The 57,671-nt window shown below is 60.6% G+C and carries 50 protein-coding genes (2 of these 50 running past the window's edge); 26 read left to right on the forward strand and 24 right to left on the reverse strand.

The genetic code is table 11. The features are described from left to right. Nucleotides 1-330, forward strand: the end of a protein-coding gene (locus WA225_RS02335) for an ATP-binding protein (RefSeq protein WP_422606716.1). The gene continues 2,424 nt to the left of window position 1, outside the view; the window shows 330 of its 2,754 coding nt (coding positions 2,425-2,754); its start codon lies off the left edge, out of view; it ends in the stop codon at nt 328-330. Here the strand turns inward: WA225_RS02335 and WA225_RS02340 are convergent. The 5 genes from WA225_RS02340 to WA225_RS02360 form a co-directional block, all read right to left on the reverse strand. Further along, nucleotides 327-2,324 carry a pilus assembly protein TadG-related protein gene (locus WA225_RS02340; protein WP_422606717.1) on the reverse strand — a complete coding sequence of 666 codons (1,998 nt, stop codon included), beginning with the start codon at nt 2,322-2,324 and terminating at the stop codon, nt 327-329. The genes WA225_RS02335 and WA225_RS02340 overlap by 4 nt on opposite strands. A gap of 155 nt (nt 2,325-2,479) precedes the next feature. Next, complete coding sequence (locus WA225_RS02345) at nt 2,480-3,037, reverse strand: DUF4136 domain-containing protein (RefSeq protein ID WP_422606718.1); 558 nt, start codon at nt 3,035-3,037, stop codon at nt 2,480-2,482. A 54-nt stretch (nt 3,038-3,091) separates the two neighbouring features. Further along, nucleotides 3,092-3,706: a DUF4136 domain-containing protein gene (locus WA225_RS02350; RefSeq protein ID WP_422606719.1), complete on the reverse strand. Its 615-nt coding sequence runs from the start codon at nt 3,704-3,706 to the stop codon at nt 3,092-3,094. Nucleotides 3,707-3,718: 12 nt separating this feature from the next. Then, nucleotides 3,719-4,468: a methyltransferase gene (locus WA225_RS02355; protein ID WP_422606720.1), complete on the reverse strand. Its 750-nt coding sequence runs from the start codon at nt 4,466-4,468 to the stop codon at nt 3,719-3,721. Next, nucleotides 4,468-4,770 (reverse strand): MazG-like family protein, encoded by a 303-nt coding sequence (locus WA225_RS02360; protein ID WP_053116915.1) that lies wholly within the window; start codon nt 4,768-4,770, stop codon nt 4,468-4,470. The genes WA225_RS02355 and WA225_RS02360 overlap by 1 nt, the downstream gene beginning before the upstream one ends. A gap of 129 nt (nt 4,771-4,899) precedes the next feature. On the opposite strand from WA225_RS02360, the gene WA225_RS02365 reads away from it, so the two are divergent. Together WA225_RS02365 and WA225_RS02370 are read left to right on the forward strand one after the other, a co-directional pair. Then, complete coding sequence (locus tag WA225_RS02365; protein ID WP_064117275.1) at nt 4,900-5,193, forward strand: hypothetical protein; 294 nt, start codon at nt 4,900-4,902, stop codon at nt 5,191-5,193. A gap of 309 nt (nt 5,194-5,502) precedes the next feature. Beyond that, on the forward strand, nt 5,503-6,852 hold the full coding sequence (locus WA225_RS02370) for an MATE family efflux transporter (RefSeq protein ID WP_422606721.1): 1,350 nt from the start codon (nt 5,503-5,505) through the stop codon (nt 6,850-6,852). On the opposite strand, the gene WA225_RS02375 is transcribed toward WA225_RS02370, so the two are convergent. The 11 genes from WA225_RS02375 to WA225_RS02425 all read right to left on the reverse strand — a co-directional run bounded on the left by WA225_RS02375 (nt 6,846) and on the right by WA225_RS02425 (nt 17,394). After that, nucleotides 6,846-7,721 (reverse strand): alpha/beta hydrolase, encoded by an 876-nt coding sequence (locus WA225_RS02375; RefSeq protein ID WP_422606722.1) that lies wholly within the window; start codon nt 7,719-7,721, stop codon nt 6,846-6,848. The genes WA225_RS02370 and WA225_RS02375 overlap by 7 nt on opposite strands. 8 nt (nt 7,722-7,729) lie before the next feature. After that, nucleotides 7,730-8,524: a DUF4123 domain-containing protein gene (locus WA225_RS02380; protein ID WP_422606723.1), complete on the reverse strand. Its 795-nt coding sequence runs from the start codon at nt 8,522-8,524 to the stop codon at nt 7,730-7,732. After that, nucleotides 8,521-9,876 carry a type VI secretion system Vgr family protein gene (locus tag WA225_RS02385; RefSeq protein WP_422606724.1) on the reverse strand — a complete coding sequence of 452 codons (1,356 nt, stop codon included), beginning with the start codon at nt 9,874-9,876 and terminating at the stop codon, nt 8,521-8,523. The genes WA225_RS02380 and WA225_RS02385 overlap by 4 nt, the downstream gene beginning before the upstream one ends. Nucleotides 9,877-10,109: 233 nt before the next feature. Then, on the reverse strand, nt 10,110-12,023 hold the full coding sequence (gene speA, locus WA225_RS02390; RefSeq protein WP_007914615.1) for an arginine decarboxylase: 1,914 nt from the start codon (nt 12,021-12,023) through the stop codon (nt 10,110-10,112). A gap of 219 nt (nt 12,024-12,242) precedes the next feature. Beyond that, nucleotides 12,243-12,614 (reverse strand): translation initiation factor Sui1, encoded by a 372-nt coding sequence (locus tag WA225_RS02395; RefSeq protein WP_242208439.1) that lies wholly within the window; start codon nt 12,612-12,614, stop codon nt 12,243-12,245. A 187-nt stretch (nt 12,615-12,801) separates the two neighbouring features. Continuing rightward, on the reverse strand, nt 12,802-13,359 hold the full coding sequence (locus tag WA225_RS02400; RefSeq protein ID WP_422606725.1) for an NUDIX hydrolase: 558 nt from the start codon (nt 13,357-13,359) through the stop codon (nt 12,802-12,804). A gap of 3 nt (nt 13,360-13,362) precedes the next feature. Further along, on the reverse strand, nt 13,363-14,430 hold the full coding sequence (locus WA225_RS02405) for a DUF2333 family protein (RefSeq protein WP_422606726.1): 1,068 nt from the start codon (nt 14,428-14,430) through the stop codon (nt 13,363-13,365). A 138-nt stretch (nt 14,431-14,568) separates the two neighbouring features. Continuing rightward, complete coding sequence (locus WA225_RS02410; protein WP_422606727.1) at nt 14,569-15,045, reverse strand: hypothetical protein; 477 nt, start codon at nt 15,043-15,045, stop codon at nt 14,569-14,571. Then, the gene (locus WA225_RS02415) at nt 15,042-15,548 is read right to left on the reverse strand and encodes an Hcp family type VI secretion system effector (protein WP_422606728.1); all 507 of its coding nucleotides are present in this window, start codon (nt 15,546-15,548) and stop codon (nt 15,042-15,044) included. Before WA225_RS02415 ends, WA225_RS02410 begins: the two co-directional genes overlap by 4 nt. Further along, complete coding sequence (locus WA225_RS02420; RefSeq protein WP_422606729.1) at nt 15,527-16,249, reverse strand: hypothetical protein; 723 nt, start codon at nt 16,247-16,249, stop codon at nt 15,527-15,529. Before WA225_RS02420 ends, WA225_RS02415 begins: the two co-directional genes overlap by 22 nt. Then, entirely contained in the window at nt 16,246-17,394 is a 1,149-nt protein-coding gene (locus WA225_RS02425; protein ID WP_422606730.1) for a DUF2515 family protein, read from the reverse strand. The genes WA225_RS02420 and WA225_RS02425 overlap by 4 nt, the downstream gene beginning before the upstream one ends. A gap of 325 nt (nt 17,395-17,719) precedes the next feature. Between WA225_RS02425 and gcbA the strand changes: the two genes are divergently transcribed. The 12 genes from gcbA to WA225_RS02485 all read left to right on the forward strand — a co-directional run bounded on the left by gcbA (nt 17,720) and on the right by WA225_RS02485 (nt 33,877). After that, nucleotides 17,720-19,390, forward strand: coding sequence for a diguanylate cyclase GcbA (gene gcbA / locus WA225_RS02430; protein WP_422606731.1), 1,671 nt, complete (start codon nt 17,720-17,722; stop codon nt 19,388-19,390). 954 nt (nt 19,391-20,344) lie between these two features. Further along, nucleotides 20,345-21,388, forward strand: coding sequence for a methyl-accepting chemotaxis protein (locus tag WA225_RS02435; protein ID WP_422606794.1), 1,044 nt, complete (start codon nt 20,345-20,347; stop codon nt 21,386-21,388). Nucleotides 21,389-21,629: 241 nt separating this feature from the next. Beyond that, nucleotides 21,630-22,082 (forward strand): type II 3-dehydroquinate dehydratase, encoded by a 453-nt coding sequence (gene aroQ / locus WA225_RS02440; RefSeq protein ID WP_007914604.1) that lies wholly within the window; start codon nt 21,630-21,632, stop codon nt 22,080-22,082. Between the two features lie 48 nt (nt 22,083-22,130). After that, entirely contained in the window at nt 22,131-22,589 is a 459-nt protein-coding gene (gene accB / locus WA225_RS02445; protein WP_095121948.1) for an acetyl-CoA carboxylase biotin carboxyl carrier protein, read from the forward strand. Nucleotides 22,590-22,606: 17 nt separating this feature from the next. Further along, nucleotides 22,607-23,965 carry an acetyl-CoA carboxylase biotin carboxylase subunit gene (gene accC, locus WA225_RS02450; protein WP_102899385.1) on the forward strand — a complete coding sequence of 453 codons (1,359 nt, stop codon included), beginning with the start codon at nt 22,607-22,609 and terminating at the stop codon, nt 23,963-23,965. Nucleotides 23,966-24,161: 196 nt separating this feature from the next. Continuing rightward, nucleotides 24,162-25,040: a 50S ribosomal protein L11 methyltransferase gene (gene prmA / locus WA225_RS02455; protein WP_422606732.1), complete on the forward strand. Its 879-nt coding sequence runs from the start codon at nt 24,162-24,164 to the stop codon at nt 25,038-25,040. Between the two features lie 30 nt (nt 25,041-25,070). Beyond that, on the forward strand, nt 25,071-26,354 hold the full coding sequence (locus tag WA225_RS02460; protein ID WP_422606733.1) for a DUF3426 domain-containing protein: 1,284 nt from the start codon (nt 25,071-25,073) through the stop codon (nt 26,352-26,354). Nucleotides 26,355-26,539: 185 nt separating this feature from the next. Continuing rightward, a complete protein-coding gene (gene dusB / locus WA225_RS02465) occupies nt 26,540-27,550 on the forward strand; it encodes a tRNA dihydrouridine synthase DusB (protein WP_422606734.1) in 1,011 nt (336 codons plus the stop codon). Continuing rightward, nucleotides 27,547-27,867 (forward strand): DNA-binding transcriptional regulator Fis, encoded by a 321-nt coding sequence (gene fis, locus WA225_RS02470; protein ID WP_003221275.1) that lies wholly within the window; start codon nt 27,547-27,549, stop codon nt 27,865-27,867. The genes dusB and fis overlap by 4 nt, the downstream gene beginning before the upstream one ends. 83 nt (nt 27,868-27,950) lie before the next feature. Further along, nucleotides 27,951-29,558: a bifunctional phosphoribosylaminoimidazolecarboxamide formyltransferase/IMP cyclohydrolase gene (gene purH, locus WA225_RS02475; protein WP_095047355.1), complete on the forward strand. Its 1,608-nt coding sequence runs from the start codon at nt 27,951-27,953 to the stop codon at nt 29,556-29,558. Nucleotides 29,559-29,707: 149 nt separating this feature from the next. Continuing rightward, nucleotides 29,708-31,003, forward strand: coding sequence for a phosphoribosylamine--glycine ligase (gene purD, locus WA225_RS02480; protein ID WP_422606735.1), 1,296 nt, complete (start codon nt 29,708-29,710; stop codon nt 31,001-31,003). Nucleotides 31,004-31,102: 99 nt separating this feature from the next. Further along, the gene (locus WA225_RS02485; RefSeq protein ID WP_422606736.1) at nt 31,103-33,877 is read left to right on the forward strand and encodes a response regulator; all 2,775 of its coding nucleotides are present in this window, start codon (nt 31,103-31,105) and stop codon (nt 33,875-33,877) included. A 21-nt stretch (nt 33,878-33,898) separates the two neighbouring features. Here WA225_RS02485 and WA225_RS02490 read toward each other — a convergent pair whose 3' ends face one another. From WA225_RS02490 to WA225_RS02500, 3 genes are all read right to left on the reverse strand, one after another. After that, nucleotides 33,899-34,540 (reverse strand): hypothetical protein, encoded by a 642-nt coding sequence (locus tag WA225_RS02490; protein ID WP_422606737.1) that lies wholly within the window; start codon nt 34,538-34,540, stop codon nt 33,899-33,901. Beyond that, nucleotides 34,537-35,265, reverse strand: a complete 729-nt coding sequence (locus WA225_RS02495) for a hypothetical protein (protein ID WP_422606738.1) — start codon at nt 35,263-35,265, stop codon at nt 34,537-34,539. Before WA225_RS02495 ends, WA225_RS02490 begins: the two co-directional genes overlap by 4 nt. Before the next feature lie 61 nt (nt 35,266-35,326). Beyond that, complete coding sequence (locus WA225_RS02500; RefSeq protein ID WP_422606739.1) at nt 35,327-36,115, reverse strand: hypothetical protein; 789 nt, start codon at nt 36,113-36,115, stop codon at nt 35,327-35,329. 254 nt (nt 36,116-36,369) lie between these two features. On the opposite strand from WA225_RS02500, the gene WA225_RS02505 reads away from it, so the two are divergent. After that, a complete protein-coding gene (locus WA225_RS02505) occupies nt 36,370-36,966 on the forward strand; it encodes a MarC family protein (protein WP_064117315.1) in 597 nt (198 codons plus the stop codon). A 92-nt stretch (nt 36,967-37,058) separates the two neighbouring features. Here the strand turns inward: WA225_RS02505 and WA225_RS02510 are convergent, their stop codons facing one another. From WA225_RS02510 to cobG, 5 genes are all read right to left on the reverse strand, one after another. Further along, on the reverse strand, nt 37,059-44,213 hold the full coding sequence (locus WA225_RS02510) for a TcdA/TcdB pore-forming domain-containing protein (RefSeq protein WP_422606740.1): 7,155 nt from the start codon (nt 44,211-44,213) through the stop codon (nt 37,059-37,061). 298 nt (nt 44,214-44,511) lie between these two features. Next, nucleotides 44,512-46,215 (reverse strand): precorrin-3B C(17)-methyltransferase, encoded by a 1,704-nt coding sequence (cobJ, locus tag WA225_RS02515; protein WP_422606741.1) that lies wholly within the window; start codon nt 46,213-46,215, stop codon nt 44,512-44,514. Then, entirely contained in the window at nt 46,215-46,949 is a 735-nt protein-coding gene (locus WA225_RS02520) for a precorrin-2 C(20)-methyltransferase (protein WP_422606742.1), read from the reverse strand. Before WA225_RS02520 ends, cobJ begins: the two co-directional genes overlap by 1 nt. Next, on the reverse strand, nt 46,946-47,572 hold the full coding sequence (locus tag WA225_RS02525; protein WP_405122394.1) for a precorrin-8X methylmutase: 627 nt from the start codon (nt 47,570-47,572) through the stop codon (nt 46,946-46,948). The genes WA225_RS02520 and WA225_RS02525 overlap by 4 nt, the downstream gene beginning before the upstream one ends. Further along, nucleotides 47,565-48,863: a precorrin-3B synthase gene (gene cobG / locus WA225_RS02530; RefSeq protein WP_422606743.1), complete on the reverse strand. Its 1,299-nt coding sequence runs from the start codon at nt 48,861-48,863 to the stop codon at nt 47,565-47,567. Before cobG ends, WA225_RS02525 begins: the two co-directional genes overlap by 8 nt. Nucleotides 48,864-48,995: 132 nt before the next feature. Here cobG and cbiE point away from each other — a divergent pair, with 132 nt between their 5' ends. The 10 genes from cbiE to WA225_RS02580 form a co-directional block, all read left to right on the forward strand. Then, complete coding sequence (gene cbiE / locus WA225_RS02535; protein WP_422606744.1) at nt 48,996-50,207, forward strand: precorrin-6y C5,15-methyltransferase (decarboxylating) subunit CbiE; 1,212 nt, start codon at nt 48,996-48,998, stop codon at nt 50,205-50,207. Then, nucleotides 50,200-51,297, forward strand: coding sequence for a cobalt-precorrin-5B (C(1))-methyltransferase (locus WA225_RS02540; protein WP_422606745.1), 1,098 nt, complete (start codon nt 50,200-50,202; stop codon nt 51,295-51,297). The genes cbiE and WA225_RS02540 overlap by 8 nt, the downstream gene beginning before the upstream one ends. Then, nucleotides 51,294-52,022, forward strand: a complete 729-nt coding sequence (locus WA225_RS02545) for a cobalt-precorrin-6A reductase (RefSeq protein ID WP_422606746.1) — start codon at nt 51,294-51,296, stop codon at nt 52,020-52,022. The genes WA225_RS02540 and WA225_RS02545 overlap by 4 nt, the downstream gene beginning before the upstream one ends. Nucleotides 52,023-52,181: 159 nt before the next feature. After that, nucleotides 52,182-52,484, forward strand: coding sequence for a type II toxin-antitoxin system RelE/ParE family toxin (locus WA225_RS02550; protein WP_422606747.1), 303 nt, complete (start codon nt 52,182-52,184; stop codon nt 52,482-52,484). Nucleotides 52,485-52,487: 3 nt separating this feature from the next. Continuing rightward, complete coding sequence (locus WA225_RS02555) at nt 52,488-52,778, forward strand: addiction module antidote protein (protein WP_007914567.1); 291 nt, start codon at nt 52,488-52,490, stop codon at nt 52,776-52,778. 97 nt (nt 52,779-52,875) lie between these two features. Beyond that, nucleotides 52,876-53,274 carry a DUF2946 domain-containing protein gene (locus WA225_RS02560; RefSeq protein WP_422606748.1) on the forward strand — a complete coding sequence of 133 codons (399 nt, stop codon included), beginning with the start codon at nt 52,876-52,878 and terminating at the stop codon, nt 53,272-53,274. Between the two features lie 48 nt (nt 53,275-53,322). Then, complete coding sequence (locus tag WA225_RS02565; protein ID WP_422606749.1) at nt 53,323-53,802, forward strand: copper chaperone PCu(A)C; 480 nt, start codon at nt 53,323-53,325, stop codon at nt 53,800-53,802. 21 nt (nt 53,803-53,823) lie between these two features. Next, nucleotides 53,824-54,276, forward strand: coding sequence for a DUF2946 domain-containing protein (locus WA225_RS02570; protein WP_422606750.1), 453 nt, complete (start codon nt 53,824-53,826; stop codon nt 54,274-54,276). A gap of 84 nt (nt 54,277-54,360) precedes the next feature. Further along, on the forward strand, nt 54,361-56,481 hold the full coding sequence (locus WA225_RS02575; protein ID WP_422606751.1) for a TonB-dependent copper receptor: 2,121 nt from the start codon (nt 54,361-54,363) through the stop codon (nt 56,479-56,481). An 84-nt stretch (nt 56,482-56,565) separates the two neighbouring features. After that, nucleotides 56,566-57,671, forward strand: the 5' portion of a protein-coding gene (locus WA225_RS02580; protein WP_422606752.1) for a PepSY-associated TM helix domain-containing protein. The gene runs 274 nt beyond the window's last position; the window shows 1,106 of its 1,380 coding nt (coding positions 1-1,106); its start codon is at nt 56,566-56,568; the stop codon falls past the right edge of the window.

The following is a 57,671-nucleotide window of genomic DNA, read 5'->3' on the forward strand; positions in this document are numbered from 1 at the left end:
CTGATCAACTTGATGGTCAACGCCCGCGATGCATTGCTCGGCAAGCGCGAGAAAGATTCGACGTTCAAGCCATGGATTTCGATTTACGCCGAGCGCGATGAGCACAAGGTACGTCTGTGGGTCGAGGACAACGGTGGCGGCATTGATCCGCGCTTGCTCGAACGGATTTTCGAGCCGTTCTTCACCACCAAACCGATCGGCGTCGGCACCGGGCTGGGGCTGTCAGTGAGCTACGGCATCATCGATAACATGGGCGGCCAGTTGAGCGTGCGCAACTCGGCGGAGGGCGCACGGTTCTGCATCGAATTGCCGATTGCGCCGAACACCTAGATCACCAGATAGGCTTTGCCGGTTTGCCCGCAGGTCATGTTGGCACCGACGTCGACGTCCATCAGGTTGATGCCAAGACCTTTGAGCAGGTTGTTGAGCAGTGGGTCGAGCAAGGGGCTGAGCGCGCCGGTGACCACCGGCAACAAACGGTTGGTGACATCGCTGATCAACGAAGCGACGCCAGTGACGATGGCACCCAAAGGATTGCTGCCCAACGGTTTGTAGACGATCAGATTGATGCCCGCCAGGGTGCTCGACAAGCTGCCGACGATGTTGTTGGTCGGCACCGCCGGCAGCACGCTCGGCGGCAGTTTGAGGTTGGCCGGGGTAGCGAACGGCGTGCCGCTGGAGAACACCAGGTCTTGCGTGTTTTGCGCAACGCTGGTGTCGAGCATGATGCCGATGCCGCCCGCGCCGTATGGCACATGAGTGGCGGGATCACAGGTGCCAAGCAAGAGGACCTTGTGGCAGGTGACGATGCCCAGATCGATCAACGCCAAAGGCGCCACCGTGGGTTCGGCCGCAGAAGAAAAAGCGTTGGTCGGGTCGATCTTGCCAAGCTTGAGATCGGCAAGCGACGTGACGGTGCGCGCGGTCAGGCTCTTGGTGCCGGTGGTGCCCGTCGGACAGCTGTAATCGGTGACATAACTTTTCGCCCCGCCGGCGTCCAGACTGATGTCGATTTGCGGTGACGGCAGCAGTTGTGGATCAAGTTGCTCACAACCGGCCCCCAACAGGCACAGGACTGAATTGAGCGTACTGACCAGATCCAGACTCAGCAGCGCATTGAGCGTCGGGGTCAATCCACCGACCAGTCCGAGTACCGCATTGGGCAGTCCGGTGACGCCGCTGAGGACCGGCAGATTCAATGAAATCATCGTACGGACCTGCGCAGTTCGAACATAAATCCGATCCGGCCCCAACGGGTTCGCCTTGGCCCGCGCCGGATCACCAATCGCAGAAAACTGCGGCGGCTCGATCACTTTCACCCGCACCGTGACATTCGCCAGCCCCAGCACATTCACCGGCAACGTCGCCGCCACCGCGCTTTTGCTGTTGGCCAGTTGCACCACGCCCTGAATCAATTGCAACAGTTGCAGATTGGCGTCCAGCCCGGCTGCCGTGGTGCCGGTCTGCAATTGCAGAATGTCGCCCAATTTGACCGGCGCCGCATTGATCGCCGCGATCTGCAGTTGCCCCAGCGCCGTGATCACTTGCGCGGTCGCGCCGTTGAGTTGCACCACTGTCGCCGCCGCCTGAATCAACTGCGTCACGGTGGCCTGGGTGTTGAGCAACTGGGTGTAATTGCCCGCCGCGACATTCAGATTGATCGCCAGTTGATCGAGGTATTTGAGCAAGTTGATATCGGTGTTGAGCAGGCCGTTCCAGCCCAGCGCCGTGAGGTTGACGTTGCCGCCGAGCAGCCCGGAAAACAGCGGATTGAGAATGTTCGATTGCGCGGTATCGATGCTGGCCAAGGTGCTGCGAATGTTCAGCTGGGCAATGGTTGGCTGCGGTTTGGCGGCCACTGCCGAGGCATTCAGCGTGGTGTTGAGACTGACCGGCGTAGCGCTGAACAAGGCCTGCACGCCACCGGCAAAACTGGTGGTCACCGTGCGGCTGGCAGCGACTTTGACCGCCGCTGCCTGAGTCGCATCGACGCTGAAGGTGCGCATGCCGGTGACTGCCGTGACCAAGGTGCCGCAGGTGGTCGACAGGGTATTACTGGTGTCGACGGTGTAGCCATTGCGCACCGCGCTTTGCCCGGCGTAACTGGCGGCGGTCAGGCCCGGCAGGCAGGTGCCGCCACGGCTGACGGCTTCGAGGGCGGCGTTGTCCACCACCCGCTGCAGCTTGCGTTGCTCCAGGTACAGCCGACCGGTGTCGACCACCAGCAACATCAGCACCAGCGCCAGACTGAGGGTGGCAGCCGCCATCAACCCGATCGCCCCGCGTTGCCGGGTCGGGCCGTTGAATTGCGAACGAGGCGACATGGCGCACTCCTTTGCCGGCGCACTGCCGAGCGCTACCTCCATTGGTGGATTTGAGTGTAGACGGCGCTAGTGGCAACGCGCCATTTGCTGCGCCATAAAACAATCGTGGGAGTCCGCAGGCCGGCTCCCACAGTGAGCAGGTGGGTCGACCTCGATCAGCGCGGTGGATAGTTGGTCAGAATCCGCCCGACGGTTTCACGGATGGCATTGCTGCGATCCTCAGGATTGGGCTTGCTGGTGAGCATCTGCTCGTCGCTGCCGCGCCACACCAGTTTGCCGTCCTTGCCGTCGAGCAGGTCAATCTGGATGGTCGCGACCTTGTAGGTAATGTTGCGCGTTTCGTTGTACATCGGCGCGCCCCAATAGCCGTTCCACGGGCCACCCCAACCGCCGCCGTAATTGGTCGTCACTTGCTGCTGCCGATCCTCGACGATCAGGTAAGTCTGCACACTCAGATCACCCTTGGCGCCCGCCGCGGCCGGGCGCAGGCCGCGCTGATCGAGTTGATCGGCGACTGCCTGGCGAATGCGTTGCTCGGTCAGGTCGCTCTTGATTCGTGGGTCATCGGGGCGATATTGCAGGGCGGGTTCTTTCCAGCTCCAGCTGCGATAGGCGGCAAAGTCGCGGCTGGCGTCGAAGTCATGGTTGACCTGATTGGCGGCGCAGGCGCTGAGCAGCGCGGCCATGGCCAGTAAAGCGAGACGGCGGAACATGGTTTTTCTCCGGTTGAAGACATGAACCTGCGGCAGCTTCTTATATGCGGGAAGCTAACCGGGAGGATACGCCGACATGGCCTTTTCCACAGCCTCGCGGATCGAATCGGTGCGATCGATTTCGCTGCCCTTGTTCGCGGTTTCGGCACTGGCACTCCAGACCGGTTGACCGCTGCCGGCGTCGAACAGATTGACCTGCACCACCACGACTTGCTCCGAATACGTGCGCACGATCGGCACCGTGTTGTACATGCCGTAACCGCGGCCATATCGATCATAGCCACCGTAGCCGCCGCCGTAGTAACCGGAGTCGTCCTGGACCTGACGCAAGCGGGTTTCCAGGCGCAGATTGGCGCTGACCAACAGGTCGGCCGGACGATTGTCGTGCAACGGGCGCAGACCGCGTTGATCCAGCGCATTGCTCACCGCCTCGGCCACCTGTGCCGAGTCCGCCCAAGCAGTGCCCGGCGGCAGTTGCCCGTTGAGCCACGCCCAGCTGCGATAACGCCCGTAATCACGCGGCGGCGCAGGATAGGCGCTGCGATCAAAGGTGTTGGCCGCTTGTGCTGGCGCCGGCGGCAAGGGCCGCGACTGCGCCACGTACGGATTGCTGCCCTGACAAGCAGCCAATCCCAGACAGATCAGCAATAACCCGGATTGAGCTTTCATGTCGCGCTCCGATCAGATCGGCCGGCAGATCCAGTGCAAGTAACGCCCAAGCCCGGCGAAGCTTGGGTGACGACGGTGAGCGAGCTCCATCTCGAGCAAATCCGTGAGTTCGGCGCGGGCCTGGAATTCCACGGGCATGTAGTCGTGGAAAACCCGGATCCCGCTCTGAGTTTCGACCTGCCACAAGCCGTCGAGTTGCGTTGCCAATTCCCGTGGGTCCAGCGGCTGTTGCGGGGTCAGGCTCTGCTTTTCGCCGGCCATGACGTTCTTGCGCATTTTCTTGAAATGGCCTTTGAGCAGGTTGCGATAAATCAGCGCATCACGGTTATAGAACGCCAGCGACAGCCAGCCGCCGGGCTTGGTCAATTGGTGCAGCACCGGCAGGATCGCGTGGGGTTCGGCGAGCCATTCGAGCACGGCGTGGCAGATCACCAGATCGTACGGTTCAGTGAGTTGGCCGAGCAGTTCCTGCCAAGGCGCCTGAATGAACGTCGCGGTTTGCCCGGCTTCAGCGAAACGCTGGCGCGCGCCTTCGAGCATGGGTGCGGCCGGTTCGGTGAAAGTCACGTCGTGGCCGCGCTCGGCCAGCCACAGCGACATGTGGCCAAGGCCGCCGCCAATGTCCAAAACCCGCAACGGACGATCCGGCAACGCTTCAACGAGGTCGGCCTGCAACACCGCAAGGCGAATCGCACCTTTGGCGCCGCCGTAGATTTTTTCGGCGAAACGCGTCGCCAACTGATCGAAATGCCGGTCGCTCATCAGCTGAACCGCCGTTCGCTGTCGGCGAGCTTGGCGCGCACCACTTCATTCATGTCCAGCCCCAACTCGCTGCACAGCAGCAACAGATACAACACGATATCGCCGACTTCCTGCCCGGCATGGGCGAGTTTGTCCGCCGGCAACTGGCGCGACTGGTCTTCGCTCAGCCACTGGAAGATTTCCACCAGCTCGGACATCTCGACGCTGGCCGCCATGGCGAGGTTTTTCGGGCTGTGAAATTGCCGCCAGTCATTGCGGTCGCGTATGGCGTGCAGGCGTTCGGTCAGTTCAACAAGGTTCATCGGGCTCTCCTGAAGGCGTATAGCTTCGGGGGGATACAGCATGAAGGCAAGCGCAAACCGTCTATGATGCAGGGAACTCGGCCACCTGCGGTGTGGCCCAAGGCTCAGCTCTTTCATCAGGATGCACACATGCAGGTAGAAAGCTTTTTCGAATGGCTCGGCCAGGTGCTCGGTTCGGTCATCCGCTTTATCGTCGATGGCCTCAGTGGCCTGTTCAACATTCTGAGCAATGCCGGTGGCAACTTTGTCGACGGGCTGGCGAAGACGCTGGGGATGGATACTTCGATCATCAGCATCATCGCGCTGATCGTCGGGTTGATGCTGTTGTGGTCGGCGATTCGGGCGTTCATGAATGCGTCGATCATTGCCGGGATTATCTGGTTGTTGTTGGGGTTGTGGTTGCTTAGCTGGATTATTCATTAGGCCCTTGAAGAGCCCCTCACCCTAACCCTCTCCCGGAGGGAGAGGGGACTGACCGCGGTGTTTTCCAGAATTACACCGACTTGCGATACCGAGTCGAACTCCAGATTTGAAGACGACTGAGATCGGCTCCCTCTCCCTCCCTGAGGGAGAGTGGACTGAACGCGGTGGTTTCCAGAATTACACCGACTTGCGATACCGAGTCGAACTCCAGATTTGAAAACGACGGAGATCGGCTCCCTCTCCCTGCGGGAGAGGGCTGGGGTGAGGGTGGCTTCTACCGCTACAATGCCGCTCCCCCAAGGAGCCCGCATGTCCACTCTGATCGCCGACTGGCGCGACCGCCCGACGCACCGCAAGGTCTGGGCGCTCGCCGCGCCGATGATTCTGTCGAATATTTCCGTACCGCTGGTGGCGCTGGTCGACAGCACCGTGATCGGCCACTTGCCCCACGCCCATCAATTGGGCGCGGTGGCGGTCGGCGCCAGCCTGTACACCTTTCTTGCCTGGGCCATGGGCTTTTTGCGCATGGGCACCACCGGATTTGCCGCGCAGGCTGCCGGGCGCAGCGACGGTGCGGCGTTGCGGCAGATTCTGTTGCAGGGCTTGCTGCTGGCGATGGGACTGTCGCTGGTACTCGGCACACTGGGCGTACCGCTAAGCGGCATCGCGTTGCATTTCATGCAGCCCTCGGCGGAACTCGATCAACTGACGCGCGACTTTTTCCACACACGGCTGTTCGGCCTGCCGGCGGCGCTGGCCAGTTACGCGTTGGTCGGCTGGTTCCTCGGTACGCAGAACGCCCGGGCGCCGCTGGCGATTCTGCTGACCACCAACCTGATCAACATCGTCCTCAATCTGTGGTTCGTCATCGGTCTGGACTGGGGCGTGGTCGGTTCGGCGCGGGCCTCGGTGATCGCCGAATGGAGCGGCGCCCTGCTCGGCCTGCTGTTGACCCGCAAGGCGCTGCGCGCCTATCCGGGGCACATCGTCTGGGCCGCGTTGAAGGTGTGGCAGAGTTGGCGTCCGTTACTGGCGGTCAATCGCGACATCTTCATTCGCAGCCTGGCACTGCAATCGGTGTTTTTCATGATCACCGTGCAAGGCGCGCGACTGGGTGATGCGACCGTCGCCGCCAACGCGCTGCTGCTCAATGGTTTGCTGCTGACCGCGCATGCGCTGGACGGTCTGGCCCATGCCGTCGAAGCCTTGTGCGGACATGCCATCGGTGCCCGCGATCGCCTGGCCTTGCGTCGTTCGCTGGTGGTCGCCGGCGGCTGGTCACTGATCGCCAGCCTCGGCTTTGCCACCTTGTTTCTGCTGGCCGGGCATCTGTTCATCGAAATGCAGACCGACATCCAGAGCGTGCGCGACACCGCGTTTGTCTACCTGCCCTACCTTGCCGTGCTGCCGCTGATTGCGGTCTGGAGTTATCTGCTCGACGGCCTGTTCATCGGTGCAACGCGCGCGCGGGAAATGCGCAATGGCATGGTGCTTACCGTGATCCTGCTGCTGCCGTTTGCCTGGGCGCTGCAAAGCCTGGGCAACCACGGCCTGTGGATATCTTTCCTGTTGTTCATGGTATTGCGCAGCCTGACCCTCGGGCTGCAAGCCTGGTGGCTGAAACGCAACGACGGTTGGTTCAGCGGAGCAACTCACTGAGTCGGCGTATGCGCGATAAACCCGACCACCTGATCGAGTACCGGCGCCAGCCGCCGCAACGGTCGCGACAGACTGGCGACCAGGGTGATGTGACTGGGCCGCGCGTAATACACGTCCTGCACCGGCACCCCGACCTTGCGCAATTTGCTGGCGAGGCCGCCGGTGTTGCGCGTCGGGTTGACCAGATCATCCTTGCTCGCGGCGATCAGCAGAGCTGGCGGTGCGCCGCGACTGACATGGTTGATCGGCTGCGATTGCGGCGGTGAGTCGGGCCAGAAGAACACCGGACGCACCTCGGCATTCTTGATCGGCAGAAAGTCATAAGGCCCGGCCAGACCTATCCAGCCCTGCACATCGGTGGGCGACATGCCCACTGCAGCGAGCCATTGGTCATCCAGTGCGAGCATCGCTGCGTTGTAGGCGCCGGAGCTGTGGCCCATTAGATACAAGCGCTGCGGATTGCCGGAAAACTCATGGATATGTGTTTTGGTCCACGCCAGCGCTTGCGCCCCGTCCTGCAGAAACAGCGGATAGCGCACCTGCGGGTACAAGCGGTAATCAGCCACCACCGTGACAATGCCCCTGGACGCCAGCGCTTCACCGACAAAGCGGTAGTCGACGCGTGAACCGCTGTTCCAGCTACCGCCATAGAAAAACACCACCACCGGCGCGCCCGGCAGCGGATGGTGCGGCACATACACATCGAGCTTCTGCCGCGGATCATCGCCGTAAGCAATGCCCGAGGTGCTGTCGTAAGTGCCGTCCGGGGTCAGCGCGTTGAGCAACTGCACCGGCGAACACGCGCTGAGCGCCAGCAAACACACACTGCCGATCAACGCGCCAAAGCCTAACCGCCATAACCGTGTCATACGTGCCCTCAGGATTGATCGTCACGCCATTGGCGACGCACATGCTCAAGCCGCTCCGTCTGCGTCAGCCCCAGCGGTGGCGGCACCAGCACGGCACGCGGATGCAACAAGCGTAGCCACAACCAGTCATCGAGGACGGTGCGATCACTGAAGCCCATTGCCAGGCCCTGTTGAGCATGGGAGGACAGCACCGCGTAATCGGTTCCAAGCGATTGGCACCAGTGCCAGATGTGCTGCTCCAGCAGGCAGGTTTGCAGGCGCTCGCGCTGACGCCGTGTCAGGCTCTCTTCGATGTTCAACGGCTCGACCACCAGCCGTGGATTGCGCAATTGCTGCCAGCCCTGACTGCCGATTGCGCGGTCGGCCCAGGTTCCGCCGAACCAGCGCAACTGGCGGATCGGTCCGAGCCAGCGGCTCAGTTCGCCAGCGTCGCAGGCATCGAAAAAATAACTCGCGGTCTGACGGTTGTAGTAGCTGAGCAGCGCGCGATGGTTCAATCCGAACGAGACCGTGAGCATGCGCTGCAAGTGGCTCAGCAATTCCGCCCCGGTAGCCTCGCTGCCCAGCAACAGGCCGCGCCAGGTGTCGGGGTCGCGCAGGCATAACGCGGTCAGTGCCGGGCAGTCGTGCAAATCGACCAACAGCGGACCGTGCTCACTGACCGGTTGAAATTCGGTGCCCTCGAACAACTGGAAACGCCGCGCCCCCGGGAAACCTCGCTGCAAGGTCAGCAATGCCTGGGGGGCATCCAGGCTGTCGAGCAACAGCCATTGCGCCATCGGCTCATGCGCCGCGCCAGTCATCTTGCGCCGCTCTGTTCAAGCGTGGCGAGCAAGCGGCAACTGCACACCGCCTGCGCGCAATGGCTGAAACTGCCACCGCCGGGGATCAGGCACAGCAACAACAACGGCTCGCCGGTCTTCAACAATTGCTCCAGGCCGTCACTCAACATCCGTTCCGGCAGGGGTGGCGCGACAGGCTCTTGAATATCTTCAGCCGCGACCGGTGGCTGCAGAACGCCACTGATCATCGGCCGGTCCGGATCGCCTTCAAAGAAGCTCACCACCACCTCAACACCATCGCCCAGCGCCGCCAGTGGCGTATCGACCAGCGCCGGTGCGAGCGGCAACCAGCAGTGGCTCGGCGCCGCGCCTTCGCCCTGATAGAGCCAGTCAAACTGCACCGCCACCGGCCTTGAGCAGTCCGGTCGTGGCTCGTCGACCGTGACCACCCAGGCACGTTGCAGGCTGTGCATGAGGCGCGGTTCCTGCGGTGCGACGACAGCACACGTTGGCACCTGCACCGCCGCGCACAGACGATTGCTGTAAGGCGGTTCGAGGGACGGGTCGGCACGGTGGTCAATACGCGTCAGCAACCAGGGGCGATTGCATTCGGCGAACGGATGCCCGGTCAGGTGTAGCCAATGCCCACTGCGCAATGCCGCAAAGTCACTGCACCCCTGCGCAAGTTGCGTTTGCCGCGAGTCAGGCGGGCCGGCCTGAACCGCTTCCCGTACGCGCCATTGGTGCACAACGGGGCAAGTACCGGGGTCGCGCTGTTCGTCCTGATAGGGCGCGACGCCCGCCATCGGCATCTGCGCCGGATCGTCGCCGAACACCAGGCAATGCCCGCCACGTTGATGTTCGAAGTAGTAATGAATTTGCGCCTGCACGCACAGCCGCTGGAGCAGTTGCAGGTCCGATTCGCGGTATTGCGTACAGAATGTGCGGGGCGGGTACTCGCCACGCAACTCGAAGCGCCGTTGAGCACCGACGATGCCGTGCTCCTTGAGTACCTGCTCGATGATTTGCGGCACCGAACGGCCACTGAAGATGCGCTGACTGAAGCGCAGATCAAGGTGACCGAGTTTGGGTCCCAGGCGGATCCGGCTCAACCGCGAGCCGTACCCCTGTTCGTGCTGGACCAGACTTTGCAATTGCCCGTGTACGCCCTCCCCCGAGGGGCCGAAACACAGGAACGCCGAACGGTAAAGCAGGCCGGCAAGGTCCGGTTGCGGATCGTCGATCAGCACATCGATTTCGAACGCAAAAGGCGCGCTCAGGGCTTCGCTACCGGTAAAGGCCAGGACTTCGAAGGGGTCGGGCAGGCCCGCGACATCGAGACGAAAGGACGACTCGTTGACTGGATCGAACATGGGCGGATCTCTACAGGAGGGACGGTCGGGGATTCTCGCCGAGAGCCATGGCCGAGTAGAGGGGCGAAGTACAACTTAGGAAATGACCTACGCGAAAAGCAGACCAGATGACTTTGCTGGCTGTGGTAGACACGCGTTTCGTGGGAATTTGGAGAAATGTCCCACCGGGTCATCTGAATTTTCCGCAGCTTGTGGGAAAACTTCAGACAACCCGGTGAGTCAGCAACCTGCCGTCAGGAAGACAGGTAAGAGGAACGGGTCAGACCCAGGCGCAAGGCATCGAGAAATTGCGTGCGCTCGCTGGCACTGATGCGGGCACTGGCGCACTTGTCGCGGTAGTGAGTCATCAGTTCTTCCGGCGACAAGTGCACGTAACGCAGCATGTCTTCGATGGTGTCGTGGGTCTCGATGCCGGCGTGGTACACGCTGCCATCGGCGTTCTGGTAGATGTTCACCGAGTCGGTGTCACCGAACAGGTTGTGCATGTCGCCAAGGATTTCCTGATAGGCGCCGACCAGGAACACGCCCAGCAGGTAATCTTCGCCTTCATTCAAACCGTGCACCGGCAGGCTGGTTTCGATGCTCTGCTCGTCGACGTACTGGTTGATCTTGCCGTCGGAGTCGCAGGTCAGATCCTGCAGCACCGCGCGACGCAGCGGCTCTTCGTCGAGACGGTGCAGCGGGATGATCGGCAGCACCTGATCAATCGCCCAGGTGTCCGGCAGGCTCTGGAACACCGAGAAGTTGCAGATGTACTTGTCGGCCAGCTTGTCGTTGAGCTCGTCGAGCACCTGACGGTGCGAACGCTGACGGGCTTTCAGCGAGTTGTGCAGGCGACGGCACACCGCGAAGTAGCACTGCTCGGCCAGGGCTTTTTCGGCCAGGGTCAGTTTGCCATCGGCGTACTGCGCAGCCACGTCGCTCATGTAGTGAGTCGCGCGCCAATAAGTTTCGGTGACCATTTCGATGTCGGTCGGGCCGAGCAGGTCAACCAGCCACTGCACGGTTTCCGGCAGCGCTTCCTTGTTCTCGATTTGTGGGATTTCGTCGTTGTGCTTCTCGACGTCGGTCACCTGCACCACCAGCATCGCGTGGTGCGCGGTCAGCGAGCGGCCGCTCTCGGAGAAGATGTGCGGATGCGGCAGGGCCTGCGCGTCGCAGAATTCCTTGAGCATGCCGACCACAACACCGGCGTAATCGTCCATGTCGTAGTTGATCGAGCTGGCGTTGCGCGAGTGCGTGCCGTCGTAGTCGACGCCCAGACCGCCACCGACGTCGATGTGATCGACCGGCAGACCGAGGTTGCGCAGCTCGCCGTAGTAACGGATCGCTTCCTTGAAGCCGTGCTGGTAGTCAGCGAGGTTGGCAATCTGCGAACCCATGTGGAAGTGCAGCAGACGAATGCCCTGATCCAGACCGGCCGCGCGGAAGCGCTCGACCACCGACAGCAGTTGCGCTGCCGACAGACCGAATTTGGATTTCTCGCCACCGGTGTCCGCCCACTTCGACGAGGCCAGCGACGACAGACGCACGCGCAGGCCGACCTGTGGCTTGACCTTGAGCGAAGCAGCTTCTTCGATGACCAGGCCGACTTCGGATTCTTTCTCGATGACGATGAACACGTTGTGGCCGAGCTTCTGGCCCATCAGCGCCAGACGGATAAACTCGCGGTCCTTGTAACCGTTGCAGACGATGGTGCCGCCCTTCGGCGCCAGCGCCAGCACGGCCAGCAGCTCAGGCTTGGAGCCGGCTTCCAGACCGATCGAAACGTCCTGGGTGGCGATGATGTTTTCGATCACCGCTTCCTGCTGGTTAACCTTGATCGGGTACAGCGCGGTGTATTTGCTCTGGTATTCCAGGCGCTCGATGTTCGCATCGAAGGCACCGGTCAACTGGCGAACACGGTCTTGCAGAATGTCGGGGAAACGAACCAGCAACGGCAAGGACAAACCGCTTTTGCGCAGTTGGTCGACTTGCTCGAACAGGTCGATAGGCGAGCTGCTCGGGCCGTTCGGACGAACTTCGACGCGACCGGCGTCATTGATCGCGAAATACCCGGCCCCCCAATGGCGAATCCCGTAAACACTGCGGCTGTCCGCAACTGTCCATTGGCTGCCATCGTCTTTGCGTGTGCGTCGTACGGACATCGAAGTCCCCTATAAAGAAGTCATAGTGCGTCGCCTGATCGCAGGCCGGCGCAGTCTAAAGTATGAAAATGACGGTTCGTCAGCGCGGCGGTAGACCGCGCTGACCGCGTGGAGTTTAGAAACCGGTCATGAACAGGCTCTGTGAAAACCATGGCGACGACGGCGGATCTGAAAGACTTCAGAACCGCATCAAGCCGCAGGTGGTTTTCACAGAGGCTGCTAGCCGCCGGACTTCTTCGCTTTGAAACCGTGCTTGATCAGTTCTGCCAAGAGTAGCTCGACATGATCGCCCTGGATTTCGATGATGCCGTCCTTCAAAGCGCCGCCGGTGCCGCAACGTTTCTTCAACGTTGTCGCCAACTCTTTGAGCGCCTCTTCGGCCAGTGGCACGCCGGTGATGGTGGTCACCGTCTTGCCGCCACGGCCCTTGCTCTCGCGGCGCACGCGGGCAATGCCGTCGCCGGCCGGGATCACGGTTTGTTTGCAGATACAGGCGTCCACCGGCTTACTGCATTCCGGGCAATGACGACCTGCGTCGGTGGAAAATACCAGGCCACCTAAGGCGGCGAAGGATGCGGCTTTTTTGGCCACCGGCAATCCTCTTGGGAGGACAAAGACTGATCGCAACCTTGGGCAAGGTCAGCGACCGCGAAGCCCCACTCAGGCAGGGGCAGCGCTACTGCACCGAAACGTATAAACAAGCAGGTCGGTGCAGCTTGAAAAGGTCGCGCAGTGTAACGGCAAAAAACCCGATTGCTAAGTGCCAATCGGCGCCAATTCATGTGTTCTTTGCGACGTCGCTTTGTTGCGCCCTGAGATAGCGCTTGAGCGCTGCCAGAGAGTCCGGGCAATAAGGCTTCTGCTGGATTTCCCGCATGACCTGCTCGACCGCAATAAAGCGTGCTTCGATGACTTCTTCAGGTTGCAGTTTCAGCGGGCCATCCCACACCGCGGAAAACGCCGAACACCACAATCGGTTGCCGGTGTCTTCGAAGTAGAAATGATCATGGGCCGTCAGCTCTACACCGCTGACGCCCAATTCCTCTTCCAGCTCGCGGGCTGCCGACTCGGCATAGGTTTCATCCGCCTGCACCATGCCACCCGCCGCGACGTCCCAGTAACCGGGATAGATCGCCTTGCTCAAGGTGCGCCGGTGCACGCACAGCTCGCCGGCGGAATTGAACAACATGATGTAAGTGCCGCGACCGATCAGCCCGCGCTCGCGTAAATCGGCGCGCACCAGCGCGCCGAGCAGGTTGTCCTGCTCGTCGACCCAGGCGATCTGTTCGGCATCGGAGGCTGCGCGATGCGCCGCCTCTTTGGCGTTATGGCTCATGAATCAGCCCTGATTGAGCAGTTGACGCAAGTCGATCACAGCGGCGTTGGCCCGGGAAATATAGTTGGCCATGACCAGCGAGTGGTTAGCCAGCACGCCGAAACCGCTACCGTTAAGAATCATAGGACTCCAGACCGGTTCCTGCGAGGCTTCCAGCTCACGGATGATCTGCCGCACGCTGACCGTGGCGTTCTTCTTCGCCAGCACATCGGCGAAGTCGACTTCGATGGCGCGCAGAAGGTGCGACAGCGCCCAGGCCTGACCGCGCGCTTCGTAGAAGACGTTGTCGATCTGCATCCACGGGGTTTCGACGATTTCTTCGTCAACCTGCGGTACTTCGCCGACGGCCGGGGTTTCGGTTTTCAGCGCGGTGTTGAGTTTGACCCGACCGACACTGGCCGACAGCCGTTGCGACAGCGAACCGAGGCGCGTGCCCACATCGCCCAGCCAGTTATTCAAGTTGTCGGCGCGAGCGTAGAACAGCGCATTTTTCTGCGTCGGGTCGGACAGACGGGCCTGATAACGGCTCAGAGAGTTGATGCCTTCCTGATATTCCGACTCACTGGACGGCAGAATCCAGCTCTTGTTGTCGAAGTTGAAACGCGGCTCGGCCTTGGCCAGATCGGCGTCTTCAGCCGACTGCGATTGCGAGCGCGCGAAGTCTTTGCGCAGCGCGCGGGTCAGGTCACGTACTTGCACCAGCACGCCGTATTCCCAGCTCGGGGTGTTGTCCATCCACAAGCCCGGCGGGAAGCGGTCGTTGGAAATGTAGCCGCCCGGTTTGTTCAGCAAGGTCCCGGCGACGGTCTTCAGGGTTTCGACCGTGGTGTAGCCGACCACCATTTGCTTGCCTTCTTTCTCGGCAGCCGCCTGAGCGTTTTGTGCCACCGGAAACAGGGCCGGCTCCTGGCTCCAGTACCATCCCAGGCCAATGGTCACCAGCAGGTAAATGCCGATCAGCGTGGCCAGGGCACGGCTGAACAGCAGCCCGCCAACATAGCTGCGGGTGGCCGACTTGGGCTCGGCGGCACGTTCAGGCGCGCTGCCCGCGCGGTTTTTCCAGTCCAGCATGGCGATATCCTTTCAAATCTTGGGTTCAACGGTTCGACCACAACCATACAACAACGTGCCAAGGCCGGGCACCCGGTAATGGGAGGCTGAGGGAAAACAAGTGGCTGCTGCCCGAGAGCGAAAGGATAGACGCGCGATTCAGACGTTGAAAATTTTCAGGGAAATCTGCCGGACATCTTCCGGTGTAAATAGATGTGCAATGCCCGCTGCGTCAGTCTTGCGCTGGCTGGGGACGCCGTCGACCGTTGCGGTGTACGCCTGCTGTGGCAGCGGCTCGCCGGTCATGCTGTCGACCAGACGGAAGATCTGCGGGGTTCGGATGGGCTGCGCCGGGGGATTATTCATCAGTTCCAGCACGGCCTGATCGAAGATCGACGCAGCGACCGGCCATTGGCCGAATTCGGCTCGCGATCTGAGCAGCAGCCAGTCGCCACGCTCGACTTCGCCCAGCACTTCGCTGTCCAGATTGATCATCAAGCCCGATCGCAACTCATCCAGCCCGTCGAGGGGGCAGCGCTCCAGCAGAGCCTGACAGACCCGCTCCAACGCCTGATCCTGCGGATAGACATGCTGACGATCGGCCTCGCTCAGGTCCGCGTGATAAACCAGCCTCATCCCTGGCCCTCGCCTTGCCATTCGTCGGAACCCATCGTCCGGCTGACTTCGTGGCACCAATAGATACGCCGATAGCGGAAATGGATTTTCTCCAATTGCGTGAGATGAGCAGTGTCGGGGTCCTGACAGTGCGGCATCAGTATTTCAGCACCAACGATCACCGCGTCTTCCAGTTCCATCGTGTAGAAGTGTTCCTGAACACCCTGAGCCGAGGTACGAAACCACTCCACCCGGCATTGGCTCAGTAGCTCGCCGGAACACAGCGCGGTATTGATCAGCGGTGAGGCCTTGTCGATGGTCTTGGTGACGATCAGCGGCTTATGCATCCGCCGCCCCGCCCCGGCGTTCTTCGGCACAAAAATCCCGAGGCTCAAGGCCTGAATCATGATCTTGTCCTCACGCCCGCTCTGGTAGCTGTTGCCCACTGACGCCTCGGTAAAAGCGCCGGCACTGATCAGGCCCTGTCGGCTGCCGTGGAGGGTCATGAAGGCTGGGATGGGCATGGGGTGGCTCCTTTTTTGGGTTGGGGCGGGGGGGAATGGTGAGGTTCGAAGCGACGTTCGTCTTCTTCGAATTGGAGCCACGGCTCCGCGATAGCGAGGGTAATGAGGTAGCGTTCCTGGTCGGGATACCTGGAGTCTCTGAAACGCCTCAAGATCAGCAATGCCTGATATTTTTCGCCGGCCTGCCAATACGATCGCCCCGATAGCGGGGGCTGTTTCACATATGCACGCCATTCGGGGCTATCAGCCATAGTTGGATTGCGCCGAGCTCCAATCGGCTTCCAACCTTTTGCACACCATTGGGCTTGCAGATCGACAACAACTTTCATGGCATCGTCGATCAGCAACGGCTCTATTTGCGGAGACATACGGATGTCAGCGACCAAATTGCGGATGAAAGTCACCGTGAAGAAACGAGCCAGCGGCGTCTCGAAACCGTATTGCGGATCTATAAACCTCAGACGCGCATCGGACTTCGGAATACCACCCGAAACGTCATGGCTACCTCGCCCCCATGCACTGAATGAGGCTGTCGAATGTGCTTCCATATATTCATACGGCCCCCCCATCTGCAGAACAATCACGGGATCGCTCCACAACCGCTGCATGAGTTGACGTCCAGCGACCATTGCCAAAATTGCACAAAGCGCCAGCCAGGCCCAGCGACGGCGATTCAACGGAGAAATGCGCGGGGTAATCAAGCACCCTCCATGGCAGCGATTTCACTTATGGATTGCGCCAATGAATTTCTATTTTCGTCATTGAGCATCTGGTCAAAACGAGAAGCTGCCCGGAGTACAAATTCCATTCGCTGCTCGATGTCGGACAAATCTGCTAGCGGATTACGCCCAAAATCGATGGTACGACCATCATTGACCCGCTGACATTGGCTGGTGAGGGTCAACTCGATGGCCTGAGCAACGCCTGAAGGAAAGTCTGTGACGTAAGAAAAATGATTACCGCGCAAAAGCGCAACTAAATGGCTATTTTCGTACATGGTTGGCTGAAGGATGTTTCGCTGTTCGTGCCACGCCAAATGTTTCACGCTTTCAGCGATGTTTCCGGCTTCTATCGCGTCAAAGGCTTCCCATATTTCAGGATATTCGTCTCCAAAGCTGAGTGATTCCTCACCTACAGGCCAAAGCACCGGCCACTTTGCGTTGCCAAAAATTTTTTGCCGCTCACCCAAACACTTCTTCAACTCCCCCAACCCACGCACCGCATAAAACTGATGCAAAGGATAAACATCCAGAAACAGCGTGGTATTACCCATCGCCATCATCTCGTACACATGCTGGAACTGTTGCTGCACCAATGACAGCTCTTCGCCGCTGGCGCGAAAATCCACGGACGGCACAGGATTACGCGCCTGCGCCTTTTCGTATTCCTGCAAGTCTTCAACCTGCTCCGGCATTTTTCCCGGTGTCAGCAATCCGGACTCACGTCGCCCTTCCCGCATTCGCTGGCGCGCTTCGTGCTCTTCGCGGATACGTTCGATGCTTTCAGCGGCATGGAGCAATCCACAGCCCACCTGCTTGGAAGCGAACGCCGCCAAACCGGCCCACTGAAAACGTTTGTCGTGTTGCCAGAGTCGGGCATAAGCAGCGTTGATCGCCCGGTTGCGTTTGACCGGGTCGGCTATAAAGACGCCCTCGGGCGCAACGATTTCCTCGGCCTGGCGCTGATACTCGCGCCACAGGCACTGGCACGTGAGCACCGGTACCTCGGTCACGCGCACTTTCTCGCCATACAGCAACTCTTCACTGCATTCACAATCGGCTACGGGCACGGTGCTGTGGTTAAGGCGTTGTTCATCGCTGGCATGCTCGTTGAAACACTGGCTCATGTCGGGCGCAAAGCCTCTAGGGGAATCCCTGAACCCTACCAAGCAAAACCCGCTGTGAAGCCGCCTCGACGAAAAATCAGAAAGCCCTGTCAGACGATGTCTCTCAATGACTGCGAAGCTTCCTCTCAAATGACAGGAAACATCCCAAAGCCCCCGAAGGCCGGGGACTTCACCGACGAACAGGTCAAATACAAAACCGCTCGGTCAGAAACTGAATTGTGTCGCATCGCAGATTATTGACGTACGACACTCGTCTAAGGGAAAAGAGGTGCTAGCATAGAGCCACCAGTCGATCTCAGCATGCAGCCTAACTAGTAGTCAGGATATGACCGAGCCAGAAGACCCCAGCCGTGAGCGTCTCAAGCACCACTTTGCCCAGCGGGTAATTCATCAGGCACGTCAGATTCTTGAGATATGGCAGCGCCTGCAACGCAGTGAGTGGTCCACTGTTGATCTCGCCGAACTGAGCGAGGCCAATTTGCGCCTGCTGCGTTTTGCCGAGCGCTTCGAACAGCCCGAACACACACAACTGGCGCACCACATCAGTCAATCGCTGGAAGCGGTGGACGCCAATCGCGGCCGCCTGAGTAGTGGCCTGATCACCGACCTCAATCGTTTGATGCAGCGTTTGTCGCGCACCGGCCTGCGCCATGGCGATCAACTCGACCAGACCTTTCTGCCGCCGCTGCGCAAGCCGATCTACGTGATGCTGCAGGACCACGACCGCGCCGAGCGGCTGGCCAAGCAACTGGAGTTTTTCGGTCTGAGCGCGCAGGCGCTGGACAGTGTTTCGGCGTTTCGCTCCTCGATGGTCGAGCGCCTGCCGGCGGCGATCGTCATGGACGTCGATTTCAGCGGCGCCGGCATCGGCCTGAAACTCGCCGCCGAAGCGCAGGTCGGTCTGGATGAACCGCTGCCGTTGCTGTTCTTCAGCCTGCACGAAACCGACACCCCGACCCGTCTCGCCGCCGTGCGCGCCGGTGGCCAGGAATTTCTCACCGGCACCCTCGAAGCGTCGAGCCTGCTGGAGAAGATCGAAGTCCTCACCTGCGTCGCCCAGTACGAGCCTTATAAAGTGCTGATCATCGATGACTCACGCGCGCAGGCCTTGCACACCGAGCGCCTGCTCAACAGCGCCGGTATCGTCACCCGCACCTTGATCGAACCGATTCAGGCGATGGCCGAGCTGGCCGATTTCCAGCCCGACCTGATCATCCTCGACATGTACATGCCGGCCTGCACCGGCACCGAGCTGGCCAAGGTGATCCGCCATAACGACCGTTATGTCAGCGTGCCGATCATTTATCTGTCGGCCGAAGACGATCTGGACAAGCAGCTCGACGCCATGAGCGAGGGCGGCGATGACTTCCTGACCAAACCGATCAAGCCGCGTCACCTGATCACCACCGTGCGCAACCGCGCCGCCCGCGCGCGCAATCTGAAAGCGCGCATGGTCCGCGACAGCCTCACCGGTTTGTACAACCACACGCACATTCTGCAATTGCTCGAAGACTGCTCGTTCCGCGCCCGCCGCGAGAACAAGCCGCTGAGCTTTGCGATGCTCGACATCGACCACTTCAAACGGGTCAACGACAGCCACGGCCACCCCATGGGCGACCGCGTGATCAAGAGCCTCGCGCTGTTTCTCAAACAGCGTTTGCGCAAAACCGATTTCATCGGCCGCTACGGCGGTGAAGAGTTCGCCATCGTCATGCCTGACACGGATATAGAAGCGGCGCACAAAGTGCTCGACGAAATCCGTCAGCGCTTCGCCGAAATCCATTACCCGGCGCAGCCGCAGGATTTGTGGTGCACCTTCAGTGCCGGCGTGGTGGAAATGCATGACGACTGCGACAGCCTGATGATGGCCAGCCAGGCCGATGAGGCGCTTTACCGCGCCAAGGGTGCCGGGCGCAACCGGGTGCAGACCGCGCGCGACTCAAAGCAAAGTGCCACTTTTTCATCGGATTCCACTGATTCGGTCATAACCCTGTAACAGAACCGCAATAAATTCAGGCGCTTACCATTTCTGCCGTTGGTAGCCGTCATGCGCCTGAAGTTGCTCACCAATCTCAATACGCTGCTGCTGGTCGCCGTGTGCCTCGCACTCGGCGCCACGCTGTGGTGGTCGCAAAAAGCCCTGGAACGCCCGTATCTGTTGATGGAGCGCTATCTGGGCCTGTCGCAGCAATTTCAGAACGAGGTGGCACGCAACGTCGAGGACTACCTCGGCAGCGGTGATGCCTTGCGCCTGAGTAGTGCGAGTCAGGCCATCGACGGCTTGCAGAAGGAACTCGGCGAGTTGTCTCCAGCGCTGGCCGAAACATTGCGCCCAAGCCTGTCGGGGCTTGAAGACTTCAGCAAAACCGACCTGCTCGCGGCCGGCAAACTGGCCGGTGATCCGCAGGCCTTGCTGTTGCAAGCCGAACGCGAATTGAGCGCCAGCCTCGATCAGCTCAGCACCTACGCCAACGGCAATGCGGCCTATCTGGCGCCACTGCTGGCCGCCTCGCAGCATCTGGGCAAACTGTCGCTGGCGCGGGACAAACTGGTCAGCAGCGGGCGCAGCGAACTGGCCGTCGACGTCGAGCGTGAAGTCAGCAATATCCGCTCGCAGGCTCAAGCGATTGATGCCCTGCCCTTGCTCGGTGTCGTGGCCAAAAGCGAATCAGGCAGCGATGACTTTGCCGCGCTGATGGGCATCGAGAACACCGAAAAAACCGTCGCCGAGGATGCCGGCGTCGGGCTCAAGCGTGAACTCAACAGCTTGCTTGGCCGCTACCCTGCAGAGCTGGCGCGCACCCGTGATCAGATTCAAAAGCGCACCGACTTGAGCACCGCCACCCATGAAAAAATCGCCGCAGTGCAGCATGCCATCGCAGGACTGGAGCCGGTGGTGCGCGCCCAGCACGGGCAAATCCAGGGCGAAGTACGCTTGATGCAAGGCGTGATGATCGGTCTGATTCTGCTGATTGCGTTACTCATCGACACCTTGCAGCGACGGCTGGCCCGCACGCTGACCAATCTCGCGCCAGCGCTGTCGACCTGGGCCGAGGGCGATTTCAGCGGCGATATCCATTTGGGCAAAACCAACCGTGAACTGCATGACATTGAAGCCTCGCTCAACCGCTTGCGCGCCTACCTCGTGGACTTGGTCGGGACAATTCGCGGCAATGCCGAACAAGTCGCGGGCAGCAGCCGCACCCTCGCAGAATTGAGTAATGACCTGCACAGCGGCGCCGAGCATCAGGCCGGCGACACCGCGTTGATCCGTGACTCACTCGGCGAACTGGAGGCAACCATTCAGCAAGTTGCCGGCGATGCGCAGCAGGCAGCGGATGCCAGCCGTCATGCCGGATTGGCCGTCGAGCATGGCCAGACCGTGATCGGCCAGAGCCTGACCGGGCTGCACGCACTGGTCGGTGAAGTACAAGGCAACGCGCAGATGATCGAGCATCTGGCCGAGGAGTCAGCGACCATCGGCGGCGTGTTGACGGTGATTCGCTCGATTGCCGACCAGACCAACCTGTTGGCACTCAACGCGGCGATTGAAGCGGCGCGCGCCGGGGAAATGGGGCGCGGGTTTGCCGTGGTCGCCGAGGAAGTGCGCTCGCTGGCACAACGCACCGCCGGCGCGACCGCCGAGATCCAGACGCTGATTGCCGGCCTGCAAACCGCGGCCCGGCAATCGGTGGAAGGCATGCGCGCGCAGGTCGAGCATGCCGAAGCCACCGCCAATCAGGCACAAGCGGCGGATGGCGCGCTGGATAAAATCGTCGGCGCAATCCAGACCATTTCCGACACGGCGACCCGTATCGCTGATGTCACTGCGCAACAAAGTAGCGCAGTCAGCGAGATTCGCGATCACAGTGAACGGATTCATCAATTGGGTGGGGATAATCTGGTGCGTATCGGTCGCGGACGCGAACAGGGTGAGAACCTGCTGGTATTGGGCGGGCAACTGCATACCGCCGTGCAGGCCTTTCGTGTTTGATAAATCGCCTTCGCGAGCAAGCTCGCTCCCACAGGGGCATGCATTCCAATGTGGGAGCGAGCTTGCTCGCGAAGGGGCCCGCCTCATCACCGCAAGTGACCGGATCAATTCACTTGGTCACATATTTCGCGCAAACATCGGCCATCGTGCTGGCTATTGCATAGAACTGGACAGTCACAAAGTCTTTGCGGCATAGTCGCCGGGTTCTGACGACTGCTCATTCATAACAAGGACTACGCAGATGGCAACCCTACTGGTGCTGCACGGCCCCAACCTGAACCTGCTCGGCACCCGCGAACCCGGCACCTACGGTTCAACGACCCTGGCGCAGATCAATCAGGATCTGGAGCGCCGCGCCCGTGAAGCCGGCCATCATCTGCTGTATCTGCAAAGCAATGCCGAGTACGAATTGATCGACCGCATCCACGCCGCGCGTGGCGAAGGCGTCGATTTCATTCTGATCAATCCAGCAGCTTTTACGCACACAAGTGTCGCATTACGTGACGCGTTGCTGGGAGTGAGCATCCCATTCATCGAAGTGCATTTGTCCAACGTGCACAAACGCGAACCTTTCCGCCATCACTCTTACTTCTCCGACGTAGCGGTGGGAGTGATCTGCGGCCTTGGCGCCAGCGGTTACCGACTGGCCCTGGAGGCTGCACTAGAACAGCTTGAAACACAGGCAACGACTTGAAATACAAGCGTTAAGCGCCCCTGACCGACCCTTGGGAGTTGATGATTCATGGATATCCGTAAAGTTAAGAAATTGATCGAATTGCTGGAAGAGTCCGGCATCGACGAGCTCGAGATCAAGGAAGGCGAAGAGTCCGTACGCATCAGCCGTCACAGCAAAACCCCGGCTCAGCAGTACTACGCACCGGCTCCGATGCAAGCTCCGGCTGCCGCACCTGTTGCAGCTCCAGTAGCTGCTGCAGCCCCGGTTGCCGCTGCTGCTCCAGCGCTGAACGGCACTGTTGCCCGTTCGCCGATGGTCGGCACCTTCTACCGTAAATCTTCGCCAACCTCGCCGTCCTTCGTTGAAGTCGGCCAGACCGTGAAGAAAGGCGACACTCTGTGCATCGTCGAAGCCATGAAGATGATGAACCACATCGAAGCTGAAACCAGCGGTGTGATCGAGTCCATCCTCGTCGAAGACGGCCAGCCGGTTGAGTACGACCAACCGCTGTTCACCATCGTTTGAACTGCGGAGAGCCTTTGATGACTGCGAAGTTGGAAAAAGTTCTGATCGCTAACCGCGGTGAGATCGCCCTGCGGATTCTGCGTGCCTGCAAAGAGATGGGCATCAAGACCGTCGCCGTTTACTCCAAGGCCGACAAAGAGCTGATGCACCTGGGTCTGGCAGACGAATCCGTCTGCATCGGCCCGGCATCTGCCGCTCAGTCCTACCTGCACATCCCGGCCATCATCGCTGCCGCTGAAGTGACTGGCGCCACCGCCATTCACCCAGGCTACGGTTTCCTCGCGGAAAACGCCGATTTTGCCGAGCAGGTCGAGAACTCCGGCTTCGCTTTCATCGGCCCGAAAGCCGACACCATTCGCCTGATGGGTGACAAGGTATCGGCCAAGCACGCGATGATCGAAGCCGGCGTGCCGACCGTTCCAGGCTCCGACGGCCCACTGCCGGAAGACGAAGAAACGGCGCTGCGCATCGGTCGTGAAGTCGGCTACCCGGTGATCATCAAAGCCGCTGGCGGCGGTGGTGGTCGCGGCATGCGTGTGGTGCACAAGGAAGAAGACCTGATCGCCTTCGCCAAACTGACCCGCACCGAAGCTGGCGCGGCGTTCGGCAACCCGATGGTGTATCTGGAAAAATTCCTGACCAACCCGCGCCACGTCGAAGTTCAGGTTCTGTCCGACGGCCAGGGTCACGCCATCCATCTGGGCGACCGCGATTGCTCGCTGCAACGTCGTCACCAGAAAGTTCTCGAAGAAGCGCCGGCACCGGGCATCGACGAGAAAGCGCGCGAGGAAGTACTGGCTCGCTGCGTCAAGGCGTGCATCGACATCGGTTACCGTGGCGCCGGCACTTTCGAGTTCCTCTACGAGAACGGTCGTTTCTACTTCATCGAAATGAACACCCGTGTTCAGGTGGAGCACCCGGTTTCGGAAATGGTTACCGGTATCGACATCGTCAAGGAGATGCTCAGCATCGCCGCTGGCAACAAGTTGTCGTTCACTCAGGATGATGTGGTTATCCGCGGTCACTCGCTGGAATGCCGGATCAACGCTGAAGACCCGAAAACCTTCATGCCGAGCCCGGGCACGGTCAAGCATTTCCACGCCCCAGGCGGCAACGGCGTTCGCGTCGATTCGCACCTGTACAGTGGCTATGCCGTTCCGCCGAACTACGACTCGCTGATCGGCAAGCTGATCACTTACGGCGCGACCCGCGACGAAGCCATGGCACGCATGCGCAATGCCCTGGACGAAATCGTGGTTGACGGGATCAAGACGAACATCCCGCTGCACCGTGATCTGGTTCGTGACGAAGGCTTCTGCAAGGGGGGTGTGAACATTCACTACCTCGAGCACAAGCTCGCTGGCGAGAAGCACTAAGCTTCAGCCCGCACCCAACAAAGCCGCCTTCGGGCGGCTTTGTTGTTTCTGCAGGTTTAATTTCATTTTGAATGACGATCAAAGCCCTGTGGCGAGGGAGCATCAACCCGGTCGTGTTCTTGCGCGCGCTCGCGTAAACTTGCGCGCTTCTCGCCGGCCGCTAGGCTGCAATCAATATTTTTCAAAGGTGCCCGCCATGCCTTGGCTGCAAGTACGTCTCGCCATCAGCCCGGAACAAGCCGAAACCTACGAAGACGCTTTCCTTGAAGTGGGCGCCGTGTCGGTGACCTTCATGGACGCCGAAGATCAGCCGATCTTCGAGCCGGAACTCAATACCACGCCGCTGTGGGCGCACACGCACCTGCTGGCCCTGTTCGAAGGCGGCACTGAACCGGCACCGGTTCTGGCCCATCTGGAATTGCTGACCGGCAGCCCGCTGCCCGAGCATCACAGCGAAGTCATCGAAGATCAGGATTGGGAACGCAGCTGGATGGACGGTTTTGAGCCGATGCGTTTCGGTGAGCGCCTGTGGATCGTGCCGAGCTGGCACGCCGCGCCGGAACCTGACGCAGTCAATCTGCTGCTGGACCCGGGCCTGGCCTTCGGCACCGGCACTCACCCGACCACAGCGCTGTGCCTGGAATGGCTCGACGGTCAGGATCTGAAAGACTGCAACGTACTGGATTTCGGCTGCGGCTCGGGCATTCTGGCGATCGCCGCCCTACTGCTTGGCGCCAAAGAAGCGGTCGGCACCGACATCGACGTGCAGGCGCTGGAAGCGTCGCGCGACAACGCCGGTCGCAATAACATTGCCGACGAACTGTTCCCGCTGTACCTGCCGCAAGATCTGCCACAGGTTCAAGCTGACGTGCTGGTCGCCAATATTCTGGCTGGCCCGCTGGTTTCGCTGGCGCCGCAACTGTCCAGCCTGGTGAAATCCGGTGGCCGACTGGCGCTGTCGGGCATCCTCGCCGAACAAGGTGAAGAAGTCGCCGCCGCTTATGCGCAGGACTTCGATCTCGACCCGATCGCCAATCGCGATGGCTGGGTGCGCATCACCGGCCGTCGGCGCTAGAATGACCGCCTGCATAATCCGGATCGCCGCATGACCGATAGCTTCGTCACCCAGTGCCCGCATTGCCAAACCAGTTTCCGTGTCAGCCATGCTCAATTGAGCGTGGCCCGCGGGGTGGTTCGCTGTGGCGCCTGCCTGCAAGTGTTCAACGCGGCCAAACAGCTGCTGGAACAACACGCCGGCAAGGACGCGGTGACGCCGGTTGCGCCGTCGATTGTCGAGCAGCCGCCGATGGCCGAGGCCGCGCCCGTTATCGAGCCGCCGCCCATCGTCGAGCCGCCAGCGCCGCGCGCCATCAGCCAGAAGCAGTGGAGCGCATCCGAGCTGGATCTCGACAGCCTCGATCTGGACGAAGAACTCGCCCGCCTCGAACAGCGGGAAATCCAGCCGACCACTGAGTTCGGTCGCTCGCGCGAAGATTCCCTGAGCGCACGCCGCGACGCCCCTGAACCGGATGAAGCGCTGTGGCGCGACAGCCTGTTCAGCGAACGCGCCGATCAGCACAGTGCCGAACCCGAAGACGACGAGCCGGAAACCGTCGACATCGAGCCGGTGAAAGCTGCGCGTACCGAACCTTCGCTGTCGCTGGAACCGGTGGATCTGGATGACGAACCGGCCATCCCGCAACTGCGCCTGCACGACCCGATCGATCCGAATGCCCGCCGTGAACGCTTCTCGGCCAGCGACGACAAGGATGACGACGAAGACGATTTGCCTTTGATCGAGCCGCTGCGCAAAAAACGCGACCGCGCCGAGCCGGGCGTGCGCGCTGAAGTGTTGCAGGACCTGACCGACGACCCGCTGCAACTCGACTGGCAAAAGCGCCGCTCGCCCTGGGGCCGACGGTTGTTGTGGTTACTGCTGGTGCTGATCGCAGCAGGCGGACTGGCCGGCCAATACATTGCCTATCACTTCGATGAACTGGCGCGACAAGACCAATACCGCCCATGGTTCCAGCAGATCTGCCCGCAGATTGGTTGCACCGTGCCGTCCAAGGTCGACATCGCCCGGATCAAGAGCAGCAACCTGGTGGTGCGCAGCCACCCGGAATTCAGCGGTGCGCTGGTGGTCGACGCGATCATCTATAACCGCGCGACGTTCTCTCAGCCGTTTCCGCTGCTGGAACTGCGTTTTGCCGATCTCAACGGCCACCTGATTGCCAGTCGTCGCTTCAAACCCGGCGAATACCTCAGCGGCGATCTTGAGGGTCTGGCGGAAATGCCCCCGCAAACACCGATCCATATCGCGCTGGATATTCTCGATCCAGGCCCGAAAGCGGTGAATTACAGCCTGAGTTTCCACTCGCCCGAGTGAGTCGCTTCACCGTTTCTGTATTGACGGCGGTTTTCTGACTTGGCAGCGCGCAACCAAACCGCTGGCAATAACAGAATAACTGTTCAGATTTTGTTCAATTCAGCCTTTATCCAGTCATCGAGAGCGGGTATCATGCCAACCCTTTTTCGAACTCTCATGATCCGGCCCCACTTCAGGGAAGTCCTATGTCGGCGGTACGCATCGGCCCATACACATTGCAGAACGGCTTGATTCTCGCCCCGATGGCGGGGGTCACCGATCAGCCCTTTCGTCAGTTGTGCAAGCGTCTGGGCGCAGGGCTTGTTGTCTCGGAAATGGTCACCAGCGACATGAGCCTGTGGAACACCCGCAAGTCGCGCATGCGCATGATCCACGAAGGCGATCCCGAGCCGCGCTCGGTACAGATTGCCGGTGGTGATGCGCAAATGCTGGCGAACGCGGCCCGGGCCAACGTCGAACTGGGCGCACAGATTATTGATATCAACATGGGTTGCCCGGCAAAGAAGGTCTGCAACAAGGCCGCCGGCTCCGCGTTGTTGAAGGACGAAGCACTGGTGACCGAGATCCTGCACGCCGTCGTGGCGGCGGTTGATGTGCCGGTCACCCTGAAGATCCGCACGGGCTGGGATCGCGACAACAAGAACGGCCTGACCGTGGCGAAGATCGCCGAGCAGGCCGGGATCACCGCGCTGGCAGTGCATGGCCGCACTCGCGCCGATCTGTACAAAGGGGAAGCGGAGTACGACACGATTGCCGCGATCAAGCAGGCGGTGTCGATTCCGGTGTTTGCCAACGGCGATATCGATTCGCCGGAAAAGGCCCGTTACGTGCTCGACGCGACCGGTGCCGATGGCCTGTTGGTAGGCCGCGCCGCCCAAGGGCGGCCATGGATTTTTCGCGAGATCGATCATTTCCTGCGTACCGGCGAGAAGTTGCCGGCGCCGGAGCTGACCGAAGTGGAACACATTCTGCTAGAGCATCTGGCTGCACTTCACGCTTTCTATGGGGACGTGATGGGCGTGCGCATTGCGCGCAAGCATGTGGGCTGGTATCTCGCAACCTTGCCGGGCGCCAGGGAGTTTCGCGCCCACTTCAATCGTTTGGATGGTACGGAAACACAATGCGCCAACGTTCGGGAGTTTTTCGCCGAGCGTTACAAGAGCCTGACAGGGGACGAAGAAGGGGTGGCCGCATGACGATGATGACCGAGACTTTAGTGAGTGGAACAGCACCCGTGAGCGACAACGTGAATTTGAAACAGCACCTCAATACCCCGAGCGAAGAAGGCCAGACCCTTCGCGGGAGTGTCGAGAAGGCGCTGCACAATTATTTCGCCCACCTTGAGGGCGCGTCCGTCACGGATGTGTACAACCTGGTGCTCTCCGAAGTCGAGGCTCCCCTGCTCGAAAGCGTGATGAACTACGTCAAGGGCAACCAGACCAAGGCCAGTGAGCTGCTGGGACTTAACCGCGGCACGCTGCGCAAGAAACTCAAGCAGTACGATCTGCTGTAAGCATTCAATCAAACCAGAAAGGCGCCCGCGTAAAAAACGGTCGCCTTTTTTGCTGACTTCCTTTGCTTTTGATGGAAATTGAGATGACCGACCAGACTACCCGCCTGCCGATCCGCCGCGCCTTGATCAGCGTTTCCGACAAGACCGGGATCCTCGAATTCGCCAAGGAGCTTGAAGCCCTGGGCGTCGAGATCCTCTCCACCGGCGGAACGTTCAAGCTGCTGCGCGACAACGGTGTTGCCGCAGTGGAAGTCGCGGATTACACCGGTTTCGCCGAGATGATGGACGGTCGGGTGAAAACCCTGCACCCGAAAATCCACGGCGGCATCCTCGGTCGTCGCGGTATCGACGACGCCATCATGAGCGAGCACGGCATCAAGCCGATCGATCTGGTTGCGGTCAACCTCTACCCGTTCGAAGCCACCATCAACAAGCCAGGCTGCGACCTGCCGACCGCCATCGAAAACATCGACATCGGCGGCCCGACCATGGTCCGTTCGGCAGCGAAAAACCATAAAGACGTAGCGATCGTGGTGAATGCCAGCGATTACGCCAGCGTGCTCGAAGGCCTCAAGGCCGGTGGCCTGACTTACGCTCAGCGCTTCGACCTGATGCTCAAGGCGTTCGAACACACCGCAGCCTACGACGGCATGATCGCCAACTACATGGGCACTGTTAACCAGGCCGCTGAAACCCTCAGCACTGAAGGCCGCAGCGAATTCCCGCGCACTTTCAACAGCCAGTTCATCAAGGCCCAGGAAATGCGCTACGGCGAGAACCCGCACCAGAGCGCGGCGTTCTACGTGGAAGCCAAACCTGCCGAAGTCGGCATCGCCACCGCGACCCAACTGCAAGGCAAAGAACTGTCGTACAACAACGTAGCCGACACCGACGCTGCGCTGGAATGCGTGAAGAGCTTCGTCAAGCCTGCCTGCGTGATCGTCAAGCACGCCAACCCATGCGGCGTGGCGGTCAGCCCGGACGCCGAAGGCGGCATCCGTCAGGCCTACGAACTGGCTTACGCCACCGACACCGAATCGGCATTCGGCGGCATCATCGCCTTCAACCGTGAACTGGATGCCGAGACCGCCAAGGCGATCGTCGAGCGCCAGTTCGTCGAAGTGATCATCGCCCCAAGCGTCAGCGCAGAAGCCCGCGCCATTGTTGCAGCCAAAGCCAACGTGCGCCTGCTGGCCTGCGGCGAGTGGTCGGCTGATCGCGCCGCTGCCTGGGATTACAAGCGCGTCAACGGCGGCCTGCTGGTGCAGAGCCGCGACATCGGCATGATCAGCGCCGATGACCTGAAAGTGGTGACCAAGCGCGCGCCGACCGAACAGGAAATCCACGACCTGATCTTCGCCTGGAAAGTTGCCAAGTACGTTAAGTCCAACGCCATCGTCTACGCCAAGAACCGTCAGACCATCGGTGTCGGCGCGGGCCAGATGAGCCGCGTAAACTCGGCGCGTATCGCTGCGATCAAGGCAGAGCACGCCGGTCTGCAAGTGGCCGGTTCGGTGATGGCCTCGGACGCGTTCTTCCCGTTCCGCGACGGTCTGGACAACGCGGCCAAGGTTGGGATCACTGCAGTGATCCAGCCAGGTGGTTCGATGCGTGATGCTGAAGTGATTGCGGCTGCCGACGAAGCCGGTATCGCGATGGTATTCACCGGCATGCGCCACTTCCGTCACTGATTATTGCTTGATCGTACCCACGCTCTGCGTGGGCACGCAGCCCGGGACGCTCCGCGTCCCTCGGACGCAGAGCGTCCGTAGAGGCATTCCCACGCAGAGCGTGGGAACGATCAGCCCCCACAGAATTAGCGTCATCCGAGGTTTTTGAAATGAATGTTTTGATCATTGGCAGCGGTGGCCGTGAACACGCCCTGGCCTGGAAAGTGGCTCAGGATCCGCGCGTGCAAAAGGTTTTCGTTGCACCGGGCAACGCTGGCACCGCCATTGAAGCCAAGTGCGAGAACGTCGCCATCGACGTGCTGGCCCTTGAGCAACTGGCCGACTTCGCCGAGAAAAACGTTGCCCTGACCATCGTCGGCCCGGAAGTTCCGCTGGTGGCTGGCGTCGTCGATCTGTTCCGCTCCCGTGGTCTGGACTGCTTCGGTCCGACTGCCGGTGCCGCACAGCTGGAAGGCTCGAAAGCCTTTACCAAGGATTTCCTCGCACGCCACAAGATCCCGACTGCCGACTACCAGAACTTCACCGAGATCGAGCCGGCCCTGGCTTATCTGCGTGAAAAAGGCGCGCCGATCGTGATCAAGGCCGACGGCCTGGCCGCTGGCAAAGGCGTGATCGTCGCCATGACCCTGGCCGAAGCCGAAGACGCCGTGCGCGACATGCTCGCCGGCAATGCCTTCGGTGACGCCGGGTCGCGCGTGGTGATCGAAGAGTTCCTCGACGGTGAAGAAGCCTCGTTCATCGTCATGGTCGACGGCAAAAACGTGCTGCCAATGGCCACCAGCCAGGACCACAAACGCGTTGGCGACGGCGACAGCGGCCCGAACACCGGCGGCATGGGTGCCTACTCCCCTGCCCCGGTGGTGACCGCCGACGTGCACCAGCGCGTAATGGACCTGGTGATCTGGCCGACCGTGCGCGGCATGGCCGAAGAAGGCAACGTCTACACCGGTTTCCTTTATGCCGGTCTGATGATCGACAAGGCCGGTAACCCGAAGGTGATCGAGTTCAACTGCCGCTTCGGCGATCCGGAAACCCAACCGGTGATGCTGCGTCTGCAGTCGAGCCTGGTGCTGTTGGTTGAAGCGGCGCTGGCGCAAGCGCTGGACAAGGTCGAAGCACAGTGGGATCCACGTCCGAGCGTCGGCATCGTGCTGGCCGCCGGCGGCTACCCGGGCGACTACGCCAAAGGCGCTGCGATCAACGGTCTGGACGCCGCCGCCAGCCTGGAAGGCAAAGTCTTCCACGCCGGTACCGCACTGAAGGATGGTCAGGTCGTGACTGCCGGTGGTCGCGTACTCTGCGCCACTGCGATGGGCGCAAGCGTTGGCGAAGCCCAGCAGCAAGCGTACAAGCTGGCCAAGGCCATCGACTGGGAAGGTTGCTTCTACCGCAACGACATTGGCTACCGCGCCATCGCCCGTGAGCGTGGCGAAACCCAGGAATAAGTTGTCGTTCAAGCCCGGCGGGGGATGCCGTTCCTTGCCGGGCTGTTCCACCGTCGCGCATCGTTATATTCTGGCATCAACCTACGAAGGGATTTCGCCGTGCGCTGGCTCAGGATTGCCATAAGCTTCACCGTCACGTTGCTGACCTTGCTCTGCATGCTCCCGGCCCAGGCCGCGCAAGGCAGTGGCTGGTCGGTATTGCTTGATGATCAGGGCAATCTGCAACTGAGCGACATCCGCTCCGCTCGCTACACCAATCAATTCAGCCCCATCGACCTTGATCGCCTGACCGCGGCCGAGCCCGATGGTGCTTTGTGGCTGCGCTTCAGACTGGCGCCGGGCAAGCACGAGCAAGTGCTGCGCATCTTCGCCCCCGACCTGTCACAGCTCAGCCTTTACGTGCTCGACGGCGACAAGCTGATCGAGCAGCGCAACACCGGTACCGACCAGCCGCAGGCCGAGCGACCGTTGCCGAGCAGTGATTTCATGCTGCCGCTGCCGCAGAGCGACAAGCCCCTCGACGTTTACCTGCGGATGGTTTCCGACCATCAGTTGCGCCCGCATGTCACCCTGCAATCGGCGCTGATGAGTGCGGCCAACCATAACCAGACGTTGATCTTCGGCCTGTTGTTCGGCTGCCTCGGCATGCTGCTGCTGCACAACCTTGTGCGTTACGCCTATTCCCGCTCGCGTAGCAGTCTGTGGCTGGCCATTTGCGAAGGCCTGTTGGGCCTCAGTCTGTTGCTGCTGCTCAACCTGGCCGGCCCATGGCTACCGAACTGGCATGCGATCCAGACGCCGGGCGCTTATCTGGCGCTGCTGCTCACCGCCCCGGCCGGGCTGATGTTTGCCTTGCGCTTCTTCGCTCCGCTCGGCCCGCACCCGCTGAACAAACTGCTGCTGGGCGACATTCTGTTCATTGTGACGTGCAGCCTGTTGCTGTTGTTCGTCAACACCTTGCCGCTGAACATCATCACCTACGCCCTGGTGGCGCTGGCCGGCCTGAGCATGCTGTTTGTCGCGTTCTATCACTGGCAGAAGGGCTACCGCCCGGCGCGGCTGTTCGTTGCGGCGATGGTGGTGTTCAACATCGGCACACTGATCATTCTTCCGGCCTTGTTGGGGCTGACGCTGGTTGCGCCACAAGGCCTGATCATGACGCTGATGGTGTTCATCTGTATCAGCGGCCTGTTGATGAGCATCGCCTTGGGCGAGCGTCAACGCAGCATCACCGAAAGCCGTTTCAGCATCAGTCGCGATCTGGCCGCGAGCAATGCCGAGATCAACGCCAAGGCCGAATTCCTCGCCAAGATCAGCCACGAAATCCGTACACCGATGAACGGTGTGCTGGGCATGACCGAACTGCTGCTCGGCACGCCGTTGTCGGTCAAACAACGCGACTACGTGCAAACCATCCATAGCGCCGGCAACGAACTGTTGACGCTGATCAACGAGATCCTCGACATCTCCAAGCTCGAATCCGGGCAGATCGAACTGGACGACGTGCAATTCGACCTCAATGCCCTGATCGACGACTGCCTGAGCATCTACCGGGCCAAGGCCGAACAGCAGAACGTCGAGCTGATCAGCTTCATCCAGCCGCAAGTGCCACGGGTGATCAGCGGCGATCCGACGCGCCTGCGCCAGACGTTGCTGAGCCTGTTGGAAAACGCCCTGAAGAAAACCGACGAAGGCGAGGTGCTGATCGTCGTCGCCCTCGACGAGCGCAGCAGCAAACCGCGTCTGCGTATCGCCGTGCAGGACAGCGGTCTGCCGATGGAGCAGGAAGAACGTGATGCCTTGATGCACGCGGAACTGCACAGCAAGCATTTCCTTTCGGCCAATCGCCTGGGTGGCAATCTCGGCCTGGTCATCGCCCGGCAACTGATTCGTCTGATGCACGGCGAGTTCGGCATCAAGAGCGGCGCCAATCAGGGCAGCACGTTGTGGCTGACCTTGCCGCTGGACCCGGATCGCCTCGAACACCCGACGTCCGACCTCGACAGCCCACTGCAAGGCGCACGGGTGCTGGTGGTCGACGACAATGACACCTGCCGCAAAGTGCTGGTCCAGCAGTGCAGCGCCTGGGGTTTGAACGTCAGCGCGGTGCCGTCGGGCAAGGAAGCACTGGCCCTGCTGCGCACCAAGGCGCACCTGCGCGATTACTTCGACGTAGTCCTGCTCGATCAGAACATGCCCGGCATGACCGGCATGCAACTGGCGGCCAAGATCAAGGAAGACCCGAGCCTCAATCACGACATTTTGCTGATCATGCTCACTGGCATCAGCAACGCGCCGAGCAAGATCATCGCGCGCAATTCGGGGATCAAACGCATTCTGGCCAAACCGGTGGCCGGTTACACCCTGAAAACCACCCTGGCGGACGAGCTCAACCAGCGCAACAAGGGTCAAGTGGTGTTCCAGCCGCAAGTCGTGCCCTCCGCCGCGACCGTCAAAGTGCCGAGCGACTTCCGCATCCTTGTCGCCGAAGACAATACGATTTCGACCAAAGTGATTCGCGGCATGCTCGGCAAACTCAACCTGCAACCGGACACCGCCAGCAACGGCGAAGAAGCCCTGCAAGCGATGAAAGCGCAGCGTTACGACCTGGTGTTGATGGACTGCGAAATGCCGATCCTCGATGGCTTCTCTGCAACCCAGCAACTGCGGGCGTGGGAAGTCAGCAACCAGCGGATTCGCACGCCGATCGTGGCGTTGACCGCACACATTCTGGCCGAACACAAAGAGCGCGCGCGTCAGGCCGGCATGGATGGGCACATGTCCAAGCCCGTCGAACTCTCGCAGTTGCGCGAGTTGATCGAGCACTGGGTGGCCCAGCGTGATCAGCAGAACCGAACGGCGTCGACCTTCTAAAGGGGCTGCGCCGCACCCTGCTCAGATGTCAAGGTTCTCCAGGTATTTCAAGGACTGCGATACCACGGACTGCTTCACCTTTTCTCGAAAACCCGCGTAATGCAGCGTGTTGAATGTGAGCGATGTCATCTGTTCGATGCTTTCATGCGCCAGGGATTCATCTTTGCAAAACAGGAACCGGGCGGCATCTCGCTGGATTTCGAAACTGCGATGATAAATACCCATATCGACCTTGTGCGCCCCGTTCATCACACAAGGGATCAACTGAAACAAGCCGACTTTGGCGCTGAGGCTGGTGGACTCGAACAATTCGAGCGCCAACAGATTGCGCTCCAGCTCCGCCAGGGCACGGCTCAGCGGGGTGGAAAATTGCTCGCCGAGATTGGCCGCAATACGCTTGATGGCTTCCTTGCTCATCGACTCCGCCTGCGGGGGCGAAAAGGTTTGGGGTTTGGGCACATCCCAGCCAAGAAACTTCAATTGATTACAGTAGTACTCGAACCAATCGCCCGATAATCCGTCGGCCAGCGCCAAGCGCGTCGCTCGTTGCGCAAACGCCGTACTCATGTAGACGTCTTCGCGATGCGATGCGGGCAGGCCGCCGGCGAACGTCACGATGCTGCCACCCACCACTGCCGCCGGTGGTGCGAATAAATCCGTCATGCCCCAGTCCCCCGTGGTGGTTCAACCGCAAGCGGTGGGTCATCCTGCGCCAGCAACGCAACGTTAGCGGCAATTCTGTCCTTCACTTTCCCGGACACGGTTTCGCGCGCAAGGTCATAAAGGAGCTCTGACAGGTTGGCTTGTGCATAACGCAGCGTCAGCAAACCGTGGCCATTCTCAGCCTGGTGCAGGAACGTCAATGGATTGGGGCTCAGGTCTTGTTCGGTTTCAAAGCTGAGATACACACTGCTGAACGACGCCGGCGTTGCGGCCACCATCACCAGCAGATGCCGTGTGTTCACCGCTGCTGCCTCCGCTGACATTGGCGCCGTCGTTGGTCTGTGCATATGCGTGCGCAGCAAGTTAATGGCGGGATGAACAGGCGAAATGCCCGCCAATCGAGAGAGTGTCTGCGCAGTCAGTTGCCCTTGCTCAACGCCCATTCTGGACATCACTGCAACGAGCGACTGAAGCATCGAACTGTCGCTACCGGGACTAAGGTATTGATCCTCCCGCGCCTTTATATAGCGCAACCAGAAATCATCCAGCACGTGCGCATAAACGTCATACCAATTGATTTGCGGATCTTTTGCTGCTTGCTTATTGGCCACCAACTGCGCAAGCAATACTGAATTTACTACATCATCATAAGCGGCGAGATCTTCTGACTCAGGCACCAGAACAATCGCCGCCCCGACAATTAAAACGGAATAATCACGTTCCATTACATGCATTCTCCATTAAACAGGGCAGTCGATAGACGACCGCCCCTTTTGAATACTTGGATTAAATGTCGTAGTCGAGCTTCTTGGTCAGATGATTAATCAGTTTCTGCGCAATAACATCACGAGCGGCGGCCGCAAGCATGTCATTCTTTTCGAAAGTCGCTTCACCCCGGTAGAGTTTTACGTTGCGGATATCGACATCCACAAACATCACTTTAGTCGAAGTATTTTTACGCTGAAAACGGACTGCACCGATGGCAAAAACTGTCACGCCGTTGACTTCGGTACATGCACCCGCCGTTACCCCACAGACACCATGTTGCAGCAGGTTACGCTCATAAAGTGTCAGCGCCGTATCGCGTTTCTGCAGGGCCGCAATTGCATCGCCAGCCACTTTCAGCATCAGCGCAGTTGCCGGACCCGGCACGGCCACGCCGGCAATCACCGAGCCGAGAATTTCCAATACCAGCTTATCCATGCGAACACTGGTGCCCGAGACATGCATATCACTGAAATACTTGCTGGTCGGTGCCCAACCGGCATTGGTCATGACCTCACGAAACAGCGTGTACCACTCCACACCCTGACTATCGAGTGGATACTGCTTGTTCGCCACAAGTGTGGCATAGAGATAAGCATTCTGTGCATCAGAGCGATTGACACCGGACAGATTACCGCTGAAGGAAATAAGACCTTCACCGACAATCGAGCCCTTTGCCGGGGCTTCAATTTCATCACCCGGCATGGCAAAAGCACGAGACTTGATAACCAGCGGCTCACCCAGATCATATTCTTCAAGGCTTTTAACACAGGCAGCGACGTAGCGACTGCTGACAACTTGATCATTCATATAAAGTTCCTTATTTAGATTAAAAGCAAGTTCCTCATGAACTCGCCAAACAAACAATACCTAAACACTTAAACAGCGACAAACCCAAACTTGTAACAGCATATCCGAGACCAATAAAACAATAGTTAAAACCCATAAAAACAAAACACAAACAAATAACCCGGCAACTTAATAATCTTTCCAACATCGATACCCACAGACAATAGAGCAACTGATAGACTCAGCCCCACCTACTCCGGATGCGAGCCGAAACCATGCTCCATGTGTTGTTCAGCGTTTACCTGAAGATGCTGGTGCTTTACAGCCCGTTCTTCGTGCTGTCCTGTTTTATCAGCCTTACCCGCGGCTACTCGCGCAAGGAGCAACGGCGCCTGGCCTGGAAAGTGGCGTTGGCGACACTGGTCTCCAGCGTGTTGCTGTATCTGTTCGGGCGGGTGATTTTCGATGTGTTCGGCATCACCGTGGACGCGTTTCGCATCGGCGCCGGCAGTGTGCTGTTCATTTCGGCGCTGGGCATGGCACAAGGCAAACCGGCGGTGCAGGCGGACAACGTGCAGCAAGACGTGACCATCGTGCCGCTGACGATTCCTTTGACCGTCGGCCCCGGCACCATCGGTGCGTTACTGGTGATGGGCGTCAGCCAGCCGCACTGGGACGACAAACTGACGGCAATCATGAGTATCGCGCTGGCCAGCTTCACTGTCGGCGTGGTGCTGTACCTGTCGAATCGCATCGAGCGGATTCTCGGCGATCAGGGTTTGCAGATTGTCAGTCGGCTGATGGGGTTGTTTGTCTGCGCGTTGGCAGCGCAGATCATCTTCACCGGCATAAAGGGGTATCTGGTGCCCTGAGCGGGCCAGACAACCCGCACGGCGTGGCATTCCAGACGTGAGCCGTCAACAACCCGTTGGCGACTCACCACGTTAAAGTCTGGAGGTATAACTCAGTTCATTGCATTGATAACGCGACTCAGCATGACGCTTGCCTCATCGCCCTGTGCCTGAGAGTAAGCCTGCAACCATTGTTCGATACTGAACGTATGCTGTTTGCCGTCAATGGTCACCCTCAGTTCCAGCGCTCGCTGCGATTGCTCATCCTGTGGGTCGGTATCTCGCACGATCAGACTGCGGGCACTGTCCGGGTCGCTGAACACCAGATGCCCGGCTGCCCGGGACATCAGCAGAGGCCCAGCCTCAGGCAGGTCCAGAATCAATAAGCCTGCGGGCGCCTTTTCAAGGTCGGACGCACGTCGCGGATCAATCACAATACAGTCCAGGCGCTGCCAGACTTGCGTTGAAATCCGATAGTCAGTCGTTTGCGCACCGAACGTCAGAATCAACGTGTCGACCCCATCCGGCAGCAACGGCAGCCAATCGGTGACTTCGTCGTTCACTTCAAGCGACAACACTTCGCCTTCACGATGGGCGTAACTGCCGGATAGCCAGATATCCTTCATTGCCCCACGACTGAAGATCAGCCCATCCACCGGATCGAACAGCAGTGGCACTGTCTCGTTGAAAGTCCCCAGAAACTCCGACCATTGCCCATCGGCTCGTCCGGCAATATCGAAAACGCGATCCAGCGCCGGAACGTAATACTTGTAGCGATCAGCAATGCTGCCGATTGGCAAAACCGCCGCGTGGGCTTGCTCGTGCAGCAGCGCTCGCAGGCGAACCTGCAACTCTTCGGGAGACTCGCCGTAAATGTACGACCATGCCTTCTCTACACTGACGATGCTCGCGGGTTGATGATCGCGCAACTGCACATTCACCCCGTCACGAGTGCGCCCCAGCAGACCTTCGCCATCGGCCGCCACCTGACTGAATGTCCATTGCGACCAGACCTTTTGCGCCCTTGGCAATGAGTCGCGATGCAGCAGCCGAGAACCGCCACCAAATGCCTCGCGCAATGCATCGAGCGGCATCAGCGACTGGCGCAGGATTTGCCCTGCGGCCACATCCAGCAGCCAGACGGCCTGCTCATCCGCAATCTGCCCCAGCAAGGCGAACTCCTTGCGCTCGCTACCACGGACCAGCACGACCTTTTCGCCAAGGCACCACGCCGCCAGCAAGGTATCGCCGGATGCACCGGCCAAGCCGATAAGCGGAAAAGGTTGCGCTTTATAGGTCTTGGCCAACGCCGGCAATGCACTCAGCCAATCAGGATTTTGTCGCAACCAGCGCGGCCCCAGGCCAACGAATTTCAGCACGCGCTTGTCGATTTCAGACAGCCCGTTATCGTCCCTGGCACTCAAGTCGATCTCGAAAAGCCGGCCATCGGTTCGGGTGGCAAAATAGCGATCCCCTGTCTGGGTGACCTCAGCGATGTCGTTCGCGATGACCTGATTGAAGAAATAATCGGTTCGCAGCTCGATGCCATGACTGAGCGTCTGGGTGTCCTTGCTGTAAAAAATCAACGCCGCTTGCGGGTCCGTGACCTTGGGCATGAGCAAGACCATGTCCGGCGTGCTGCCGTGTTGCGCGCGAAAGTATTTGTCATGGTCGGTGCCAATCCAGGCACGCTCGAGCAGCACATCGAATGAGTACGCATGCGCGTGCACAAAGGGCGCGTAGGACCAGGTGCTGAGCCCCCGCGCCATGCCCGGCGTTTCGTCCGCGAAAGGCCGAGCCTTTTTCAGGCGGTGGCGCAGAAACGCAATTCTGGAACCGTTTTCGGGCTTGAGGCTGGAACCCTCGAGGCCAGGTGACCACATCTTGATATCCAGCAACGTCACGTTCCGCTCGGTGATCTGGAACGTCAGTGTCGTCTCGAGCCTGGTCACGGACACCTGCTCGCGCAATTGCTGCGTGACATGCAGGCTGCCATCCGCCTGCTGCGTGAAACCGGTGATCTTCGTGCCCAGATCAAGATTGAGCAGGCGATAGCGATGAACGACGCTGCCCGTCTGCGCATCGACGCGCCATATCGTCCCGTGATCCGGGTGATAGAACCACGCATGGCTGGCGGTAGCGGCGCCCAACACCAGACCGCTGTTGACCTCGGCGGGCAGATTGCGCGCATACAACAAGCGCTCCTGCTGTGTGTCGTAATACGCCGTGGTGAGCACCGGCAAACGGGCTGGATTGTAGGGCACCTCGAAATTGTGCAAGGCCACATAGCCCGGCGCCAGACGCTGCTCGCCCGCGCGTTTGCGCAGATGGGCGAGAACATCATGCAGGGTGTTTTTACCGTCCTGCAGCGTGAGCGACACCAGACGCAAACGGCGCGCCGGCCAATCGACCTGGAAAAGCTCACCGTCGGCCAGTTCCAGCAAACCGTCGAAACCTTCAAGCACCATACCGTCGACGCTCAGTCGGCGAGCGTCGACGCCTGCCGATGCCCCCCAAACGACGCGCTGGCTATTCACCCATGGCGCACGCAGCACCCATTGGGCAGGGCCCTGAAAGTTCACGGCTAACAACCCGGGCGTAAGCTGCATCTGGTATTGCCCCGCGGGTGCCGCGATTTCGTAGGAGAGTTTGGCGTGCCACTGCTTCGGCAAATCCGGCACCGCCAACTGACGAACCTGATCGTCCAGTCGTACGCTGATCGTCGTGGGTTTGCAGATTGGGTGCAGCTTGTAGAGGATGTGTTTAAAAAACGGCGTGCTGTGCAGATAAACCCGACGGTTGCCTTGCCGGTCATATTCAAGCTTGTCCGCCACTGCGTTGCGCAACTGCGGATAACGGGTATGGATACCTGTGTTCGACCTGCTGACAAACACTTCCCCGATCAACTGCGGTAGCGAATTGAAGGACAACCAGTTCGGCCCGGCAATTTCACTCTCGATACGTGGCGCCACCCGCTCTCCTGGCGATGGTACATAGTCATAGCCCGCACCACCCAACTGATATTCGTAGCCGAAGTAACAGATCGGTGTGCACGGCAATACCACGGTGTGACGTCCATCCGCACGGCCCAGCGAGATCACACCGGGTAACTCCAGTGCCTGACGAATGTCGATGGCCCGGTGCAGTTGTTTCGGGTCATCGTCGTACTGCGGCAATTCGAGCGCGCTGCCCTTCCATGGATAAAACTTCTGACTGTCGAAGCGCACTTCATCGGCGTGCAGGTCGACGCGCGTGATGACCGCCTCGGCAGGGAACTGCAGAACCCCGTGTTCAAGTGTGTAGGCGCCCGGTTGGTAAGCATTGTGAATGGCCTGCAAATGGTTACCGACAGCGGTCGCCTTGTCTTTGATCTGTCCAAGGTTGCTGGCGACGGCCGACACCCCGATACCGACCCCGAGCAATGGCACCGACAGAATCGCCGCGGCAGCACCGACTGTGCCACCCACGGCCAGCGCAACGATGTCCAGCCCCAGCGCGGCGATATCGAACGTCAGTTGCGCGGACAACCGCGAGCGCTGCTCATGATTGTCGGCCACTGAAAGCCCATAGACATCGAAGCCGATATTGACGAGGGAAAAGCCAACCCCCGCCGCCGTAGCGCCACGGCTCAGCAGCCGTCCGGACAGTGACGACTGGCGCAGCGCCAGCGCCTGTTCACTGGCCGCGACCTGACGCACCAGGTTAATGATCTGCGCGGTATCGCTGACCACGCCAAAACCCAGTTGCGCGTAGCTGACGTAAACCTGCACTTGCAGGGCAATCGACAACGCCGGTATCTCGCCACCTGCGGCCTGATACTCGCGCAGACGCATTTCATTGATCAGGGCCTGGATCGCAAAGGCGAAACTCAACCGACTGCCGCCGTCGGCTTCGGCCGTTGCGCCGGGCTGACCGGCGAAGGTTTTTACCAGACGATGAAGATGCTGTTTGACCCGGCTCAAACGCGCATCGACGGTGCTGACGTTGCGGCTGTTCTGCGGGTTTCTGGCGTCCACCATCGTCACCGAATAACCGGCCTGCGGGGTTGCCTGAACCGTCTCCAGCAATGGCAGATATTCAGTGCCCAGTTTGTGCTCGGCGCGGATACGGCGGGTCGCCTCATCGAGTTCCTGCGCCCAATAGCGAGCGTCCAGTTGCGCCAGGCTTGCGCCCATTCGCGCATTTTCGTTCAGGGAACGGGCACGACTGAGCGCTTGTCTGGCCCAGACGGACGAGGTTTGAGAGCCCGAATCCCTTGACTGTAAAAAACTGCCCACACGCAGATCGGAGGAAAGCCGCCGCTCGGCGATCGCGGCGGTGTCCAACTCGATGACATTGAATGGCGCAGTGGCGACATCACTCAAACCGTAAAGCCTGGCCAAGGCGTGGTGACTGTCATTCAAGTAATGCGCCACGCCGAGTTGCATTTCGGCGTGCCCGGCAAATGTATAAAGCGCAAAGTTCGGGTCATAAAATCGATAAACCGTTTGCTCGCCCATCTGCACTTTGGCGACCAGCAACGCATGGTTGCCGGTGTCGAGCAGCAGCACGCTCGGTGCGGTTTTCGCTGCCAGGGTCTGCATGACGCTGTCGAGATTGTGCAAGCCTCGCGACTCTCCAACGGCTTTGCCGGACACATCCTGAAGCTCACCCAGCGCGCTCAGCAACGCCCGTGACTCAAGCGCCTGCGGAGCTAGCGCCGTTTGGCCGATATGACCGACCAGTGCCCGTTCGGCCGAATCACCCGCCGCCATGGCCGCGCCCACCAACAATGCCAGCGGATAGCAGCGACGCCCCGGGTCGCCGGTGTTGAGCGTCAACAGAGCCTGTGGCATCTGCCTGACGAAAAGGGCACCGGCCTTGAGGAACGAATCGCGCACCAGGGCGCTGCGCTGGAAAATCTGCGTGGTGTATTCACGCTGCGCCGTGCGATGGATTTGCCCGATACGGTCGCCCCACTGTTTCACCGTCAGCGCTTCGGTCATCGCTACAGCCTTGAGCTCCCCCGCCGTGCGCGTTCCGTTCACGCGCCCGCGCGCAAGTGCGGACTCAAAAACCGCCGACTGACGTTCGCTCAAGACCTTTTCGATGGCGTGATAACGGGCGAACAAACCTGCGTCGGAGGTTTCCCGGGCGATGTTCAGAACGTTATCCCAGACGGGGGCAAATCCGCCGGCGTCCAGATGGGTCGCGCCAAACATGCCACCCAGCATGACGCGCACTAATGGACTCAATTGCTCCGCCGCCAGAGAGCCATGCGCCACGCGCGCGAACAATTCATTCAGGTTACTGGTGCTCTCAGCGCCCACTGAAGGAGGAATCTCGGCGGCCGGTTGCGTGCGTATTTGTTCGCGGCTGTCGAAGTCGATGGAAAAGGCTGTGGGGAAGGTAACGTCGCCGCTCAACTTGTCTTTCATTGCCCGAATGAAGGGTTCACCCAAGTCATCCATCAGCTGTTGCAGCACAGAGGTCAACAGCACCGGTTTACCCTCAATGACCGGCCAGCCTTGTTTGAATGTCAGGGTTTGCGACTTCAGCAGATCCGCTAAATGGCCGACGTAACGGGATTTGAGTTTGCCGGTTGTCCACTTTTCCAGCTCTTTGACAAGCCATTCACTTCCTTCCCCATTGACTGTCCAACCGGAAATCAACTCCTCTTCGGTAAAGGTGTTGTAGCCCTCAGTCAACTTCAAACGCTCACGAATCTGCAGGGCCTGGTCAGGTAACAGATGTTGCCCGATGTAGTGATCCAGTCCTGTTGATGCGGCGCCCGGGCCGGTCAATGTGATGGTGCCGCGCGCTTCGGGGCGGATACCGTCCCAATAATAGGTCCAGATGGCGTTGATCAGATTCTGCTGGGAAACAGCCGTCTGGAGTTCAGGCAGCGTGCCGGCAGCCTGTCTTTCATTCAGCACATTGGTGGCGATACCCGCTATCCGTTCATCCGCCGCGTCGATGCCGGCAGCGCGGGCACGGCGCTCTACTTCCAGCAAGCAGTCATAATTGAACCGAATCATCTGCATATACGCCTGGGTCATGCCACTGCCAGGGTGAGCTAAAATGTGCGCATTCATTTCATTGCCTGCCTGCGTACCAAACGCCGTACCCAGGCGCATGGCATCCCGCGGTACCGCGTGTTGTTGCGGTGCAACAAAGATCTCACTGACCGAATGCTGCTCACGTGCAAATGCTGTCAGCGCCTCTTGATGTTCGAGGGGAATTTTGCCGGTTCTGTCGAGATAACGAAGACGATCGCGCCCAGGCATCAGTGCTTCATTGTGATTGAGCAACAGTTGTAAAACGCCGATTCGTGCACTTCCATCGAAATCGCTGATGTCGACGCCACCCAATGTTTTCGCCAATGGCGGCAAATAATCCATGTCGCTGTAACGACCGCCCTCCAGGTATTCAGCCTGTAACCGCACAACATCACTGGCGGCGGCAAAGTTGCCACGCATGGCCACTTCGCGCTGATAGACATCCTGCAAAAAGTGCCCGGCAAACTCTTGCCGAACGTCCCGTAACTGCAAATCCGCGCCGGTCATTGCCTGATGCGATTCCTGGCAGCGTTGGCGCAGGGCCTCCAGCGTCGTCCGGTCCTTGTCGTAGGCACGCACCATCAAGTCGATACGTGCTTCGTCGGCTTTGCCTCGCCACTGCGGTTGTTCAAGGTAGGCGAACATCTGCTGTTTCAGCACCCGCGCGCGCTCCTCGATCATGTGCGATAACTGACTGGCTTTGCTGACTTTGTCGCCGCCCGCTTCCATCGCCCCGACTCTGGCGGCGTCGAGAATTACCCGGTTCATTTCAAAGGCCAGCAACGCATCGCTGTCGTACCAGAGGTTGAAACGGTAACCCTGAGGTTCGAGGATCTGTCGCCAGATGTTCATGTAGTTACGCTGATTGACACCGACTTCACTGCCCCCCACCCAGACGAAGTGCATGATTTTCGGCACGGGCCGGCCAGCGTCTTTGAGCAGGGCAGCAGTGGCCGACATCCTTACGGCGGACTTGTCGAGGTCCGAACTGATCTGTTTGACGTGCGTGAAATACGGTTGTTTCTTGCGTTTAAGCAGCGATTCCAGCGACTCCTTGAAGAGCTTCGTCGACACCAATGCCTGGTTGTAATCAGTTGCTTGCGTGGCACGCTTGTAGTGCTCAAATAACTCTGTGTGTTCAAGAGTGCCGGCAAACTCGCCCACCACCTTTAGCATCGCCGCGTAATCTTCAGCGGAGATTATTTCCCGCACTTTACCGTTAGTCTTCATATAACCGTCCTTGCGTAAATAGAGTTCCCTGACGCGAAACTATTCGGCAAAAGCGGCACATTCAAACTTCAAAAACCTCAAACAATATCCAATGAAACAACGAACAACACTTACTTGTCCGCCCCGAACAACCCGGCAATATATTGGATTTTGTTTTTTATCCAGCAGAACGCATAAGGCCGCCAATCAACCTGATTGGCGGCCTTATGATGCAAACAGATACTTCAACTTCAAGCGTTAACTTAATGTCACGCCAGGGGAAGTTACTTACAACTTCCCGCGACGTTCAATACACCCGTTATCCACCCACAGGCTTTTCACCATACCAACGCGGCGTGTAAACCCAGGTCTTTCCGTCAGCGCGGGCAAACGTGCAAGTGGTCGAAGAGCCAATCAACACCATGGTGCGCATGTCGACTTGATCCGGGGTCAGCGCGCCCAGCGTTGTCGTGCGCAAGGTCTGGCCCGGGCGGCCGATATCGCGCCCCAGCACCACCGGGGTTTGCGGCAGGCGATGGCGAGCGACGATCTCCAGCGCACGCCCCAACTGCCATGGCCGGGCACGGGAGATCGGGTTGTAGAACGCCAGCGCCAGATCGGCTTCGGCCGCCAGATCCAGACGTTTCTCGATGATCGACCACGGTTTGAGGTTGTCCGACAGCGACATCACACAAAAGTCGTGGCCCAACGGCGCACCGGCCTGAGCGGCAGTGGCCAGCGACGCGGAGACGCCCGGAAGGATTTCCAGATCGACGCTGTGCCAGGCCGGATCGTTCGACTCGTGCAGCGCTTCGAGCACCGCCGCGGCCATGGCGAACACCCCCGGATCGCCGGACGAGACGACGATCACCGACCGCCCCTCGGCCGCCAGTCGGAAGGCGTGGCGGGCACGCTGCATCTCTTCGCGGTTGTCGGTGCAGTGTTGAATTTGATCGTCGCGAAACGGGCCGGCCATGCGCACGTAGGTTTCATAACCAAGCACGTCGGTGGCCCGGGCCAGCTCGGCTTTGACTGCCGGCACCATCAGTTCGGCAGCGCCGGGGCCAAGGCCGATCACCGCGAGACGACCACGTGCGCGGCCGATGTCCGCCACCGGCAACGGCTGCTCGGCAACCGCGATGGCCAGGCCGTTGGCGGTCAAGATTGGCGCGCCAGGCACAGCGACGTGCGCGAGGGTTTCGATGTCCGGTTGCGCCGCGACAAAGCGCAACGGCACACCCAGCTCAAGCGCCGCTTCACGCAGGCTCGCGCTGGCCATTTCGCTGTCAGCGGCGACCAGGCAGGCCAGCGCCTGCAAGGCAACATTCGCTTGCTGCAAAGCCGCGCGAACGGCACTCGCCACATCCTCGCCAGCAGCGCTGACCGCCACCGCGACACTGCGCGGATAGATCAACAACTCATCCGCCCGCGCCTCACGCGCGGCACTGCCAACGTGAATCGAACGCTGCGCCTGCGGGTCCTGCGGCAACTGCGCCTGATCCAGCCACGGCGCCGCGCCTTCGATGCGCACGCTGTGCCCGGCGAGCAGATCGGAAACGAAACGTTTGCCCGATTCCAGATCAGCCAGCGCGTAGCCGCTGGGGGGATTGAGCAGGCAGGTGCCAAAGCGCAACTCGCCGCTGGTGGTGATGGCCGCTGCCACCTGCAACCCGGCGGCAATGTCGCGCGCCATGACATTCACCCCGCCCAGTCCACCGAGCAGTGGCACCACGGCGCTGCCGTCTTCGGCCACCGCGAGCACGGCAGGCTCGGCGCCCTTTTCCAACAACAGCGGCGCCAGCGTGCGGATGACGATCCCGGCGGCGCACAAGGCAATGATCGGCGTGTCCTGCTGATACAACTCACGCAGGGTCGCGCCGAATTCCTGATACGTCAGGTCGGCGCCTGCGACGCGTGCGGCCAGACCGTGGATCTGCGCAGCCGGGTAGACCTGTTGAATTCGTCGCGCTGTGGCCAGGCTGGCCTGACCGAGAATAACGATGGCGGGGGTGCAGTGAGTCATCAGCCTTGCCACCGTTCGCCCGGGACAATGATCAGCGAGAAGTACGGCGACGACATCGGCTCGACCTGATCCATCGGCACGATCTTCTGATTGGCCATGGTCGCGCGTTCGACGTACAGCGCACGCTCGGCCAGACCGAGCTCTTCGAGCACCTGGCGCACTTTCGGGAAGTTGCGCCCCAGCTTCATGATCACCGCCGCGTCGGCATCGGCCAGACGCCGCTTCAACTCTTCATGGGGCAACACCCCCGAGAGCACCGACAGGCTCTGATTGCGATACACCAACGGCGCACCGAGCACCGAAGCGCCGCCGAGCATCGAGCAGACGCCCGGCACTACTTGCGCTTCGTAACGCGTGGCCAGGCGATCATGCAGGTACATGTAGGAACCGTAGAAGAACGGATCGCCTTCGCAGATCACCGCCACATCACGACCGGCATCCAGATGCGCGGCGACGGTTTCGGCGGCCTCATCGTAGAAATCGCTGATGACCTGTTCATACGAGAGCGGCGCCGGCAGCACTTCGGTGGTCACCGGATACACCAGCGGCAGCAGATTCTGTGCGTCTTGCAGGTGCGCTTCGATGATGCCGAACGCATTGCCCTTTTTGCCCTTGGCGACGAAGTACGCCACCACCGGCGATTCGCGCAGCAGGCGCAGGGCCTTGACGGTAATCAGTTCCGGATCACCGGGGCCGACGCCCAGGCCCAGCAAACGTCCTTTGGCCTGCATCATTCGATCTCCGTGGCGAGGGCATTGACGGCGGCGGCGGCCATGGCGCTGCCTCCGAGGCGGCCTTGCATGATCACGAACGGTACGCCACGGCTGTCAGCGGCCAGTGCGGCTTTCGATTCGGCAGCACCGACGAAGCCCACCGGGAAGCCGAGGATCAACGCCGGTTTCGGGGCGCCGGCATCGAGCATTTCCAGCAGATAGAACAGCGCCGTCGGCGCATTGCCGATCACCACCACGCTGCCTTCCAGGTGCGGACGCCACAGTTCCAGCGCGGCGGCGGAACGGGTGTTGCCCAACTCGCGGGCGAGTTCCGGCACGCTGTCGTCGCGCAGGGTGCAGATCACTTCATTGTTGGCCGGCAGGCGTGCGCGGGTCACGCCTTCGGAGACCATGCGCGCATCACAGAGGATCGGCGCGCCGGCAGCCAGCGCATCGCGCCCGGCCTTGCCGGCGCCTTCGGAAAATTGCAGACCGTCGATGGCCTCGACCATGCCGCAGGCGTGGATCACCCGCACCGCGAGTTTTTCCAGATCGGCCGGGATGCGCGCCAGATTGGCCTCGCGGCGAATGATCGCGAAGGAGTTGCGATAGATCTCCTGACCGTCGCGGATGTAATCAAGCATCAAGGGGGCTCCGAGAGCGGGCGGCGAGCAGGGTCGCGGCCGCTTCAATAGTAAGGTTGCGTGCGTGCAACGCGCCGAAACCCGGCAGCGTGGCATCGCGAAAATAGAGGTCGTAATGACCGGGGCTGACTGCCAGCAGGGTCGCCGGTGCACGGTGGGCGGCAGCGCACGAACGCGGGCAACCGGACAGGTGCACGTTGACACCCGAGGGCAGCAGCGTCGCCAGATGGCGCGCGTCCTGTTTGGTGTCGGCCAGGCCTTTGCCGCAGCCATTGGCACCGGTGCAGGCGATCAGATGAGTCAGCGGTTCACGGGGCCGGGTCAGCAGGTTCGCCCGTTCAAGCGCCGCAAGCACCACCGGCGCATCGGCCGCGTTGACATTCGGCAGCAGCAGACTTTGCCATGGTGTGAAGCGCAGACTGCCATCGCCATACTGCCGAGCCAGTTGCGCAGCGGCGCGCAACATCGCCGGATCAAGACGCCCGAGTGGCGGCACAGCGCCGATGTACACCCGTCCCGGGTTAAGTTGCGGATGAACGCCGATGTGCAGATCCTGCGCAGCGGCGGTGCGCTGCCACTGGCTGACCGACGTGATCGGCACGCGCGTGCGCAGCGCGTCGAGAAAGGCCAGCATCGGCAACTCATCGAGCAAATGGCGCATCCGCGTTTGCTCGGGGCGAGCCAGTTGCAGGAATAATTCCAGCACGGCGACCACCAGCGCCTGGCCGTTTTCCGCCGTCACGGCAGCGACGGCACGATCCGTCGGGCATCCGGCCAGACCGAACGCCCACCCCTTTTCACCGTCGCGCTCAAACGCCGACAGCCACAGGTCATGCGGATGTTCGAGCATCGCCAGCGCTTCGCCGCCATCGAGTTGCACGGCGAACTTGGCGCTCAACTCATGAAAGCGTGGCTGGCTTTGCAAGGTTTCGAGGATCTGCTCGGCCAGTGCGCGGGTGTCGACGCGCATCTGCCGGTCGATGCCGGCGGCCGGGCTGAGCATCAGGTTGCGCACGTCATCACCGGCGGCGGTCCGCGGGCCGAGCCCGGCGGCGAGCAAGCGTTCGATCAGCGCTGCCGATTGTTCACCGATTCCGCGAATCTGCAGATTCGCCCGGTTGGTCGCTTCAATGGCCCCGCCAGCAAACTGTTCGGCGGCCTCGGCCACCGCGTCAGCCTGATCGGCACGGATCGAACCACCATTGAGTTTGATCCGGCAGATACCGCCATCCAGCGCCTGGACGATGCGCAGCAACCCCGGGCAGGCCGAGGGGCGTAAGGCGGTGGACATCGGGCGTTCGTTCAAGGGGCGGACCGGCTGCGTGGGAAAGGCGCTTCGCGGGCGAAGGCGCGGTATTATGCCTGCTTTGTCCGGTGGCATGAAAAGTCTGCCCGTCGGAACGGCGTGTTTAGAGGAATATAGATGTCACCCTGGCTGACGGTAGTGGGAATCGGTGAAGACGGCTTCAAGGGCCTGGGCAAAAACGCCCGACGTGCCCTGCTGGGCGCCTCGCGGATCGTCGGCGGCCAGCGTCAACTGGATTTGCTGCCGGTGTGCATTCGCGGCGAGCGGCAATTGTGGCCGAGCCCGTTTTCTCTCGCGCCCGTGCTGGAACAGCGTGGCGAAGCGGTTTGCGTACTGGCCAGCGGTGACCCGATGTTTTACGGCGTCGGCGCCAGCCTCGCCCGGCAATTGCCGAGCGAGGAGATGCTGATCCTGCCCGCACCGTCGTCCTGCTCGCTGGCCGCTGCCCGCCTCGGCTGGCCGTTGCAGGAGGTGGTGACGCTGTCGCTGGTGGCCCGACCACTGGCGGCGCTCAATGCGCAACTGTTCAGCGGCGTGCGCCTGTTGTTGCTGAGCAACGACGGTCAGAGCCCGGCGGCGGTCGCGCAGTTGCTTTGTGAACGCGGCTTTGGCTCGAGTCGCATGAGCGTTCTCGAGCATCTTGGCGGCGACGCCGAGCGACGCATCGACAGCAGCGCCAACGCCTGGGACGACGCACCGATAGCCGACCTCAATGTGATCGCCATCGAATGCCTGGCCGATCCACATGCCCCGCGACTTTCACGCCTCGCCGGGTTGCCGGATTCAGCATTCCAGCATGACGGCCAACTGACCAAGCGCGACGTGCGCGCCATTACCCTCGCCCGCCTCGCCCCGACGCCCGGCGAATTGCTCTGGGATGTCGGCGCCGGCAGCGGCTCGATCGGCATCGAATGGATGCGCGCGCACCCGAGTTGCCGCGCACTGGCCATCGAAGCCGATGCCGGCCGCCAGCAACTGATCGAACACAATCGGGATGCGCTGGGTGTGCCCGGTCTGCAACTGATTCGCGGCAAAGCCCCGCAGGCGCTGGCCGGCCTGGAGCGCCCGGACGCGATTTTCATCGGCGGCGGCGTGACCCGTGAAGGTGTGTTCGAGACCTGCTGGGAACACCTCAAACCCGGTGGCCGTCTGGTCGCCAACGCGGTGACCCTGCAAAGTGAAGTCGCCCTGATGAACTGGCGCGAACGCCATGGCGGCGAGTTGACGCGCATTCATGTTGCGCAGGCGCAGCCACTCGGCGAGTTCGACACTTGGCGTCAGGCGTTGCCGATCACCCTGCTCGATCTGGTTAAACCCCTCGATGCGTGACGAAACCGCCGAACAACCTGCGCCCCTGCGCAGCGGCCTGACCACCGGCAGTTGTGCCACCGCCACCAGCCTTGCCGCCGCGCGTCTGTTGCTCGGCGGGCTGTCGGCCGATGCGGTGCAGATCGTTCTGCCGAAGGGCAAACAGGTGCAGATGCGTCTGGAGTTCTGTCGGTTGACCGACGACGGTGCCGAGGCCGGGACGATAAAGGATGCCGGTGACGACCCTGACGTGACCCACGGCGCCCTGCTCTATTCGCGCGTGCGGCTGCTGAGTGAGCCGGGGATTCGTTTCAATGCCGGCGCCGGGGTTGGCACCGTGACCCGGCCGGGGCTGGTGCTCGGTGTCGGTGAGCCGGCGATCAACCCGGTGCCGCGCAAAATGATCAGCGATCACCTGACATTGCTCGCCGAGGAAACCGGCTATGGCGGTGGTTTCGACGTCACCGTCAACGTCGAAGGCGGCGAAGCGCTGGCGCTGAAAACCATGAACCCACGGCTGGGCATTCTTGGCGGGCTGTCGATCCTCGGCACCAGCGGTATCGTCCGGCCGTTCTCTTGCGCGGCTTACATTGCTTCGATCCATCAAGGCATCGACGTGGCGAAAACCAACGGTTATCTGCACATCGCCGCCTGCACCGGCAACGCCAGCGAAGACACCATGCGCCGCGTCTACGATCTGCCGGAAATCGCCCTGATCGAAATGGGCGATTTCGTCGGCGCGGTGCTCAAGCATCTGCGCAAAATGCCTGTGGATAAACTCAGCCTGTGCGGCGGTTTCGGCAAGATCAGCAAACTGGCGGCCGGGCACATGGACTTGCACTCGCGGCATTCGAGTATCGACCTGCCGCAACTGGCGGAATGGGCGGCAGCGATTGGCGCCGATGAGGCGTTGCAGCAAGGCATTCGCGAGGCCAATACCAGTCAGCAAGCCTTGGCGATGGCCAGTGCGGCGGGGATTGCGCTCGGTGATGAGGTCTGCCGACATGCGTTGAATTTCGCCCGCAGCGTGGTACCCGCGCAGGTCCAGGTCGAGGTGTTTGCGATTGATCGTCAGGGCGGGATTGTCGGGCATGCCGGAGGTTTTGCATGAAGCGGATTTTACTGCTCGGCGGCGTCACGGAAGCGCTGGCGATTGCCCGCACGCTGGGGCCCCAGCATATCTACAGCCTCGCCGGCGTTGGTCGGGTGCCGACGGATCTGCCCTGCAAGGTGCGCGTCGGTGGCTATGGCGGCGCTGAAGGTCTGGCGCAGTTCATTCGCGACGAAGGCATCGATCTGCTGCTCGACGCCACGCATCCGTATGCCGCGCAAATCAGCCAGAATGCCGCGACCGCCGCGCGACTGACCGGCATCCCCTGCTGGGCCCTGCGCCGTCCGGCCTGGCAGCCGCAGCCCGGTGATGATTGGCGTGAAGTCAGCGACTGGGCCGAGCTGATCACCGCACTCAAACCATTCCGTCGCCCCTTGTTCACCCTTGGCCGCGAACCGCTGCAGCACCTCAATGAAATTCCAGCGGAGCAGTTCTGGACCTTGCGTGCCCTCGACGTCTACCCCGGTAACGAACGCTGTGAAGTGATCGGCGCGCGTGGGCCGTTTCTGCTTGAAGATGAGCGAGCGCTGTTCGAACGGCGGCAGATCGATGTGTTGATCAGCAAGAACAGCGGCAGCACCGCGACCGAGCCGAAGCTGGAAGTGGCGCGCGAGCGCGGGGTGCCGGTGATTGTGCTGAAGCGACCGGGGTTGCCGGGGGTTGATCGGAAATTTCGATCAGCGTCTGAAGTCCTTGAAGCCCTGACGACGTCAGACTTTTCCTGACTTCGAGTTTATTTGCGAATTTACCTGCAATTTTTGAGGACGCAGCCGACTGTTTTTCACTACATCCTCACCCCAATACTTCGGTTCCTTTAATCCCGACAAGCAGACAGCCAAGAAAAGCGGCTTGCCAGCTTGTATCCCAAGGAATACGATCCCGACATGATCGCTTTTGAACGATCCCGCATATTTTCCGAATGGCTCGACTCCTTGAAAGACATCAAAGGGAAAGGCCGAATCATCTCCAGAATTAAAACAGCCGAAAATGGCAACTTCGGTGATTGCGGGTTCGTCGGTGACACTGTTTATGAAATGCGTGTTCATTACGGCCCTGGTTACAGGATGTACTTCACACGCAAAGGCGAAGTGATTTATCTGCTGCTGATCGGAGGCGACAAATCGACACAAAAAAGAGATATCAAACGCGCCGTGCAGATGGCTCATAACATCGGAGATGAGGAGTAAATCATGACCGAAGAATTCGCCCGTTTTGACGCCGCCGAGTACCTCAAAACTCCCGAGGATATGGCGGCGTATCTGGATGCCTGTTTTGACGACGATGAAGGCGACGGCGTCCTTATCCGTGCAGCGCTCAATGACATCGCCCGGGCTCAAGGCATGACACAAGTGGCGCGGGATGCAGGTTTGGGCCGCGAAAGTCTTTATAAAGCGCTGAGTAGCACTGGCAATCCCGAATTCGCAACTATCATGAAAGTCATGAAGGCTCTGGGTTTGCGATTGCATGCCGTAACACTGTGAACGCGCTGCGACACCAAACCGCACGACGCTTTTTTACTTATCGGCCCTGATCAGGCTAAATAGCCGCGCCTGATCGCCCACCCAATGGATCTGTCCCATGAACCGACACCGGCTGGCAATTGCCTGGATCGCCTGCTTTGCAGTGCTGTTCAACATGCTCGCCATGCCGATGACCGGGGCGATGGCGCAGGCGGCCAGTTCACCAGCCGAACAATTGCTCTGGAGCAGTTTCTGCACCGGCAGCGGGACGAAGATGGTGGCGATCAACATCGGCACCACCGAGCAAAAGGCCCCGTCCAACGACACTCATTCGAACATGCAGCATTGCTGGTGTTGCTCAGGCTCGGCGCCATTGGTGGCGCTGCCGGGGCATTCGCCGCAGCTGTATTTCGCCCGCTACGAAAGCAATCGCAGTGTGGCGCCCGCCTCTCTGCAAACACCGACACCGCGCCAGCAATGGCCGAGCCTCAATCCCCGCGCCTCCCCTCTGGTTTGATTTGTTCGCGCAATTGACCTGCGTTTCAAATCGTTCTGGAGAACTGCCATGTTGAACAAACTCATCGTAATCGCTGCGCTGCTGTTGCCGGCGTGCTTTGCCCATGCCCACGAATACAAGGCTGGCGAACTTGAGATCGCCCACCCGTGGTCGCAGGAACTGCCGCCGAATGCACCGACGGTCGCCGCCTATTTCATCATTCACAACGCCGGCAAGACGGACGACCGACTGCTCAGCGTCGACTCGCCCATCGCCCCCGAAGCGCAACTGCACGAACACGTCATGCAGGGCGATCTGATGAAGATGCAGCAAGTGCCGAGCGTGGAAATCCCGGCCGGCGGCAACGTGACGTTTGCGCCGATGGCCTGGCACGTGATGCTGCTCAACCCGAGCGATCGCAGCCTGCTCAGCGACGGCAAACGCTTCCCGCTGACGCTGCATTTCGAGAAGGCCGGTGACGTCACCGTCGAAGTCTCGGTGCAGAAGAAACCGCCGGAAGCCACGCAGGCCCACGCGCACGCTCAGTAAGCCCTCCGGCAGACTCCGCCCATGCGCCCGCTGAGCGCCAGGCCGCCACTGCAACGCCGTCAGACGCAACACCTGACTCGCGGCAGCTGGATCGCCCTGTTCGCCATGTTGATGATCTTCATCGGCCCACTGATTTCTCAGTCGATGCCGATGGATCAACACGCCTCGATGCCGATGCCGATGCCGATGAGCATGGACATGTCGATGGACATGCCCGGCATGGATCACTCGGGCCATGACGCCAAGCCTTCCGCCGAACACTGCCCGCCGCAATCCTCGCACCACGTGCTGTGGGAAAAGTGCGGCTATTGCAGCCTGCTGTTCAATTGCCCGGCACTGACCGGTGGCGGCGATTTCGTCGCTTTCAATATCCCGCCGCTGAATGCCTTTACCCCACCTTCCCCGCGCCTGGGCCACGCCCGGCAAACCTTCTTCCCCGGCGCCCGCACCCGCGCCCCACCCGTCGCAACGTAAACACGCACCTCTGATTGCACACGGTTGAGAAGACAGCTTCAGGCTGCCGGCCGTGTCGTTTACGACTGTTTGATGGAAATTGTCATGTCCAGGTTTACTGCTGTTCCACGCTCGGGTTCTGCCCCGGTGTCTTTCACTTTGAACGAATCGCGGATTCGTTTCAGGCACGCTACCGCCGTCCTTTGCGGCGTATTGCTGTCCCCGCTGGTGCTGGCCGATGACCACGCTGGCCACAACGAAGAACTCAGCCCGACAGTGATCACCGCGATTGCGCCGAGTTCGCCGCTGACCATCGTCACCAACCCCAAAGACCCGCGCCAACCGGTGCCGGCCAGTGACGGCGGTGATTATCTGAAGACCATTCCGGGCTTCGCACTGGTGCGCAATGGCGGCACCAACGGCGACCCGGTGCTGCGCGGCATGTTCGGTTCGCGCCTGAACATCCTCACCAACGGCAGCATTATGCTCGGCGCCTGCCCGGGACGGATGGATGCGCCGACCTCGTACATCTCGCCGGAAACCTACGACAAACTTACGGTGATCAAAGGCCCGCAAACCGTGCTTTGGGGCCCGGGCGCGTCGGCGGGTACGGTGCTGTTCGATCGTGAACCGGAGAGCTTCGGCGAACTCGGCACCCGCGTGAACGCAAGCATCCTGGCCGGCTCCCACGGACGTTTTGACAAGGTTGTCGACGCCGCTGCCGGCGGCCCGTTGGGCTACGTGCGCGTGATCGGCAACACCGCGCATTCCGACGACTACCGCGACGGCAACAACGACATCGTCGCCTCGCGCTACGACAAGTGGAACGGCGATATCGCCGTCGGCTGGACGCCGGACGCCGACACCCTGATCGAGCTCACCGCCGGCAAGGGCGATGGCGAAGCGCGCTACGCCGGGCGCGGCATGGACGGTTCGCAGTTCCTGCGGGAAAGCCTCGGCCTGCGTCTCGAAAAATCCAACATCACCGACGCGCTGGAGAAACTCGAAGCGCAGGTCTACTACAACTACGCCGACCACGTGATGGACAACTACACCCTGCGCACGCCGTCCGGCACCGGGATGATGGCCGGGCCGATGGCCTCAAACGTCGACCGCCGCACCCTCGGTGCGCGGATCAAAGCGACCTGGCGCTGGGCCGACATTCAACTGATTACCGGTCTCGACGCGCAGACCAACGAACACCGCCAGCGCAGCGCAATGGGCGTTGATACCTACAAGGATCTGCCGTACAGCAAGGACGCCGATTTCCATAACTACGGTGTGTTCAGCGAACTGACCTGGTACGCCGCCGACCGTGATCGGCTGATCAGCGGCGCTCGCGTCGACCGCGCTTCGGCCAAGGATTACCGGCAAACCACCGGCTCGGGAATGATGTCCCGCCCCAACCCGACCGCCGACGATACCCGCGCCGACACCTTGCCGAGCGGTTTCGTGCGCTACGAGCATGACCTCGCCGACAGCCCGACCACGCTCTATGCAGGCCTCGGCCATGCGCAACGCTTCCCGGATTACTGGGAGCTGTTTTCGGCGAGCAGCGGTCCGGTCGGTTCGGTCAACGCGTTCGATTCGATCAAACCGGAAAAAACCACCCAGCTGGACTTCGGCGTGAACTACAAGAGCGCCGAACTCGAAGCCTGGGCCTCGGGGTATATAGGCGTGGTGCGCGATTACATCCTCTTCGATTACACGCCCGGGATGATGGGCATGAGCACCTCGCGCGCCGAGAACATCGACGCGCGGATCATGGGCGGTGAGCTCGGTGCCGCGTACAGACTCACCGACCACTGGAAAGCCGATGCGACCCTGGCCTACGCCTGGGGCAAGAACAGCAGTGACGGCAAGGCTCTGCCGCAGATGCCGCCGCTGGATGCACGCTTCGGCCTGACCTACAGCGAAGACAACTGGAGCGCCGGCGCACTGTGGAGGGTGGTTGCCGCGCAAACCCGTATCGACCAGAACAAGGGCAACGTGGTCGGCAAGGATTACGACAAGAGTTCCGGCTTCGGCGTGTTCTCGCTTAACGGTGCCTATCGGATCAACAAGAACTGGAAGGTCAGCAGCGGCGTCGACAATCTGTTCGGCAAGGCTTACGCCGAACACCTGAACCTGGCGGGCAACGCAGGGTTCGGCTACCCGGCCAACGACCCGCAAGCGATCAATGAACCGGGGCGCACGCTCTGGACCAAGGTCGACATGAGTTTCTAACACCCACCCCTGTGGGAGCGAGCAAGCTCGCTCCCACAGGGGTGCAGAACAATCAGAAGATCCAAGCCAAGCGGAGCACACGTGATGAAACAGCCCAAACCGAATTTCTACAACCTGGCCTGGCGTTGGCATTTTTACGCCGGCCTGTTCGTCGCCCCCTTCATGGTGATGCTGGCCCTGACCGGCATGATTTACCTATTCAAACCGCAACTCGATTCACTGATGTACAGCAGCCTGCTCAACGTCCCCGCCGGGCATCACACCGTGCCCGCCGATGACTTGTTGCAACGGGTGAAAAACGCATATCCACAGAGTCAGATCACCCAGTACCTGCCGCCGGTCAACGCCGAACGCAGCGCGCAGTTTGTGCTGAAGAACGCCGACCGCGAGCTCAACATCTTCGTCGACCCATACCACGGCGACATCCTCGGCGAGCAGGATGCCAAGCAGAACCTGCAAGCCATCGCCCGTGCCATCCACGGTGAGTTGATGATCGGCACCGTCGGTGACCGCCTCATCGAAATGGCCGCCGGTTGGGGCGTAGTGCTGGTGGTGTCGGGACTTTTCCTGTGGTGGCCGCGCGGTCAGGCCGCAGGCATTTTGTGGCCACGCCTGAACAGTCGCGGCCGCGTGCTGTGGCGGGATCTGCATGCGGTGACCGGGTTCTGGGGCGCGACCCTGCTACTGGTGATGTTACTCAGCGGCATGACCTGGACCGGTTTCTGGGGCAAGCAATACGCGCAAGTGTGGAACGTGTTCCCGGCAGCGATGTGGGACAACGTGCCGACCTCCGACGTCGAGGCGCGCAGCCTCAACAGCGCCACCCGCCAGACCGTGCCCTGGGCGATGGAAAACACACCGATGCCGATGTCCGGCGACCACGCCGAGCACATGAACCACGGCGCCACCAACGCTGGCCCCGCAGCACCCGCCATCAGCCTGCAGGACGTGCAAAACATCGCCACCCAGAGCAAGGTCGAGCCGGGTTACAGCATCACCCTGCCGACCACCGCTACCGGTGTGTTTACCATCGCCGTGTTCGCCGATGACCCGCGCAACGATGCGACCCTGCACGTCGATCAGTACACCGGCAAGGTCCTCGCCGATGTCCGCTTCGAACAGTACGGCAGCGTTGCTCGCGCCACGGAAATCGGCGTGATGCTCCACGAAGGCAAAATGTTCGGCACCTT

Origin of the sequence: Pseudomonas sp. (assembly GCF_049300855.1) — a bacterium.
Classification (GTDB): Bacteria; Pseudomonadota; Gammaproteobacteria; order Pseudomonadales; family Pseudomonadaceae; genus Aquipseudomonas.

Excerpts from the sequence above, each read along its gene's own strand:
- WA225_RS02350 (WP_422606719.1), bottom strand. The coding sequence starts at position 3,706 with ATGAAAGCTCAATCCGGGTTATTGCTGATCTGTCTGGGATTGGCTGCT.
- purD (WP_422606735.1), top strand. The coding sequence starts at position 29,708 with ATGAATGTTTTGATCATTGGCAGCGGTGGCCGTGAACACGCCCTGGCC.
- WA225_RS02340 (WP_422606717.1), bottom strand. The coding sequence starts at position 2,324 with ATGTCGCCTCGTTCGCAATTCAACGGCCCGACCCGGCAACGCGGGGCG.
- accB (WP_095121948.1), top strand. The coding sequence starts at position 22,131 with ATGGATATCCGTAAAGTTAAGAAATTGATCGAATTGCTGGAAGAGTCC.
- WA225_RS02545 (WP_422606746.1), top strand. The coding sequence starts at position 51,294 with ATGAAGCGGATTTTACTGCTCGGCGGCGTCACGGAAGCGCTGGCGATT.
- gcbA (WP_422606731.1), top strand. The coding sequence starts at position 17,720 with ATGACCGAGCCAGAAGACCCCAGCCGTGAGCGTCTCAAGCACCACTTT.
- speA (WP_007914615.1), bottom strand. The coding sequence starts at position 12,023 with ATGTCCGTACGACGCACACGCAAAGACGATGGCAGCCAATGGACAGTT.
- WA225_RS02550 (WP_422606747.1), top strand. The coding sequence starts at position 52,182 with ATGATCGCTTTTGAACGATCCCGCATATTTTCCGAATGGCTCGACTCC.
- accC (WP_102899385.1), top strand. The coding sequence starts at position 22,607 with ATGACTGCGAAGTTGGAAAAAGTTCTGATCGCTAACCGCGGTGAGATC.
- WA225_RS02400 (WP_422606725.1), bottom strand. The coding sequence starts at position 13,359 with ATGAGCCATAACGCCAAAGAGGCGGCGCATCGCGCAGCCTCCGATGCC.
- WA225_RS02540 (WP_422606745.1), top strand. The coding sequence starts at position 50,200 with ATGCGTGACGAAACCGCCGAACAACCTGCGCCCCTGCGCAGCGGCCTG.
- WA225_RS02360 (WP_053116915.1), bottom strand. The coding sequence starts at position 4,770 with ATGAACCTTGTTGAACTGACCGAACGCCTGCACGCCATACGCGACCGC.
- WA225_RS02415 (WP_422606728.1), bottom strand. The coding sequence starts at position 15,548 with ATGCCCATCCCAGCCTTCATGACCCTCCACGGCAGCCGACAGGGCCTG.
- WA225_RS02375 (WP_422606722.1), bottom strand. The coding sequence starts at position 7,721 with ATGACACGGTTATGGCGGTTAGGCTTTGGCGCGTTGATCGGCAGTGTG.
- WA225_RS02410 (WP_422606727.1), bottom strand. The coding sequence starts at position 15,045 with ATGAGGCTGGTTTATCACGCGGACCTGAGCGAGGCCGATCGTCAGCAT.
- cobG (WP_422606743.1), bottom strand. The coding sequence starts at position 48,863 with ATGTCCACCGCCTTACGCCCCTCGGCCTGCCCGGGGTTGCTGCGCATC.
- WA225_RS02365 (WP_064117275.1), top strand. The coding sequence starts at position 4,900 with ATGCAGGTAGAAAGCTTTTTCGAATGGCTCGGCCAGGTGCTCGGTTCG.
- prmA (WP_422606732.1), top strand. The coding sequence starts at position 24,162 with ATGCCTTGGCTGCAAGTACGTCTCGCCATCAGCCCGGAACAAGCCGAA.
- WA225_RS02385 (WP_422606724.1), bottom strand. The coding sequence starts at position 9,876 with ATGTTCGATCCAGTCAACGAGTCGTCCTTTCGTCTCGATGTCGCGGGC.
- WA225_RS02510 (WP_422606740.1), bottom strand. The coding sequence starts at position 44,213 with ATGAAGACTAACGGTAAAGTGCGGGAAATAATCTCCGCTGAAGATTAC.
- WA225_RS02565 (WP_422606749.1), top strand. The coding sequence starts at position 53,323 with ATGTTGAACAAACTCATCGTAATCGCTGCGCTGCTGTTGCCGGCGTGC.
- WA225_RS02345 (WP_422606718.1), bottom strand. The coding sequence starts at position 3,037 with ATGTTCCGCCGTCTCGCTTTACTGGCCATGGCCGCGCTGCTCAGCGCC.
- WA225_RS02405 (WP_422606726.1), bottom strand. The coding sequence starts at position 14,430 with ATGCTGGACTGGAAAAACCGCGCGGGCAGCGCGCCTGAACGTGCCGCC.
- WA225_RS02555 (WP_007914567.1), top strand. The coding sequence starts at position 52,488 with ATGACCGAAGAATTCGCCCGTTTTGACGCCGCCGAGTACCTCAAAACT.
- WA225_RS02490 (WP_422606737.1), bottom strand. The coding sequence starts at position 34,540 with ATGACGGATTTATTCGCACCACCGGCGGCAGTGGTGGGTGGCAGCATC.
- dusB (WP_422606734.1), top strand. The coding sequence starts at position 26,540 with ATGTCGGCGGTACGCATCGGCCCATACACATTGCAGAACGGCTTGATT.
- WA225_RS02505 (WP_064117315.1), top strand. The coding sequence starts at position 36,370 with ATGCTCCATGTGTTGTTCAGCGTTTACCTGAAGATGCTGGTGCTTTAC.
- WA225_RS02570 (WP_422606750.1), top strand. The coding sequence starts at position 53,824 with ATGCGCCCGCTGAGCGCCAGGCCGCCACTGCAACGCCGTCAGACGCAA.
- WA225_RS02435 (WP_422606794.1), top strand. The coding sequence starts at position 20,345 with ATGATCGGTCTGATTCTGCTGATTGCGTTACTCATCGACACCTTGCAG.
- WA225_RS02520 (WP_422606742.1), bottom strand. The coding sequence starts at position 46,949 with ATGATGCAGGCCAAAGGACGTTTGCTGGGCCTGGGCGTCGGCCCCGGT.
- WA225_RS02525 (WP_405122394.1), bottom strand. The coding sequence starts at position 47,572 with ATGCTTGATTACATCCGCGACGGTCAGGAGATCTATCGCAACTCCTTC.
- fis (WP_003221275.1), top strand. The coding sequence starts at position 27,547 with ATGACGATGATGACCGAGACTTTAGTGAGTGGAACAGCACCCGTGAGC.
- WA225_RS02495 (WP_422606738.1), bottom strand. The coding sequence starts at position 35,265 with ATGGAACGTGATTATTCCGTTTTAATTGTCGGGGCGGCGATTGTTCTG.
- purH (WP_095047355.1), top strand. The coding sequence starts at position 27,951 with ATGACCGACCAGACTACCCGCCTGCCGATCCGCCGCGCCTTGATCAGC.
- cbiE (WP_422606744.1), top strand. The coding sequence starts at position 48,996 with ATGTCACCCTGGCTGACGGTAGTGGGAATCGGTGAAGACGGCTTCAAG.
- WA225_RS02370 (WP_422606721.1), top strand. The coding sequence starts at position 5,503 with ATGTCCACTCTGATCGCCGACTGGCGCGACCGCCCGACGCACCGCAAG.
- WA225_RS02500 (WP_422606739.1), bottom strand. The coding sequence starts at position 36,115 with ATGAATGATCAAGTTGTCAGCAGTCGCTACGTCGCTGCCTGTGTTAAA.
- WA225_RS02425 (WP_422606730.1), bottom strand. The coding sequence starts at position 17,394 with ATGAGCCAGTGTTTCAACGAGCATGCCAGCGATGAACAACGCCTTAAC.
- WA225_RS02560 (WP_422606748.1), top strand. The coding sequence starts at position 52,876 with ATGAACCGACACCGGCTGGCAATTGCCTGGATCGCCTGCTTTGCAGTG.
- aroQ (WP_007914604.1), top strand. The coding sequence starts at position 21,630 with ATGGCAACCCTACTGGTGCTGCACGGCCCCAACCTGAACCTGCTCGGC.
- cobJ (WP_422606741.1), bottom strand. The coding sequence starts at position 46,215 with ATGACTCACTGCACCCCCGCCATCGTTATTCTCGGTCAGGCCAGCCTG.
- WA225_RS02380 (WP_422606723.1), bottom strand. The coding sequence starts at position 8,524 with ATGACTGGCGCGGCGCATGAGCCGATGGCGCAATGGCTGTTGCTCGAC.
- WA225_RS02355 (WP_422606720.1), bottom strand. The coding sequence starts at position 4,468 with ATGAGCGACCGGCATTTCGATCAGTTGGCGACGCGTTTCGCCGAAAAA.
- WA225_RS02575 (WP_422606751.1), top strand. The coding sequence starts at position 54,361 with ATGTCCAGGTTTACTGCTGTTCCACGCTCGGGTTCTGCCCCGGTGTCT.
- WA225_RS02460 (WP_422606733.1), top strand. The coding sequence starts at position 25,071 with ATGACCGATAGCTTCGTCACCCAGTGCCCGCATTGCCAAACCAGTTTC.